At 72.8% G+C, this 57,671-nt stretch carries 47 protein-coding genes, 1 pseudogene and 1 riboswitch (1 of these 49 running past the window's edge); of the genes and pseudogenes, 15 read left to right on the top strand and 33 right to left on the bottom strand.

The window, feature by feature from the left end:
- Positions 1 to 326, top strand: partial view of a DUF998 domain-containing protein gene (locus tag VFA06_RS24775; RefSeq protein ID WP_324843120.1) — the 3' end only. The gene continues 412 nt to the left of window position 1, outside the view; the window shows 326 of its 738 coding nt (coding positions 413-738); its start codon lies off the left edge, out of view; its stop codon occupies positions 324 to 326.
- Between the two features lie 105 nt (positions 327 to 431).
- On the opposite strand, the gene VFA06_RS24770 is transcribed toward VFA06_RS24775, so the two are convergent.
- Positions 432 to 2,672: an ATP-dependent RecD-like DNA helicase gene (locus tag VFA06_RS24770; protein ID WP_324843119.1), complete on the bottom strand. Its 2,241-nt coding sequence runs from the start codon at positions 2,670 to 2,672 to the stop codon at positions 432 to 434.
- 183 nt (positions 2,673 to 2,855) lie between these two features.
- Here VFA06_RS24770 and VFA06_RS24765 point away from each other — a divergent pair, with 183 nt between their 5' ends.
- Positions 2,856 to 3,428: a hypothetical protein gene (locus tag VFA06_RS24765; RefSeq protein ID WP_324843118.1), complete on the top strand. Its 573-nt coding sequence runs from the start codon at positions 2,856 to 2,858 to the stop codon at positions 3,426 to 3,428.
- A 130-nt stretch (positions 3,429 to 3,558) separates the two neighbouring features.
- Complete coding sequence (locus VFA06_RS24760) at positions 3,559 to 5,007, top strand: sigma-70 family RNA polymerase sigma factor (protein WP_324843117.1); 1,449 nt, start codon at positions 3,559 to 3,561, stop codon at positions 5,005 to 5,007.
- A gap of 15 nt (positions 5,008 to 5,022) precedes the next feature.
- Here the strand turns inward: VFA06_RS24760 and VFA06_RS24755 are convergent, their stop codons facing one another.
- A complete protein-coding gene (locus VFA06_RS24755; protein WP_324843116.1) occupies positions 5,023 to 5,682 on the bottom strand; it encodes a VOC family protein in 660 nt (219 codons plus the stop codon).
- A gap of 149 nt (positions 5,683 to 5,831) precedes the next feature.
- Between VFA06_RS24755 and VFA06_RS24750 the strand changes: the two genes are divergently transcribed.
- The 4 genes from VFA06_RS24750 (at position 5,832) to VFA06_RS24735 (ending at position 9,894) form a co-directional block, all read left to right on the top strand.
- Positions 5,832 to 6,833: a TIGR03557 family F420-dependent LLM class oxidoreductase gene (locus tag VFA06_RS24750; RefSeq protein WP_324843115.1), complete on the top strand. Its 1,002-nt coding sequence runs from the start codon at positions 5,832 to 5,834 to the stop codon at positions 6,831 to 6,833.
- 221 nt (positions 6,834 to 7,054) lie between these two features.
- Positions 7,055 to 7,636 (top strand): chaplin, encoded by a 582-nt coding sequence (locus VFA06_RS24745; protein ID WP_324843114.1) that lies wholly within the window; start codon positions 7,055 to 7,057, stop codon positions 7,634 to 7,636.
- A gap of 573 nt (positions 7,637 to 8,209) precedes the next feature.
- Positions 8,210 to 8,689 carry a hypothetical protein gene (locus VFA06_RS24740; protein ID WP_324843113.1) on the top strand — a complete coding sequence of 160 codons (480 nt, stop codon included), beginning with the start codon at positions 8,210 to 8,212 and terminating at the stop codon, positions 8,687 to 8,689.
- Positions 8,690 to 8,868: 179 nt separating this feature from the next.
- Positions 8,869 to 9,894 carry a LacI family DNA-binding transcriptional regulator gene (locus VFA06_RS24735; RefSeq protein ID WP_324843112.1) on the top strand — a complete coding sequence of 342 codons (1,026 nt, stop codon included), beginning with the start codon at positions 8,869 to 8,871 and terminating at the stop codon, positions 9,892 to 9,894.
- 36 nt (positions 9,895 to 9,930) lie between these two features.
- Here VFA06_RS24735 and VFA06_RS24730 read toward each other — a convergent pair whose 3' ends face one another.
- From VFA06_RS24730 to VFA06_RS24700, 7 genes and pseudogenes are all read right to left on the bottom strand, one after another.
- A complete protein-coding gene (locus VFA06_RS24730; RefSeq protein ID WP_324843111.1) occupies positions 9,931 to 10,440 on the bottom strand; it encodes a PH domain-containing protein in 510 nt (169 codons plus the stop codon).
- A gap of 65 nt (positions 10,441 to 10,505) precedes the next feature.
- Positions 10,506 to 11,348 carry an ATP phosphoribosyltransferase gene (gene hisG / locus VFA06_RS24725; RefSeq protein WP_324843110.1) on the bottom strand — a complete coding sequence of 281 codons (843 nt, stop codon included), beginning with the start codon at positions 11,346 to 11,348 and terminating at the stop codon, positions 10,506 to 10,508.
- Between the two features lie 94 nt (positions 11,349 to 11,442).
- On the bottom strand, positions 11,443 to 11,712 hold the full coding sequence (locus VFA06_RS24720; RefSeq protein ID WP_324843109.1) for a phosphoribosyl-ATP diphosphatase: 270 nt from the start codon (positions 11,710 to 11,712) through the stop codon (positions 11,443 to 11,445).
- On the bottom strand, positions 11,709 to 12,203 hold the full coding sequence (ribH, locus tag VFA06_RS24715) for a 6,7-dimethyl-8-ribityllumazine synthase (RefSeq protein ID WP_324843108.1): 495 nt from the start codon (positions 12,201 to 12,203) through the stop codon (positions 11,709 to 11,711). The genes VFA06_RS24720 and ribH overlap by 4 nt, the downstream gene beginning before the upstream one ends.
- A gap of 75 nt (positions 12,204 to 12,278) precedes the next feature.
- Positions 12,279 to 12,902 (bottom strand): annotated as a pseudogene (ribB, locus tag VFA06_RS24710) (3,4-dihydroxy-2-butanone-4-phosphate synthase); the annotation flags it as partial.
- Positions 12,899 to 13,672, bottom strand: coding sequence for a nicotinamide mononucleotide transporter family protein (locus VFA06_RS24705; protein WP_324843106.1), 774 nt, complete (start codon positions 13,670 to 13,672; stop codon positions 12,899 to 12,901). The pseudogene ribB and the gene VFA06_RS24705, both read right to left, overlap by 4 nt.
- Positions 13,669 to 14,388 (bottom strand): riboflavin synthase, encoded by a 720-nt coding sequence (locus tag VFA06_RS24700; protein ID WP_324843105.1) that lies wholly within the window; start codon positions 14,386 to 14,388, stop codon positions 13,669 to 13,671. The genes VFA06_RS24705 and VFA06_RS24700 overlap by 4 nt, the downstream gene beginning before the upstream one ends.
- Before the next feature lie 188 nt (positions 14,389 to 14,576).
- Positions 14,577 to 14,733, bottom strand: a riboswitch (FMN riboswitch).
- Positions 14,734 to 14,944: 211 nt separating this feature from the next.
- On the opposite strand from VFA06_RS24700, the gene VFA06_RS24695 reads away from it, so the two are divergent.
- Complete coding sequence (locus tag VFA06_RS24695) at positions 14,945 to 16,036, top strand: acyltransferase (RefSeq protein WP_324843104.1); 1,092 nt, start codon at positions 14,945 to 14,947, stop codon at positions 16,034 to 16,036.
- Here the strand turns inward: VFA06_RS24695 and VFA06_RS24690 are convergent.
- The 3 genes from VFA06_RS24690 to VFA06_RS24680 form a co-directional block, all read right to left on the bottom strand.
- Entirely contained in the window at positions 16,033 to 16,731 is a 699-nt protein-coding gene (locus VFA06_RS24690; protein WP_324843103.1) for a hypothetical protein, read from the bottom strand. The two genes, VFA06_RS24695 and VFA06_RS24690, sit on opposite strands and share 4 nt — an antisense overlap.
- 136 nt (positions 16,732 to 16,867) lie before the next feature.
- On the bottom strand, positions 16,868 to 17,482 hold the full coding sequence (locus tag VFA06_RS24685) for a hypothetical protein (RefSeq protein ID WP_324843102.1): 615 nt from the start codon (positions 17,480 to 17,482) through the stop codon (positions 16,868 to 16,870).
- Positions 17,483 to 17,609: 127 nt separating this feature from the next.
- Positions 17,610 to 20,195 (bottom strand): DEAD/DEAH box helicase, encoded by a 2,586-nt coding sequence (locus tag VFA06_RS24680; protein ID WP_349260345.1) that lies wholly within the window; start codon positions 20,193 to 20,195, stop codon positions 17,610 to 17,612.
- A gap of 149 nt (positions 20,196 to 20,344) precedes the next feature.
- Between VFA06_RS24680 and VFA06_RS24675 the strand changes: the two genes are divergently transcribed.
- From VFA06_RS24675 to VFA06_RS24665, 3 genes are all read left to right on the top strand, one after another.
- Positions 20,345 to 21,478 carry a hypothetical protein gene (locus VFA06_RS24675; RefSeq protein WP_324843100.1) on the top strand — a complete coding sequence of 378 codons (1,134 nt, stop codon included), beginning with the start codon at positions 20,345 to 20,347 and terminating at the stop codon, positions 21,476 to 21,478.
- Between the two features lie 228 nt (positions 21,479 to 21,706).
- Positions 21,707 to 23,020 (top strand): MurT ligase domain-containing protein, encoded by a 1,314-nt coding sequence (locus VFA06_RS24670; protein ID WP_324843099.1) that lies wholly within the window; start codon positions 21,707 to 21,709, stop codon positions 23,018 to 23,020.
- A gap of 2 nt (positions 23,021 to 23,022) precedes the next feature.
- Entirely contained in the window at positions 23,023 to 23,760 is a 738-nt protein-coding gene (locus VFA06_RS24665) for a glutamine amidotransferase (RefSeq protein ID WP_324843098.1), read from the top strand.
- Positions 23,761 to 23,776: 16 nt separating this feature from the next.
- On the opposite strand, the gene VFA06_RS24660 is transcribed toward VFA06_RS24665, so the two are convergent.
- From VFA06_RS24660 to cobN, 16 genes are all read right to left on the bottom strand, one after another.
- Positions 23,777 to 24,607, bottom strand: a complete 831-nt coding sequence (locus VFA06_RS24660; protein ID WP_349260344.1) for an RNA methyltransferase — start codon at positions 24,605 to 24,607, stop codon at positions 23,777 to 23,779.
- An 11-nt stretch (positions 24,608 to 24,618) separates the two neighbouring features.
- Positions 24,619 to 25,881 carry a uroporphyrinogen-III C-methyltransferase gene (gene cobA / locus VFA06_RS24655; protein WP_324843096.1) on the bottom strand — a complete coding sequence of 421 codons (1,263 nt, stop codon included), beginning with the start codon at positions 25,879 to 25,881 and terminating at the stop codon, positions 24,619 to 24,621.
- Positions 25,878 to 30,359 carry a nicotinate-nucleotide--dimethylbenzimidazole phosphoribosyltransferase gene (gene cobT, locus VFA06_RS24650; RefSeq protein WP_324843095.1) on the bottom strand — a complete coding sequence of 1,494 codons (4,482 nt, stop codon included), beginning with the start codon at positions 30,357 to 30,359 and terminating at the stop codon, positions 25,878 to 25,880. The genes cobA and cobT overlap by 4 nt, the downstream gene beginning before the upstream one ends.
- A gap of 319 nt (positions 30,360 to 30,678) precedes the next feature.
- Positions 30,679 to 31,995, bottom strand: coding sequence for a precorrin-6y C5,15-methyltransferase (decarboxylating) subunit CbiE (cbiE, locus tag VFA06_RS24645; protein WP_324843094.1), 1,317 nt, complete (start codon positions 31,993 to 31,995; stop codon positions 30,679 to 30,681).
- A gap of 10 nt (positions 31,996 to 32,005) precedes the next feature.
- Entirely contained in the window at positions 32,006 to 33,052 is a 1,047-nt protein-coding gene (locus VFA06_RS24640; RefSeq protein ID WP_324843093.1) for a sirohydrochlorin chelatase, read from the bottom strand.
- Positions 33,049 to 33,690 carry a precorrin-8X methylmutase gene (locus VFA06_RS24635; protein ID WP_324843092.1) on the bottom strand — a complete coding sequence of 214 codons (642 nt, stop codon included), beginning with the start codon at positions 33,688 to 33,690 and terminating at the stop codon, positions 33,049 to 33,051. The genes VFA06_RS24640 and VFA06_RS24635 overlap by 4 nt, the downstream gene beginning before the upstream one ends.
- The gene (locus VFA06_RS26000; RefSeq protein ID WP_349260343.1) at positions 33,687 to 33,917 is read right to left on the bottom strand and encodes an indolepyruvate ferredoxin oxidoreductase subunit alpha; all 231 of its coding nucleotides are present in this window, start codon (positions 33,915 to 33,917) and stop codon (positions 33,687 to 33,689) included. Before VFA06_RS26000 ends, VFA06_RS24635 begins: the two co-directional genes overlap by 4 nt.
- Positions 33,917 to 35,635 (bottom strand): precorrin-3B C(17)-methyltransferase, encoded by a 1,719-nt coding sequence (gene cobJ, locus VFA06_RS24630; RefSeq protein ID WP_324843091.1) that lies wholly within the window; start codon positions 35,633 to 35,635, stop codon positions 33,917 to 33,919. The genes VFA06_RS26000 and cobJ overlap by 1 nt, the downstream gene beginning before the upstream one ends.
- A complete protein-coding gene (gene cbiE, locus VFA06_RS24625) occupies positions 35,632 to 37,047 on the bottom strand; it encodes a precorrin-6y C5,15-methyltransferase (decarboxylating) subunit CbiE (RefSeq protein WP_324843090.1) in 1,416 nt (471 codons plus the stop codon). The genes cobJ and cbiE (VFA06_RS24625) overlap by 4 nt, the downstream gene beginning before the upstream one ends.
- Positions 37,044 to 38,279: a cobalt-precorrin-5B (C(1))-methyltransferase gene (locus VFA06_RS24620; RefSeq protein ID WP_349260342.1), complete on the bottom strand. Its 1,236-nt coding sequence runs from the start codon at positions 38,277 to 38,279 to the stop codon at positions 37,044 to 37,046. Before VFA06_RS24620 ends, cbiE (VFA06_RS24625) begins: the two co-directional genes overlap by 4 nt.
- A gap of 45 nt (positions 38,280 to 38,324) precedes the next feature.
- A complete protein-coding gene (cobM, locus tag VFA06_RS24615) occupies positions 38,325 to 39,227 on the bottom strand; it encodes a precorrin-4 C(11)-methyltransferase (RefSeq protein WP_349260341.1) in 903 nt (300 codons plus the stop codon).
- Between the two features lie 2 nt (positions 39,228 to 39,229).
- Positions 39,230 to 39,982 (bottom strand): precorrin-2 C(20)-methyltransferase, encoded by a 753-nt coding sequence (gene cobI, locus VFA06_RS24610; protein ID WP_349260340.1) that lies wholly within the window; start codon positions 39,980 to 39,982, stop codon positions 39,230 to 39,232.
- 74 nt (positions 39,983 to 40,056) lie between these two features.
- Positions 40,057 to 41,451, bottom strand: coding sequence for a cobyrinate a,c-diamide synthase (locus tag VFA06_RS24605; RefSeq protein WP_349260337.1), 1,395 nt, complete (start codon positions 41,449 to 41,451; stop codon positions 40,057 to 40,059).
- Positions 41,445 to 42,065, bottom strand: a complete 621-nt coding sequence (gene cobO / locus VFA06_RS24600) for a cob(I)yrinic acid a,c-diamide adenosyltransferase (RefSeq protein WP_324843085.1) — start codon at positions 42,063 to 42,065, stop codon at positions 41,445 to 41,447. Before cobO ends, VFA06_RS24605 begins: the two co-directional genes overlap by 7 nt.
- Positions 42,066 to 42,068: 3 nt before the next feature.
- Complete coding sequence (locus tag VFA06_RS24595) at positions 42,069 to 44,318, bottom strand: VWA domain-containing protein (protein ID WP_349260339.1); 2,250 nt, start codon at positions 44,316 to 44,318, stop codon at positions 42,069 to 42,071.
- 386 nt (positions 44,319 to 44,704) lie between these two features.
- Positions 44,705 to 48,619, bottom strand: a complete 3,915-nt coding sequence (gene cobN / locus VFA06_RS24590) for a cobaltochelatase subunit CobN (RefSeq protein WP_324843083.1) — start codon at positions 48,617 to 48,619, stop codon at positions 44,705 to 44,707.
- A 251-nt stretch (positions 48,620 to 48,870) separates the two neighbouring features.
- Here cobN and VFA06_RS24585 point away from each other — a divergent pair, with 251 nt between their 5' ends.
- Together VFA06_RS24585 and VFA06_RS24580 are read left to right on the top strand one after the other, a co-directional pair.
- Positions 48,871 to 49,635: a class I SAM-dependent methyltransferase gene (locus VFA06_RS24585; RefSeq protein WP_324843082.1), complete on the top strand. Its 765-nt coding sequence runs from the start codon at positions 48,871 to 48,873 to the stop codon at positions 49,633 to 49,635.
- 113 nt (positions 49,636 to 49,748) lie between these two features.
- A complete protein-coding gene (locus VFA06_RS24580) occupies positions 49,749 to 50,222 on the top strand; it encodes a carboxymuconolactone decarboxylase family protein (protein ID WP_324843081.1) in 474 nt (157 codons plus the stop codon).
- An 85-nt stretch (positions 50,223 to 50,307) separates the two neighbouring features.
- Here VFA06_RS24580 and VFA06_RS24575 read toward each other — a convergent pair whose 3' ends face one another.
- The 4 genes from VFA06_RS24575 to VFA06_RS24560 all read right to left on the bottom strand — a co-directional run bounded on the left by VFA06_RS24575 (position 50,308) and on the right by VFA06_RS24560 (position 53,902).
- The gene (locus VFA06_RS24575) at positions 50,308 to 51,093 is read right to left on the bottom strand and encodes a sulfite exporter TauE/SafE family protein (protein WP_324843080.1); all 786 of its coding nucleotides are present in this window, start codon (positions 51,091 to 51,093) and stop codon (positions 50,308 to 50,310) included.
- Between the two features lie 117 nt (positions 51,094 to 51,210).
- The gene (locus VFA06_RS24570; protein ID WP_324843079.1) at positions 51,211 to 52,314 is read right to left on the bottom strand and encodes an SPFH domain-containing protein; all 1,104 of its coding nucleotides are present in this window, start codon (positions 52,312 to 52,314) and stop codon (positions 51,211 to 51,213) included.
- A gap of 245 nt (positions 52,315 to 52,559) precedes the next feature.
- Positions 52,560 to 52,976 carry an NfeD family protein gene (locus VFA06_RS24565; protein WP_324843077.1) on the bottom strand — a complete coding sequence of 139 codons (417 nt, stop codon included), beginning with the start codon at positions 52,974 to 52,976 and terminating at the stop codon, positions 52,560 to 52,562.
- Positions 52,977 to 53,119: 143 nt separating this feature from the next.
- Positions 53,120 to 53,902: an ABC transporter ATP-binding protein gene (locus VFA06_RS24560; RefSeq protein ID WP_324843076.1), complete on the bottom strand. Its 783-nt coding sequence runs from the start codon at positions 53,900 to 53,902 to the stop codon at positions 53,120 to 53,122.
- A 47-nt stretch (positions 53,903 to 53,949) separates the two neighbouring features.
- Between VFA06_RS24560 and serB the strand changes: the two genes are divergently transcribed.
- Positions 53,950 to 55,233 (top strand): phosphoserine phosphatase SerB, encoded by a 1,284-nt coding sequence (gene serB / locus VFA06_RS24555; RefSeq protein WP_324843075.1) that lies wholly within the window; start codon positions 53,950 to 53,952, stop codon positions 55,231 to 55,233.
- Between the two features lie 27 nt (positions 55,234 to 55,260).
- On the opposite strand, the gene VFA06_RS24550 is transcribed toward serB, so the two are convergent.
- Positions 55,261 to 56,457, bottom strand: a complete 1,197-nt coding sequence (locus VFA06_RS24550) for a hypothetical protein (protein ID WP_324843074.1) — start codon at positions 56,455 to 56,457, stop codon at positions 55,261 to 55,263.
- 301 nt (positions 56,458 to 56,758) lie between these two features.
- Between VFA06_RS24550 and VFA06_RS24545 the strand changes: the two genes are divergently transcribed.
- Positions 56,759 to 57,640, top strand: a complete 882-nt coding sequence (locus tag VFA06_RS24545) for a phosphotransferase (protein ID WP_324843073.1) — start codon at positions 56,759 to 56,761, stop codon at positions 57,638 to 57,640.
- Positions 57,641 to 57,671: the final 31 nt, after the last annotated feature.

Below are 57,671 nucleotides of genomic sequence, written 5' to 3'. Positions count from 1 at the left end.
ACCCGGACAACGGTTTCCCCGCCGGCGCGCCGACCGGGACCGCGACGACGATGAGCTGGCACAGCGCCCTGCACATGGTCAGCGGCACGGTGTCGTTCGCCGCGATCATCGCCGCCTGCTTCGTGCTCGGCCGCCACTTCGGACGCGCCGGGGACCGGGCCCGCGCCCGGGTCTCCCGTATCGCCGCCGTGGTGTTCATCCTGGGCGACGGCTGGGCGATGACCGGCGGCGCCTGGGGTTCGCTGACCCTCGCGGTCGGGGCCCTGACCGGCATGCTCTGGGTCTCGCTCAGCGCGTACCACCTGCGCGGCCGCAGCGGCGGCTGACCGTCGGGCGCGCATTGGCGGCGTCGCGGCCCGCACCGGGGAAACGGGTGCGGGCCGCGACGCGTCCGGGGGTCGACCCGGTCGCGGCCGACGGATGCGGCCGGGTTAGTCGAGGTCTACGTCGGCCAGGCCGCTCTCGCCCTGCGCGGAGCCGTCGAGCTGGGCCGCGAGGGCGTGGGCGAGCAGCGTGTTGCGGGTGGGGCCGGGGGTTTCCAGGGCCTGGCGCAGGGCGCGCGGCTGCCCGACCAGGACCACGGTGCTGCGGGCGCGGGTGACCAGGGTGTAGAGCAGGGAGCGGGTCAGCAGCAGCGGGGCGTCGAGGGTGATCGGGGCCACGACGTGCGGGAACTCGCTGCCCTGGGCCTTGTGCACGGAGACCGCGTACGCGTGGATCAGGTCGTCGAGCTCGGTGAAGTCGTAGGCGACCTGCTCGCCGTCGTCGGTGAGCACCTCCAGGGCGCTGTCCTTCAGGTCGAGGTTGACCACGGTGCCCAGGGTGCCGTTGTAGATCCCGGCCTCGCCTTTGGCGTAGTCGTTGCGGGCGGCCATGACCCGGTCGCCGACCCGGAAGACGCGGGAGCCGGACCAGAACTCCGGCTCGTTCTCCTGCCGGGGGTTGAGCCGCTCCTGCATGAGGCGGCCCAGTTCCACGGTGCCTGCGGCCCCGCGGCGGGTGGGGCAGAGCACCTGCACGTCGGCGGGGTCGGCGCCGAGCTTGGCCGGCAGCCGGCTGGTGGCGATCTGCACGACCGTGCGGGCGATCTCCTTGGGGTCGTCCAGCTCGGCGAACCAGAAGTCGGCGCGGCGCAGTTCCGGCAGCTGCCCGGCTCGGATGCGGTGGGCGTTGGCGGTGATGGTGGAGTCGCGGGCCTGGCGGAAGACGTGGGTCAGCTCGGTGCGCGGGATGCCGGGCACGCGCAGCACGTCGGCGAGCACCGCGCCGGGGCCGACAGAGGGCAGCTGGTCGGTGTCGCCGACCAGCAGCAGATGGGTGCCGGGCGGGATCTGGGCGGCCAGGCGCGCGGCCAGGTGCACGTCCAGCATGGAGGCCTCGTCGATGACGATGAGGTGGACCATGGTGGTGCGCGGCCCGAACAGGGCGCCGCTCTCGCCCTCCTCGTCGGTGGCGGCGGGGTCGGCGGCCAGGCGGTGCACGGTCAGGGCGCGCGCGCCGGTCAGCTCCGCGAGGCGGCGCGCGGCTTTGCCGGTGGGCGCGGCGAGGGTGACGCTGCCGCCGCCGGCGCGCACGAGCTCGACTATCTCGCGCACGGTGTGGGACTTCCCGCAGCCGGGCCCGCCGGTGAGCACCGAGACCGGATGCGTAAGGGCCATCCGCACGGCTTCGCGCTGGCCGGGGTGCAGGTCTTCGCCGAACTGCCCTGCCGCGACGCGGCGGCGCACCGGTTCGGGCAGGTCGGATTCCGCGGTGGCCAGGGCCGCGAGGGCGCGGGCGAGTTTGTTCTCGGCGCGGCGCAGGGCGCGCGGGGCCAGCAGGGGCGCTCCGGTGACCGGGTGCTCTTCGGCGGCCAGCGGTGCGCCGCGGCCGACGGTCAGGCGCGCGGCGGCTTCGCGCAGCAGCGCGGGGTCCTGCTCGACCAGCGCGGAGGCTTCTTTGACGGCTTCTTCGGCGGGCAGGTGGCAGTGCCCGGCGCGGCGGGCGCGCACGGAGCACACCTCCCAGACGGCCGCTTCCAGGCGGGCGGGGCTGTCGAGCGCGCCCCCGGAGTGCAGCGCGATGCGGTCGGCGGCGGGGAAGCCGATGCCGTCCACCTCGCCGACCATCCGGTACGGGTCCTCGGCGACGGTTTTGAGGCTGTCCTCGCCGAAGGCGCGGTGGATGGGTTCGGCCAGCAGCGGGGAGACCCCGTGCCCGCGCAGCACCTGCATCAGTTCTTTGATGGTCTTCTGGGCCTGCCAGGACTCGGTGATGCGGCGGGTGCGCCGCTCGCCGATGCCGTAGACCTCCGCGAGGCGGCCGGGGTCGCGGTCGATCACGGCGAGGGTGTCCTCGCCGAAGCGGTCGGTGATGGCCTGGGCGAGCAGCGGGCCGACGCCGCGTACCAGGCCGGAGCCGAGGTAGCGGCGGATCGCGGGCACGCCGGCCGGTGGGTGTCGTTCGCATTCCTCGACGGTGAACTGCTCGCCGTGGCGGCGGTGCTGGGTCCAGCGGCCGGTCAGGCGCAGGCCCTCGCCGGGGCGGGCGCCGGCCAGTTCCGGGCCGACGGCGGTGAGCGCGGCGCCGTCGGCGGTGGTGGTGGCGCGCAGGGCGGTGAAGCCGTCGTCGCGCACGAACAGCACGAACTCGACGACGGCGTCGAGCGTGGTCAGCGGTGTGCGCGCGGTCATAAAGGCACGGTATCGCGGGCTTCTGACAATCGGCGCGCCGTGATCCACCGGGCGGATGCCGCACCTGGGCGGTGACGGCGCGGCCGCGGTGCGAACCCGTGCGGGGAAAGATATCTGAAACGGCGTCATGGATCGGGGCGCGGGGGCTCCCTGCTGGTGAGGACCCTCGTGAAGGAGACGCGTATGTCCCACCCCCACCCCCACACCCCGTCCCGCTCTCTCGACCCCGCCGCTGACACCGGCCGTTCCGCCTGGGTTCCGCTGGCGCCGACGGCCAGCCCGGCTGCGGCGCTGCGTGCCGGGTACCCGGATCCGGCGCGGGTCGCCGCGGTGCCGGCCGGGCCGCTGTTCGACGCCGTGAGCGTCGGGATGGATCTGGGCCTCGAAGCGCTGGACCTGCTGCTGCGCACGGGCGCGCCGATCGGTCCGGTGGCGGCGGACGGGCGGGCGCAGGTGCGGCGGGTCGGTTTCCTGCTGGCTCCGGGCACGCTGGCGCGGCTGCGCGGATTCTCCTGGTGGTGCCGGACGCATGGGCTGCGCACCGCCTCGCACGGGGACGTGGTGGCGTTGCCGCCCCTGATCGGGGACGGACTGGCGCGGCTGCTGTGGCTGGTGCCGCCGCCGGAGGGCGGGTCGGGCCCGGTGACCGACCCGGCGCTGCTGCTGGGTGCATTGCGCCGGGCGCTGTGCCGCGCCAGCGGTGGCGGCGCCGGCGGCCTGTCAAGTGTCAGTGCCCTTAAGTACACGTTCGGGTGACCTTTGGTCACGGACCGCTTCCTGCGGGAATCCCGGGCGTAGAACGGGCGGGGCTCGCCGGCCGGCCGGGCCCCGCGGAGGGGTGCGCGCCGCCCGGGTGCGCCAGGGGACGGAATGAGGGTTTTGCGGCATGCAGCGGCAGCACGGTGCTCGCGACGACGGACGGGAGGAAGGGCGGGCGCAGCATCAGCAGCAGCGAGCGCAGCAGCCGGAGCCGCAGGTAGCGGCCGGGCCGCCGGATCGCGAGCTGATCGACCGGGTGCGCGCCGGGGATCTGGCGGCCTACGACCCGCTTTATCAGCGGCACGCCCGCTCGGCGCTGCTGCACGCCCGGCACTGGGCGCGCAGCGAGGCCGCGGCCGAGGACCTGCGGGCCGAGGCGTTCACGCGGGTGCTGCACGCAATCCGCAACGGCAACGGCCCGACCGAGGCGTTCCGCCCGTATCTGCTGACCACGATGCGGCACGTGGCCCGGGACTGGGCGGCCGGCGAGCGGCGGCTGCTGCTGGTGGCGGACCTGGTGGACCTCGAGGAGCCGGAGCCGCAGGAGGATCCGGTGCTCGCGGCGCTGGAGCGGTCGCTGGCTGGTCAGGCGTTCATGGCGTTGCCGGAGCGCTGGCAGACGGTGCTGTGGCATACCGAGGTCGAGGGCGAAGGGCCGGCGCAGCTCGCGCCGCTGCTGGGGCTCGAGCCGGCGGCCGTGGCGGCGCTGGCGTATCGGGCGCGCGAGGGCCTTAAGCAGGCGTACCTGCAGGCGCACGTGCGCGAAGTCAGCTCGGAGTCCTGCCGCCCGTACGCGCAGCGGCTGGGTGCGGCGGTGCGCGGGAAGCTGGGGCGGCGCGAGCAGGGCAAGGTCGAGGAGCACGTGCGGCACTGCGTGGAGTGCGCAGGGCTGCTGGCGATGCTCAAGTACGTCAACGCCCACCTCGGCGCGGTGGTGGCGCCCGCGGTGCTGGGCACGGCGGTCGCGGCCAAGACCGTTCTGGCGATCGCGGCCGGAGCCGGGGCCGCTGCGGGAACCGTGAGCCTTGCTTCAGGCGGATCCGGTACGTCGGCCGCGCACGCCGGGATCGTGGGCCGCGGTCTGTCCAAGGTGCGGCACGCCTCGCCGCGCCAGCAAGCGGTGGCTTTGGGCACGGCCGCGGCCGTCGCCGCCGCGGCTCTCGCGTTCGCGTTGACAGGGAGTCACCCGACGCCGCCGCCCAAGCCGGCGGCCAGTCAAAGCGCCATGGCGGCGCCCGCTCCGTCGAGTCCGCCGCCGATGCCGACGCCGAGCGCGAGTCCCAGCACCAGCCCGTCCACTCCCCCGCCGCCCCCGCCTTCACCGAGCCCGGCGCGGCCGTCGCCGGTCGCGAGTCACAGCCCGAGCCCGCGGCCCAGCCCGCCCCCGCCGAGTCCCACGCCCTCGCCGAGTTCGCCGTCGCCTTCGCCGTCCCCGGCGGAGGTGATGTGCCCGGGAATCTCACTGGACATACTGGGCATCGAGCTGCGGCTGGCCGTGCAGCTGCGCATCAGCCTCGGCCAGACCGAGCTGCTGGTGGACACCGGGTGCCGGGGCGGCCCGCCGACCCCGTTCTGACGGTGTGCCAGCCGGTTAATCGATACGCACCGGTCCGTGGGCGGTGCGGAAGTCGACCGCCAGCAAACCGGCTTCGTCCCAGGCGTTGGCGACGTCGCCGGGCTCGAGCCAGTTGACGTGCACGTGCGGCAGCGGGTCGACCTCGGGGGTGCCGAGCCAGGCGAGGATCTCTTCGCGCTGGCCGGCGATCTCCAGCCGCTCGATGCCCACCGAGCCGTCGGCTCCGGCCGAGGGGTGCTCCTGCTCGGGGCAGCTCCACTGGATCAGATAAGGGATCTGCGGGTCTTCGAGGAGTTCGAGCAGGCCGATCTGCCGCCATTCCAGCAGCACCCCGTCGGGGCGGCGGCGGTGGCCTTCCGCGCTCGGGCGCCCGAGCCGCTTCTCGAACGGGGCCAGGTCCTCGACACAGACCACCCAGCCGAGCCAGCCGCCGCCGAGTTGCGCGCGGCGGCGTACCGCCTGGCCGAAGGGCATGGTGTCGGTGGCCGGGTGTTCCAGCGGCGCGACGACCTCGACGTAGCAGTCGCCGTCCAGGGGCAGTACCGCATTGCGGGTGCCGTAGCGCGGGTGCACCCCGCCGTCGGTGAACGGGGCGCCGAGCAGCGCGCCGAGCCGGGAGACGGTGGAGGCGAACGCGTCGGCTTCGCACGCGTACGAGACATGGTCCAGTCGCACGGGGGTGCTCCTACCCGGGTTCGGCGGTGGTCATGACTGCGCGCCCTCGTTCGGCGCAGCCGGAGGGCGGCGGCATACAGTGATCGAAACACACGGCGTTTTTGACGAGGCGTCGGGCAGGGCGCCCGATGCCCGATTGGAGGAGCGCGATGAGCGCACCGCACATCGGCTACGCGGCGATGCTGGAGCAGTTCGGTCCGCTCGAGGTGACCGAGTACAGCGCGCAGGCCGAGGCGGCCGGGTTCACCGGGGTGATGGCGGCGGATCACTTCCAGCCGTGGGTGCCGCAGCAGGGCAGCGCGCCGTTCGTGTGGAACGTGCTGACCGCGATCGGGGCGCGCACCGAGGGCGACCTGGGGCCGGGGGTGACCTGCCCGTCGTTCAAGATGCACCCGGCGATCGTGGCGCAGGCCTCGGCGACCCTCGCGGCGATGTACCCGGGCCGGCATTGGCTGGGCCTGGGCGCCGGTGAGGCGCTCAACGAGCACGTCGTGGGCGGGTACTGGCCGGAGGCGGCCGAACGCAGCGCCCGGATGTGGGAGGCGCTGGAGGTCATCAAGAAGCTGTTCGCCAGCGGCCTGGAGCAGCGCGACGTGAAGCACTCCGGCAAGTACTTCACGCTGGAGTCCGCGCGGCTGTGGACGATGCCCGAGCAGGCCCCGGAGATCTACATCGCCACCGCCGGGCCGCTCAACGCCAAGCGCACCGGCAAGCTCGCCGACGGGATCATCACCCCGGGCGCCGCGCCGGCGAAGATCGAGACGGTGCTCGGCAAGTTCGCCGAGGGCGCGCGGGAGGCGGGCAAGGACCCTGAGGCGATGCCGAAGATCCTGCAGCTGCACCTGTCCTGGGCGCAGAGCGACGAGCAGGCGATGGCCAACGCGATGAGCGAGTGGCCCAACGGCGGGATGAAGTTCGACAAGGGCGACATCCGCTCCCCGTTCCACTTCGAGCAGATGGCCAAGCTGGTGCGGCCGGAGGACTTCGAGGGCCGGATGGTGATCTCCGCGGACCCGGATGTGCACCGCGCCGAGGTGCAGCGCTACCTGGATCTCGGGTTCGACCGGATCTACCTGCACAACGTCGGGCGCAACCAGGCCGAGTGGATCGAGGTGTTCGGCCGGGACGTGCTGCCCAAGCTGCACCGCTGACCGCGCGCGCCCGAACCGCCGTTCGCCGGATCGGCACGATCTTCGCCAGATCAGTTTGTCGCATTGGCGCGTAATGGGCCGTCAGGGCGAATCGGGGTGTTCGCCCTGATATTCGGCGTAACCGGCTGGTGTGGTCCTCGTTGCCCCATCGCGAAGGGGAGCTGATGCGGTGCCGTCGGGCAGTGCGCTCCCGTCCCGTCTAGAGCAACAGAGGTCTACAGATGCATGGGTTTGCCAAGCGGGGGCTGGCTCTCGCCGCCGCCACGTCCGGCCTGGTCCTGGGGACGGCGGGCATCGCCGCTGCTGACGCCACCGCGACCGGCGAGTCGTCGCACTCGGGCGGCGCGATCTCCGGCAACGTCGTCAACGCCCCGGTGGCCGTTCCGGTCAACTTCTGCGGGAACCAGGCTCTGGTCATCGCGCTGAAGAACGTGGACGAGGGCTCGATGTGCACCATCGGCTCGGGCGAGGGCGCGCTGGCGCAGGGCAGCTCCGAGCACTCGGGCGGCGCGGGCTCGGGCAACGTGGTCGACGCCGCGGTCGCGGTGCCGGTGAACGCATGCGGCAACGAGGTCGGCGTGATCGCGGCCAAGGACAAGGTCAAGCCGCAGACCTGCAGCATCGGCACCAACGGCGACGCGCCCGGCGCGCTGGCGACCGGCGCCTCCGAGCACTCCGGCGGCCTGCTGTCCGGCAACGTCGCCAACGCGGCGGTCTCGGTGCCGGTGAACCTGTGCGGCAACCAGGCCGACGTCATCGGGTTCCGCAACACCCTCGACAGCCAGACCTGCACCATCGGCTGAACACCCGCCCCGATCGGGCCCGGGTTGAGGCGCAGCGGGCCTCCGGCTCGCGCAGCACGGACGAACGCGCCGGCACTCGGCGCGCGACCGGGTCCCGGCGCCGCGGCGGTGTGCGCGCGCCGGGACGGGACACACACGCGGTTCGCGCCGCGCGGCTGTACTGGGGGCCGCACGGCGTAAGGGCACTATCAGGCCCCGCATCCCCCTTTTACGTATCCGGGGATGCGGGGCCTGATTACGTCCCGGCTCGGTCTGCCCGGTCTGCGGGAGCTGGCATACGTGCGCGTAGACGCGGGTCAGGGCCCGGATGGTCAGCGGCGAGCGTGGTCACGACCGTGCTGGCAGGCGGCGCGCGGGGAGCGCGGGTCCGGTGCGTGTCCGCCTCAAGTCCTCCGGTTCGCTCCCACGGCGCGGCATCCATGGGCGACGATGGAAGCCTGCCGTGGTATCACTCGATCGGGTGAGCGACGTGGTCGGCGGGTGACGAAGGGCGGGACGTTGGAAGGGGCGCGCGGCCCGCGAGGCCGGATATCCGCAGCAGGCGCCAAGTCGCACCGCCGGCAGGCCGGCCCGGTGCGCAAGACCGTCGAGGTGCTGCTGTCCGGTGCGGTGGGCATGGCGCTGGTCGGCATCCTGCTCGCGCTGCTGCACGTCAGCTCGGCCCCGCCGGCGTCCGCGGATCAGAGCCCGAGCCCGGGTTCACGCCCCACCGCGACGGTCCCCGCGGCGCTGCCCGGCCCGGCTTCGGGCCAGGGTTCGGGGATCGGCGGCGGTATCGGCGGGGCCGGTGCGCCCGGCAGCGGCACGCAGGCCGGTTCGGGCGCGGCGGCAGCGGCACACGAGAGCACCGCGCCCGCGGCGCAGTCCTCCTCCCCGGCCGGCGCTTCGGCGTCGGCGGGCGGATCGCGCGGCGCGAGCCCTTCGGCGGCCCAGGGTTCCTCCTCCCCCGCGCCCGGTCTGGTCGGCGGGGTGGTAGGCGGTGTCGTGGGTGGCGTAGCGGGGCTGGTGGGACAGTTGGTGGGTGGCCTTTCCGGCGGCGGCAGCGGCCGCTGACCCAGGGCCGCTAATCCAGGGCCGCGGGAGCCGAGCCGCCCTGCACCCGGCGGGACGCGCGGTATGGCAGCGGTCGAAGGATCTACGGGAAGGTCGCCTGCTGGTACCGTGACCTGGGCGCCCACGGTGCGGCGCAGTGCCCCGGCGGCAGCGGGGCGGCGAGGGCAGGACGGGAGCTGATGGTCTCGACAACGGGCGGCGGTGGCGCGCCGACGCTGGAGACGGTGGCGGCGTACGCCGGGGTGTCGCGGGCGACGGTCTCCCGCGTGATCAACAATTCCCCGAAGGTGTCCCCGGAGGTGCGCGAGGCGGTCGAGGCCGCGATCGACGAGCTCGGATACGTGCCGAACCGGGCCGCGCGCACGCTGGTGACCCGGCGCACCGACTCGCTGGCGATGATCATTCCGGAGCCGGACGCGTTCTTCTTCGCCGACCCGTACCTGACCACCATGGTCACCGAGGTCAACCGGGTGCTGGACGCCACCGAGCTGCAGCTGGTGCTGGTCATGCAGGGCCAGAGCGGCGCGATGCCGGCGCGCGGGCGCATGGAACGGTACGTGACCTCGGGGCACGTGGACGGGGTGATCCTGGTCTCCGTGCACGAGGCGAACCCGCTGCCGGGCATCCTGGTAGGCGCCGGGGTCCCTGTGGTGCACGGCGGGCGCCCGACCGCGGCGCACTCCTCGGTGCCCTATGTGGACGTCGACAACGTGTACGGCGCGCGACAGGCCACCGAACACCTGCTCTCGCTCGGGCGCCGGCGGATCGCGACGATCGCCGGACCGCAGGACATGACGGCGGGTCAGGACCGGCTGGCCGGGTACCGGCAGGCCCTGGCCGAGGCCGGGTTCGCGACCCGCGCGGCGCACGGGGACTTCACCGAGCGCTCCGGGTTCGAGGCGGCCTGCGCGCTGCTGGAGGCGGAGCCGAAGCTGGACGCGATCTTCGGGGCCTCGGACCTGATGGCGCGCGGCGCGTTGCGGGCGCTGCGGGAGGCCGGGCGGCGGGTGCCCGAGGACGTGGCGGTGGTCGGGTTCGACGATCTGGGCGTGGCTCAGGCCACCGATCCGCCGCTCAGCTCGGTGCGCCAGCCGATCGAGCAGGTGGCGCGGGACCTGGTGCGGCTGCTGCTGGCGCGGGTGGACGGCGCGGCGGTGCAGTCGCTGACCCTGCCGACCACGCTCACGCTGCGCGCCTCCGCCTGAGCGGCGACACATCACGCGCGGTCACCTGACGCGCGGTCAGTCGCCGCGTCCGGTGTAGGAATAAAGCTCGACGAGGGAACGCAGGTCGGCTACCGCCTGGCGGGCCGCGCCGGGTCCGTTGGACGGCTGGATGCCCATCGCGGCGAGCGTGTCGCCCGAGTCCAGGTCCAGCAGCACCCAGGGGTCGCCGGGACGCAGGTTTACCCGCACGATCTGCGGCCATTCCAACCGGTGGGTGCGCAGCATGTTGACGATCGTGACGCCGCTGCGGTCCGCGATGACCTTCGGGCGCGCCAGGATGCACAGCACGGCGGCGCCGGCGAATCCGATCGCGCCGAACGCGATGCGGTCGGCCAGCGGCCAGGGCGCGCCGCCGTCGCTGGGCAGCAGCGCCGCCACCAGGCTCATGGAGGCGGCCATGAGCACCGCGACGGCGAAGACGATCGCGCGGGTGCGCGAGGGGCGCCAGGTGATCGGCAGGACGGGCAGTCCGTCCTCGCCGGAAGAGCCGACCGCGCTGCCGCTGCGCTCGCTGTTGGGTGCCATCGGTCCCGTCTCGTCGCGGCGTCTGATCAAAACTGGGTCGGGCGCCTGAGCTGCACAGGACGCGGCTACAGGCGGCAGGCCCGGATGTCGGTCACGAGAATAGCGCGCGCACCCAGTCCCCAGAGGTCGTCCATGATGCGTTGTGCGTCGTCGCGCAGCACCATCGAGCGCACGGCGACCCAGCCCTCGGTGTGCAGCGGGGAGATCGTCGGGGATTCCAGGCCGGGCGTGACGGCCACGGCCTCCTTGAGGCGCTCGGCGCGGATGTCATAGTCCATCAGCACGTAGCGGCGGGCGACCAGCACGCCCTGCATGCGGCGCACGAACTGGTCGACGGCGGGGTCGGGTTCGGCTCCGGTGCGGCGCACGAGCACGGCCTCGGACTGCAGGATGGGCGCGCCGATCAGCTCGAGACCCATCTGCCGCAGCGTGGTGCCGGTCTCCACGACATCCGCGATCACGTCGGCGACGCCGAGTTCGATGGCGATCTCCACGGCGCCGTCGAGCTTGACGACCTCGGCCTTGACTCCGGCGGCGGCGAGGTGGGCCTGCACGACTCCGGTGTAGGAGCTGGCGATGCGCATCCCGGCCAGGTCCTCGACGGTGGAGCCGGTGCCGGGGCGGCCGGCGAAGCGGAAGGTGGAGCGGGCGAAGCCGAGCTGCATGATCTCCTCGGCCGCGGCCCCGGAGTCCAGCAGCAGGTCGCGGCCGGTGATGCCGATGTCGAGGCGGCCGGAGCCGACGTAGGTGGCGATGTCGCGGGGCCGCAGGAAGAACAGCTCGGCGCCGGAGGCCGGGTCGGCGACGAGCAGCTCGCGGTCCTTGCGCTGCCGGTAGCCGGCCTCATGCAGCATGGCGCAGGCCGCCTCGGACAACGATCCCTTGTTGGGCACGGCGATGCGCAGCATGGGCGGCGGCCTTTCGTCGCTTGAGCAGTCTCGGAGCTGGGATGTACGGAGTCGTCGGTGGGGTGTCCGGCGCGGATTCGCGCGCCGAGACGGCTTACAGGTGGGCGTAGACCTCGTCGAGGGCGATGCCGCGGGCGAGCATGAGCACCTGGAGGTGGTAGAGCAGCTGGCTGATCTCCTCGGCGGTGCGGTCGGCGCCCTCGTGTTCGGCGGCCATCCACACCTCGGCGGCCTCTTCGACGATCTTCTTGCCGATGGCGTGGACGCCGGCCTGCACGAGTTCGACCGTACGGGACCCGGGGGCGGCCGCGGCGACCTTCTCGGTCAGCTCGGCGTGCAGCTGCTCGAAGCTCTTTCCGCTCACTGTTCGCCCAGCCCCTTGAGCGTGAGCGCGGTGGCCACGGCGCTGAGCGCCGCTTCGCGGCCCTTGTCCTCTGCTGAGCCGGGAAGCCCGGCGCGGTCGAGCGCCTGCTGGTCGGTGTCGCAGGTCAGCACGCCGAATCCGATCGGGATGCCGGATTCGACGGCGACCTTGGTCAGGCCGTCGGTGGCGGCGCGGCAGACGTAGTCGAAGTGCGGGGTGCCGCCGCGCACCACCACGCCGAGCGCGACGATCGCGTCGTAGCGGCGCCTGGCCAACGCGTAGGCCGCTACGGGCAGTTCGAAGCAGCCGGGTACCCGCACCACGCGCGGCTCGTCGATGCCGATCTCGGCGAGCGCTTTGCGCGCGTTGTCCAGCAGCGCGTCCATGACCTCGGTATGCCACTGGGCGGCGATGATGCCGACGCGCAGCTGCGCGCACTTTTTCAGGTCCGCGGGATTCACGGCCAGTTCGGGTGCTCCGGTGCCGGACACGCGCTCTCCAGGTTCAGGGTCTCGGGCGTTGCTGCGTTGACGTTATCGCAGCGAAGGTCAGCTCAGGCGCGCCGTCCGATAGGCGATCAGGTCGGCGATGGAGATGATCGCCAGCCCGTGGCGGGCGGCGAACGCGAGCAGGTCCGGCAGCCGGGCCATGGTGCCGTCGTCGTTGACGACTTCGACGAGCACGCCGATGGGCGGCAGCCCGGCCAGGCGGGCGAGGTCCACGGCGGCCTCGGTGTGCCCGGGGCGTTCGAGCACGCCGCCGGGGCGGGCGCGCAGCGGGAAGACGTGCCCGGGGCGGGTCAGGTCCCCGGCGGTGGTGGCCGGGTCGGCCAGCAGCCGGATGGTGTGGGCGCGGTCGGCGGCCGAGATCCCGGTGCTCACGCCGTGGCGGGCGTCGACGGAGACGGTGAACGCGGTGCCCTTGCGGTCCTCGTTGACGGCGGTCATCGGCGGCAGGTCGAGCAGGTCCGCGCGGGCGTCCTGCATGGGCGCGCAGATCACGCCGCTGGAGTAGCGCACGGTGAACGCGAGCAGCTCGGGAGTGGCGTGCACGGCGGCGAAGATGATGTCGCCTTCGTTCTCGCGGTCCTCGTCGTCGACGACGATCACGGGGCGCCCTGCGGCAATCTGCGCGATCGCGGCGTCGATCGTGTCGAGCAGGGCGGTGCGTTCCAGCGTTTCGGCGCTCATGCGGGTACCCCTTCGGCGGTGGTGGTGTCAGCCGGGTCGGTGGTCGGTGCGACTGCGGTACGGGGCTTGCGGGCCAGCCGGATCCACTGGCGCAGGCCGGCGAGGACCAGCGCGAAGTAGACGACGTAGGTGAAGCCGGAGACCGGCAGGCCGCTGTTGAAGGCCAGTGGGACGCCCACGACGTCGACGGCGATCCAGACGAGCCAGAATTCGACCCAGCCGCGGCCTTGGGCGAGGGTGGCGGCGAGGGTGCCGATGAAGATGTAGGCGTCGGGCAGCGGGTTCCAGGAGCTGTGGGTGGCCGAGAGCAGCCAGGAGAACGCTGCGGTTCCGACTGCGATCGCCGCGGCCAGCACGGCGCGCTCGCGCCAGGTGGCCCACCGCACCTGAACGCCACCGGCGGCCGGGCCCGCAGCGGGCGAGTCCCCGGAGGCCGCCTCGTTTCCCATCCTGTCGCCAGCACCGGCGCCGGTCGCGGTGTCCGCCGCGGCGCCGCCCTCGCGGGCGCGCTGCCAGCGGGCCCAGCCGTAGCCGGCCAGGGCGATGACGGCCAGCTGCCGGGCGGCGGTGCCGCCGAGGTGCACGGCCATGTCGGCGCCGAACAGCAGGATCGCCCCGGTGATCTGTACCGGCCAGGTCCACAGGCTGCGGCGCAGCGCGAGGGCGACTGTGGCCAGGCCGAGCAGATTGCCCAGCAGGTCGGACCAGCGCACGGTCTCGCCGCCGAGCCGGAAGGCGACCAGGTCGGCCCAGCCGAACAGGTGGTTCATCGCACGGCCCCCGCCGGCGCGGCTATCGCGGGGGCAGGCGCGTCCGTGGCGGCGCCTTCGGGGTCCGCGGGAGCGCCGCTGATCTGGGCGGGGCGGGCCAGCAGCCGCTCGGTGTATTTGGCGATGACGTCGACTTCGAGGTTGACGCGCGCGCCGGGTTGCTTGATGCCGAGGGTGGTCTGGGCGAGGGTGGCCGGGATCAGGGAGACGGCGAACTCGCTCTCACCGGCGCCGTCGGGCGCGTCCTTGACGTCGGTGACGGTCAGGCTGATGCCGTCGACCGTGATCGAGCCCTTCTCCACGACGTAGCGCGCCAGGTGCGCCGGCAGCGCGATGCGCACCAGTTCCCAGTGCTCGCTGGGGATGCGCTCGAGCACGGTGCCGGTGCCGTCGACGTGGCCTTGCACGATGTGTCCGCCGAAGCGGCCGGCCGCGCTCATGGGGCGCTCGAGGTTGACCCGGTCGCCGGGGGCCAGGTCGCCGAGGCTGGAGCGGCGCAGGGACTCGGCCATGACGTCGGCGGTGAACCGGCCGGCGGCCAGGGTGTCGGCGCCGGTCTCGTCGACGACGGTCAGGCACACGCCGTTGACCGCGATGGAGGCGCCGTGGGTGGCGTCGGAGGTGACCACGGGCCCGCGCACGGTGAATCGGGCGGCGTCGGGCAGGGTCTCGATGGCGAGGATCTCGCCGAGTTCTTCGATGATTCCGGTGAACATCGTGTGCCTTGTCTCCCTCTCGCCGTCGGACCGCTCGCTGGCGGGCGCCGGGGCGCGAATGAGGGAGGCGGCAAGGAGGCGTGCGGCCGGGCGGCAGGCGCGGTACCGGACCCGCGGGTGCTGCTCCGGCCGGTGGAACCGGCCGGGAGCGGGCGGGCAGGCGTGCGCGCGTGCACGAGCCGACGCTCCCGCGTGCTGCCTCCCATCCGGACTTTCACCGTCGGTTCCGGAATTTCACCGGATCCACCGTCCAGGAGCGCTCGACCTGTTGGCCGGGTGCGCTGCCCTCGCGGGTCGCGGACTATCACCGCCGGTTCGGAATTACACCGACCCCGGAGCACGCTGTTGCTGTCTAATCCAAGAGTGTGCCACGCCGGGGTATTCCCGATCACCCCTCGTCCGTTCGGTGAGATGTGTGAAGTGCCGCACACTGCCTGGTCCTACCTCGCTGGCGCTGGTCTGACCTGCGCTTTCGCAGGCGGCCTGCGGCGCACCCCGGGCGCGCTTTCCGTGGCCCGCTTCAGCCGCGCTCTGGCGGTGGTCGTATCGTGCACGGGTGGCGAGTAGCGATCCGGTCGACGGGGTGCGGCGGCTGGGCCGACGTCCCGTGCTCGACGGGTTTCGCGGCCTGGCGGTGCTGCTGGTGATCGCGGATCACGCGCACCTGCCGTTGCGGGCGGCGTGGATCGGGGTGGACCTGTTCTTCGTGCTCTCCGGGTTCCTGATCACCTCGCTGCTGCTGGAGGAATGCGCGCGCACAGGCGGAATCAGCCTGCGTGGTTTCTACGCGCGCCGGGCCCGCCGGATCCTGCCCGCCCTCGCGTTGCTGACGATCGCGGTCGCGGCGGTGTCGCTGACGGCGCATCAGTTGCAGGACCGCTGGCCGCTGTGGGCGCAGGTCGCCGCGACGTGGACGTTCGCGGCGAACGCGGTGGTGTGGCTGGGGGGCGCGCCGCTGGGAGCATTCACCGCGACCTGGTCGCTGGCCTGCGAGGAGCAGTTCTACCTGCTGTGGCCGCTCGCGCTGCGCGCGGCGTTGCGCCGTGGCCTGAGTCCGCGGCGGCTGCTGGCCGCCGTGCTCGCTGCCGCGGTCGTGCTCGCCACGGCCGGGTGGGCCGTGGGGGCGAGCGGCTTGGCGCCGTCCGCCGACGCCTTCTTCAATCCGCTCGAACGCGGCGCGGAACTGCTGCTCGGCTGCGCGCTCGCGGTCGCCTGGCGCCACCGGCTGCTGCCGCGCGCCCTCGAACGCGTGCCGGGTGCGGTCGCTGTGGTGGCGCTGGTCGGTCTCGGCGTCCTGGCGTGGCGAGCGCCGCTAGGGACGCAGGGCACGTACCTAGCGGCGGCGGTTTGCTCGGCACTGGTCTTGCACGGCCTGCTGCGTGAAGGCCCCCGGGCGCTCGGCGCGGTATTCAATCTCAGACCGCTGCGGTACACCGGCACGGTCAGCTACGGGCTGTACCTGTACAACGACGCGATTTCCCGGCTGCTGCACCACAATCTGCCCGGACGCGGCTGGCCGGTGATCGCCCCGCTGCTGCTCGCGGGTTCGTTCGCGTGCGCGGCCGTGTCGTATCGGTACGTCGAGGCCCGGTTCCTGCGCCGCGGCACGCAGCAGACCGCGCGCCAGAAAGCCCTCGTCCCCGCCTAACTCGAGGCGGGGGACTGTGTCTGTGCCGCCGAGGCCGGCGCTGGCGCTGGCGCGGCGGCGCGCACGCTGAGCCGCGAGCCCGCGATCGCCGCCGCGACCTCGGTGATACGCGCCAGCCGCATGACCTCGAATCGGTGGAACGCGGGGTCGCCGATCCGGCACGCGACGACGAGCACCCCGGTTTCGCCGACCGGTGCGCAGGCGTAGCGTGCCGGGCCGACGGAGACGGTGGCGGCGCGGCGCGGCAGTTCGGGCAGGACCGGCTCTCGCGGGGCGTCCCAGCTGCGGGCGAGCACCGCGGATTCGGGCAGCGGCCCGGCGGTTCCGGCGTGCACGGCGATGGCCCAATCCGCGGCCAGGATCCGCGGCATCGCGTCGGCCAGGATGTTGAGCGCGGCGCGCGGGTCGGCGGCGACGCGGCCGAGCAGGTCGAGGTCGGGGAACGCGCCGGGTACCTCGCCGGAGGGCCGAATGCCCTCGACGGCCACGGAGCCGAGCGCGCGCAGGGAGCGTTCGAGCCGGCCCTGCTGCTCGGGTTCGGGCAGGAACAGCGTGATCTCGTCCAGCGCCCGGCCGCGTTCCCGGCTCAGGACACTGACTTGCACGATGTCGGCGCCGCAGGCGCCCAGCTCCCGGGTGACCTGCCCGAGCGCCCCGGGCCTGTCGGCCACCCAGATCCGCAGCCGCAACAGCACGCCGTCCTCCTCATCTCTCGTTGCCGCCCACGCCGGGCGGCCCGGCGGGCGGAAGTGGATGTCGCGGAAGAAGCCGTCGCCGTCGACCGGCCCTGCCAGTCTCGCTACGCCGCGTTTCCGGACCGTTACCTGCGTATCACAGGCGCTGGCGAAGCGGGGCGAGCAGACTTGCGGCCTCCTTGGCCCGCGCGCCGAGCCCGGCGCGAACCCGGGCGCCGGTTCGGCCGCTGATTTCAGGAGGAACATCGGTTTCAGCTGATGCACCTTCGCCTGCGCCCGCGTCCGCGTCCGCCGCCCGCTTTCGGGCCCTGAGCCGGGCCGCGGCGGTCAGCGCCGCGAAACCGCCCGCGAACAACGCGCCGGCGACCAACTCGTGACTGTAGAACCTGCCGGGCGCCTCGTCCTGGATGCGGGAGTGGAATTCGTCGACGCGGCGCGGGAACGGGGAGAACCCGAAGAAGATCCGGGTGGGCTTGTCCAGGTCCGGGACCGCCGCGCCGACCATGCCCGCGATCACCGCCGCCCGCCGCGCGGGGGGCGTGACGGCCGCGGCCGCACCCATGACGGCGAGCCCGGTCAGCCCGTCGGCGACCGCGACGCGCAGGAAGTGGGACCTGCTGAGCCACGTGCCCCAGTGCGGCAGCGCGTCGAGCGCGAAGTGCGAGGCGGCGCCGAGCGGCAGCGCCGCGGCCGGATTCTCGGCGGCCGCGCCGATCAGCGCTCCGGACAGCACGTGGTTGGTGATCAGCATGGACGAGCCTCCGTGTCTCGGGAACGGCGCCTTCTCTACCCACCACAAGATCACACATAGGTGTGATCACGCTGAGAATCCGGGAAAACCCGTGCGAACGGCGGCGACTGCCTGCCCGCCCACGGGCCTAGCCGAGGCGGGCGAAGTCCAGCACGCGCAACACCGCGCGGCCGGCGGCGTCGCTGGCCGGCAGGTCCACCTCGGCGCGCAGCATCCAGTCGCGGTCGCCTTCCGGGTCGTCGATCACCTGCCGGACCTTCCACACCCGGTCCTGGTTGCTGTTGAGCTCGTCCTCCTGCACGAACAGCAGCTTCGGGCCGCGCGCGTCGGGTCCGGTGAGGATCTCGTCGTGCTGGTCGTAGTACTCCCCCAGCGCCTCGTCCCAGTCGTCCGCGCTCCAGGCCCCGTCCCACTCGTCGGTCGGCGGCAGGCCGAGCTCCTGGAGCACCAGCGCGTCCTCCGCGTCGAGTTCGGCGAGGCCGTCCACGTCGTCCTTCGCCGCGAGTTCCACCCTGCGGAACAGGGCGTTGCGCACCAGGACGCGGAACGCGCGCGGGTTGGCGGTCACCGGCGGCGGGGTGTCGTCGGCGGTGGCTTCGAGTTCCGCGGCGGCGTCGGGGTTGGTCAGCGCCTCCCACTCGTCGACGAGGCTGGAGTCGACCTGCCGCACGATCTCGCCGAGCCATTCGATCAGGTCGTGCAGGTCTTCGCTCTTGGTGCTCTCCGGGACGGTGTGACGCAGCGTCTTGTACGCGTCGGCGAGGTACCGCAGCACGATACCTTCGGCGCGGGCGAGCTGGTACGCGGATACGTAGTCGGAGAACGTCATCGCCTGCTCGTACATCTCGCGCACCACGGATTTGGGGCTGACCGGGTGGTCGCCGATCCACGGGTGCGCGCGCCGGTACAGGTCGTAGGCGTGCGCGAGCAGCTCCGCGAGGGGCTTGGGATAGGAGATCTCGGCCAGGCGCTCGATGCGTTCCTCGTACTCGACGCCGGCGGCCTTCATCTCGGCGACGGCTTCGCTCTTGGCCTTGTTCTCCTGCGCGGCCAGGATCTGGCGCGGGTCGTCGAGCGTTGATTCGACGACGGAGAGCACGTCGAGCGCGTAGCTCGGGGAGAGCGGGTCGAGCAGGTCGAAGGCCGCGAGCGCGAACGTGGACAGCGCCTGGTTGAGCGCGAAGTCCTGCTGCAGGTCGACGGTCAGGCGCAGGGTGCGCCCGGTCTCGTCCGGCTCGTCGAGCTTCTCCACGACGCCCGCGTCGAGCAGGGAGCGGAAGATCGCGATGGCGCGGTGGATGTGCTTGCGCTGGGCGGCGCGCGGCTCGTGGTTGTCGGTCAGCAGCTTGCGCATCGCGTCGAAGGCGTTGCCCGGCCGCGCGATGACCGCCAGCAGCATCGCGTGGGTGACTTGGAAGCGGGAGACCAGCGGCTCGGGTTCGGCCTCGATGAGCTTCTGGAAGGTCTGCTCGCTCCAGGCGACGAAGCCCTCCGGGGCCTTCTTGCGGGTGTAGCCGCGCCGCCGTTTCGGGTCGTCGCCGATCTTCGCCAGGGCGCGCTCGTTCTCGATGACGTGGTCGGGGGCCTGCGCGGCGACGTACCCGATGGTGTCGAACCCGGCGCGCCCGGCCCGGCCGGCGATCTGGTGGAACTCGCGGGCACGCAGCATCCGCACCCGGCGCCCGTCGTACTTGGACAGGGCGGTGAACAGCACGGTGCGGATCGGGACGTTGACCCCGACGCCGAGGGTGTCGGTGCCGCAGATGACTTTCAGCAGCCCGGCCTGCGCGAGGCGTTCGACCAGGCGCCGGTATTTCGGCAGCATCCCGGCGTGGTGCACCCCGATGCCGTGGCGCACGAACCGGGAGAGGGTCTTGCCGAACTTGGTGGTGAACCGGAAGCCGCCGATCAGCGCGGCGATCGCTTCCTTCTCGGCGCGGGTGCACACGTTCACGCTCATCAGCGACTGGGCGCGTTCGATCGCGGCGGCCTGGGTGAAATGCACGATGTACACCGGGGCCTGTCCGCCTTCGAGCAGTTCCTCGACGGTCTCGTGCAGCGGGGTCATCCGGTAGGAGTAGGACAGCGGCACGGGGCGCTCGGCGCTGCGCACGGTGACGGTCTGGCGGCCGGTGCGGCGGGTCAGATCGCCCTCGAACCGGGTGACGTCGCCGAGGGTGGCGGACATCAGCAGGAACTGGGACTGCGGAAGTTCCAGCAGCGGCACCTGCCACGCCCAGCCGCGGTCGGGGTCGGCGTAGAAGTGGAACTCGTCCATCACCACGAGCCCGGCGTCGGCCTCGCGCCCGTCGCGCAGCGCGATGCTGGCCAGCACCTCGGCGGTGCAGCAGATGATCGGGGCGGTCGGGTTGACCGAGGCGTCGCCGGTGAGCATGCCGACATTGGCGGATCCGTACGCCGCGCACAGGTCGAAGAACTTCTCCGAGACCAGGGCCTTGATGGGCGCGGTGTAGTAGGAGCGCTGCCCGCGCGCGTAGGCGGCGAAGTGCCCGCCCGCGGCGACGAGGGACTTCCCGGAGCCCGTGGGGGTGGCCAGGATGACGTTGCCGCCGGTGAACAGCTCGATGAGGGCCTCCTCCTGCGCGGGGTAGAGGCTCAGACCGCGCGCGTCGGTCCACCCGGTGAACGCCTCGTACAGCGCGTCGGGGTCAGTCGTGTCGGGCAGCCGGTCGAAGAGGTCCACGCCCGGTATTCTCGCAGCGCCGGCGGCGGGTTTTCGCCGCGGCGCGGGCGGGGCCCGGGCGGTGGGCGGCGCACACGGGCGCGGGCGCGGCACGCCCGGGGTTCAGATGGTGGTGTCGGCTACCGGGAGCTGGGCCTGGACCGCTAGGCTGCGGGGCCATGATGGCGTCGATACGGCTGTTCGGGCGGGGTAAGAGCGCGGCGGGCGCGGGCAGCGGCACGGCGGTCAGCGCCGAGCAGATCGCGCAGCTGCTGGCGGGTCTCGAGACCGCGTCGATGTCGACCACGTGGCGCTGCCGCCACGGCTCGGGCACCGCGATCGGCGAGGGCGCGGTGGACTTCGAGACGCGCCGCTCGCGCGCGACGGTGATCCGCGGCAAGTACGCGTTCGAATACGTACGCGTCGGCTCCAGCGTGTACCGCGCGCCGATCCTCGACGACGAAGTGCAGGCGCAACTTGGTGGCGGCAAGACCGCCACGGCCGCGAAGGCGGGCAGTGCGGCGCCGGTCGTCTCCGCCGTCGACGATGAGGTCGAAGACGAGGAAGACGAGGGCTTCGAGGAAGACGCCGAGCTCGAGGAAGACACAGAGCTCGAGGCCGGAGCGCAACTCGACGACGAGGACGAGCTGGACGACGACGCGGAGCTGGAGGCCGAGGCGGACGAGGCCGATCTGCTCGGCGAGGCCGAGGGCGACCTCGACGGCGTCGACGATCCGGACGCGGCGGCCGAGGACGACGAGTCCCTGGATGCGCAGGACGAGAAGGACGAGGACGGGCCGCAGCGCGACTGGCAGACCTTCAGCGAGAACGACGCGTGCGGCGTGCACGCCTACGCGGAGCCCGCGGTGCTGGCGGCCGGGGTGCGCGCGGCGGGCGCGGTGACTGCCGCGGGACGCCAGGAGTTCGACGGGAAGGTGCTGACCGGGTACACGGTCACGCTCAAGCCGAAGCCCGCGGACCCGGACCGGCTGCTGGCCCGCCTGGCCCGGCAGCTGCGCGACCACGGCGCGAACACGCTGGTGCTCACCGCGTTCGTGGACGAGTCAGAAAGAGTGAGCGAGGCCGTCCCGGACTTCTCCGGCACCGCGGGCGAGGAGGCGGCCGAGGGCGGGCCGCAGATCCTGCGGCTGCGCCTGGAGCTGCCGCACTGGACCCCGGCGGACGACCCGACGGCGGATCACGCGGTGACCGTGGACCTGTTCGAGTTCGGCGACCCGGTGGAGGTCCAGGCGCCCAGCGGCGGCACGACGCGGCGCACCATGCGCTCGTGCGCGGACCTGGCGCTGTTCTGACCCGGCGTCAGGTCCCGCCGGTCAGTCTTCAGGATCCCGGTGCTGGCGAGCAGCGAGCAGCGAGCACCGAGCGACGGCAGCGCCCGAGATGCCCGGTGGTGGCCAGCGGTGGCCGGTGGTAACACGGCGGATCATGGCGGGCGGTAGCATGTGCGCCGCGGCGCGCTTCAACAACGCGGTCCGGCCGGTTCGGCGTGGCGCGGCGGCGGTGGAACGGAAGGGCACCGGGTGACGACGACGGTGGCGAGCGGGCACGACCACGACGCGGCAGGCGAGGCGGGCGCACCGCTGCCGCCGCGGGCGAAGGTCGCGGTGGCGGCGAGCAAGGTGACCGGCGCGGTCTCGCGCGCCGCCGGGCGCGGCTCAGGCGCGGTGATCGGCGGCCGGGTCGCGCTGCGCCTCGACCCGCAACTGCTGGCGCGGCTGACCGCGGGACGCGACTGCGTACTGGTGTCCGCGACCAACGGCAAGACCACCACCACCCGCCTGATCGCCGAGGCGCTGCGGGCGCTGGGACCGGTGGTGTCCAACGCGCTGGGCGCGAACATGCCCGCCGGAATCACCGCCGCGATGGCCTCCGACCGCGACGCGCGGCACGCCGTGATCGAGGTCGACGAGAAGTACCTGCCCACGGTGGCCGCGCAGACCAAGCCGCGGGCGATCGCGCTGCTGAACCTCTCGCGCGACCAGCTCGACCGCGCCGCCGAAACCCGGATGCTCGCCCAGCGCTGGCGCGACGGGCTGGCCGGCACCGCGGCCACCGTGGTGGCCAACTGCGACGATCCGCTGGTGGTGTGGGCCGCGGGCGAGGTCGCGAACGTGGTGTGGGTCGCGGCCGGACAGGCGTGGCAGGAGGACGCCTGGTCCTGCCCGCGCTGCGGCGGCGTGCTGCAGCGCCCGAGCGCCGACTGGCACTGCGCGAAGTGCGACTTCCGCCGTCCGGCGCCCGTGTGGAGCCTGGACGGCGACGCGCTGCGCGACCCGCTCGGCGTGCGCGTGGAGCTTGGCGGGCTGCGGCTGCCGGGCCGCGCGAACCGCGCGAACGCGACCACTGCCGCGGCAGTTGCCTCCCTGTTCGGCGTGGACCCGCAGCGCGCGGTCTCCCGCATGGAGCAGGTCACCGCGGTCGCCGGCCGCTACGACACGGTCACCTACCGGGGACGGCGGCTGCGCCTGCTGCTGGCGAAGAACCCCGCGGGCTGGCTGGAGACCTTCGACCTGGTCGCGGCCGAGGCGGACGCGGGCGGCACCGACGGCGGCGGCGCCGGGCATCCGGTGCTGCTGTCTGTCAACGCCCTGTCCGCGGACGGCACGGACACCTCCTGGCTGTGGGACGTGGACTACACGCGCCTGGCCGGCCGGCCGGTGCTGGTGATCGGGCAGCGGCGCCTGGATCTGGCGGTGCGCCTGCAGGTCGCCGGGGTCGAGTTCACCGTGTACGACGATGTGGACGCCGCCGTCGACGCGGCGCCCGAGGGGCTGATCGACGTGATCGCGAACTACACGGCGTTCCAGCAGTTGCGCGCGAGGGTGGGTGCCTGATCATGACCGGTGACAGTGCACTGCGGATCGTGTGGATCTATCCGGATCTGCTGTCCACCTACGGGGATCAGGGCAATGCGCTGATCCTCGCGTACCGGGCGGAGGCGCGCGGGCACGCGGTGGAGCGGGTGGACGTGCGCAGCGACCAGCCGATCCCGCAGCAGGGCGACATCTACCTGATCGGCGGCGGGGAGGACCGTCCGCAGCGGCTGGCGGCCGAGCGGTTGCGCAAGGACCCGGGCCTCACGCGGGCGACGGAGCGTGGCGCGGCGGTGCTCGCGGTGTGCGCGGGTTTCCAGCTGATGGGCCATACCTTCTACGACGAGCAGGAGGGCGTGCTGCCGGCGCTGGGTTTGATCGACGTGACCTCGCACCGCGGCAGCGTGCGCTGCGTCGGCGAGGTGGTCGCGGACGCCGACCCGCAGCTGATCGTCGGCGGCGTGGGCTTGGGCGCGCTGACCGGATTCGAGAACCACATGGGCACCACGCACCTGGGTGAGGGCGTGCGGCCGCTGGGCACGGTGCGGGTCGGCAACGGAAACGGCGCCGGGGCCGGCACGGACGGCGCGCACACGGGGAAGATCGCGGGCACCTACCTGCATGGCCCGGTGCTCGCCCGCAACCCGGCGCTCGCGGACCTGGTCCTGTCCTGGGCCGACGGCAATCCGGCCGCGTCCCCGGTGGATGACAACTGGCACCTGCGGCTGCGCAAGGAACGCCTCGCGGCCGTCGGCGCGTAACCCGGGTGACGCCCTGTCAGCCAGTCAGGGCATAGCACGCGACCGCGGCCGCCGCGGCGACGTTCAGCGAGTCGACTCCGGGCGCCATCGGGATGCGCACTCTCAGGTCACAGGCCGCAAGGGCGCGCGGCGAGAGTCCCTCGCCCTCGGAGCCGAGCAGCAGCGCTACCTTCTCCTGCGGCCCGAGGCGCAGCTCACGCAGGTCGATCGCGTCCGGCGCGGGGGTCAGCGCCAAACACCGGTACCCGTGCGCGGCCAGCAGGTCCAGGGCGCGCGGCCACGGCGGCCCGTCGGGGTCCGCGCCCAGACGCGCGTACGGGACCGCGAACACGGTGCCCATCGAGACGCGGACCGCGCGCCGGTAGAGCGGGTCGGCGCAGTCCGGCGCGAGCAGCACCGCGTCCATGCCGAGCGCGGCGGCGCTGCGGAAGATCGCGCCGATGTTGGTGTGGTTGTTGACCTTCTCCAGCACCACCACGCGCTGCGAGCGCTCCAAGAGTGCGGCGGGGTCGGGCAGCGGCAGCCGGCTCATGGCAGCCAGGGCGCCGCGGTGCACATGGAATCCGGTGACTTGTTCCAGCAGGTCGTTCGCGCCGACGTACACCGGCGCGCTGGTGCGCTCGAGCACCGGGCCCATGACGGGCAGCCATTTGTCGGACAGCAGCATCGAGCGCATCGGGTATCCGGCGTCGACGGCGCGCGCGATGACTTTCTCGCCCTCGGCGATGAACAGGCCCGCTTCCGGCTCGGTACGGGTGCGCAGTTGCATGTCGGTCAGGCCCACGTAGTCGTGCAGCCGCGGGTCGTCGGCCCGCTCGAGGCGCACCAGCCGCTCGGTCAGGTCCAGCGGCACCTCGGTCAGGACCCCGCCGTGCGCGCCGTGTCGCGGGCCAGGGCGACGACCGGGCCGAGCACGACGATCGCCGGCGGGCGCACGCCTGCGGCCGCGAGGTCCGCCGCGGCGTTCCCGAGGGTGGTGTGCACGGCGCGCTGACCGGGCAGCGCGCCGTCCTGGATCGCGGCCAGCGGCGTCGCGGGGTCTTTACCGTGACCGATCAGGGTCTGTGCGATCGCGCCGATACGCTCGACGGCCATCAGCAGCACCAGCGTGCCGCGCGCCTGCGCGAGCGCGGCCCAGTCGACCAGCGAGTCGGGGTGGTCCGGGGCGACGTGCCCGGAGACGACGGTGAACTCGTGCGCCACCCCGCGGTGCGTGACCGGGATGCCCGCCAGCGCCGGCACGGCGACCGAGCTGGTGATCCCGGGCACGACGGTGACCGCGATGCCGGCCTCGGTGCAGGCGATCAGCTCCTCGTAGCCGCGGCCGAACACGTACGGGTCGCCGCCCTTGAGCCGGACCACGAACTTCCCGGCCTTCGCGCGCTCGATCAGGATCCGGTTGATCTCCTGCTGCGCCATCGCCCGCCCGTACGGGATCTTCGCGGCGTCGACCAGTTCGACGTCGGGGGCGAGCTGGTCGAGCAGCGCCTGGGGGGCGAGCCGGTCGGCGACCACGACGTCGGCTTCGGCCAGCAGCCGCCGCCCGCGCACGGTGATCAGGTCCGGGTCGCCGGGTCCGCCGCCGACCAGCGCGACGCCGGCGGGGCGTTCGCGGAAGCGTGGGGCGTTGAGGGTGCCTTCGCGCAGGCCCTCGACGACGGCGTCGCGCACCCGCTGGGAGCGGCGCGGGTCCCCGCCGTGCATCACCCCGGGGCTGAGGACCGCGACCTGCACTCCGGCGTGTTGTCCGACCGCGGGGGTCCATGCGGTGGAGGAGGCGGCGTCATCGGCGCGGGAGCAGAAGACGCGGGCGGCTTCGGCTTCGGCGGCGACCGCGGCGTTGACCGCCTGGTCGTTGGTCGCGGCCACGGCGTACCACGCGTCGGCCAGGTCGCCGGTCTGGTAGGGGCGTTCGCGCCAGGTCACGCGGCCCGCCGCGGCCAGGGCGTCGAGCGCCGGGGTGGCGTGCGGCGCGATCAGCTCGACGTGTGCGCCGGCGTCGAGCAGCCCGGCGACTCGGCGTGCGGCGACCGGTCCGCCGCCGACCACGACGACGCGCCGCCCGAAGAGCCGCAATCCGGCGAGGTACGGGTCGGGCGTCGCGGGCGGGGTGACGGTCACGTGCGTTCCCGTTCGGTGGGCGGTAGCACGCTCGCCTCGCTGGCGTCGGCGACACCGGCGTCGTCGAACGTCGCCACCTCGCGCAACGCGCGTACCGCGGCGCCGACCAGCGGTAGCGCCAGCGCCGCGCCGGAGCCTTCGCCGAGCCGCAGTTCCAGGTCGATCAGCGGCGTGATGCCGAGGGCTTCGAGGGCGAGGGCGTGCCCGGGTTCCGCGGAGCGGTGTCCCGCGACGCACGCCACCGTCACCTCGGGGCTCAGCGCCTGCGCGACGAGCGCGGCGGCGCCGGCGATCACGCCGTCGAGCACGACCGGGATGCGCAGCGCCGCGGCCCCGAGGATGAATCCGGCCAGCGCCGCGTGTTCCAGACCGCCGAATGCCGCCAGCACGCCGACCGGGTCCTGCGGGTCCGGCCGGTGCAGCGCCAGGGCGGCGCGCACGACCTCGACCTTGTGGGCGTAGGTCTGCTCGTCGATCCCGGTGCCGTAGCCGGTCACCTGCGCCGGGGACGCCCCGGTGAAGGCGGCGATGAGCGCGGCCGAGGCGGTGGTGTTGGCGATGCCCATGTCCCCGGTCAGTAGGCAGCGGTTGCCCGCCGCGACCAGGTCGCGGGCGGTCTCGATCCCGGCTTCGAGGGCCGCGACGACCTCTTCGCGGGTGAGCGCGGGGCCTTGGGTCATGTCCGCGGTCCCGTAACGCACCTTGCGCGGGATCAGGCCGGTCTGCGGGGTCAGTTCCGCGTTCACTCCGACGTCCACGACGCACACCTCGGCGCCGACCTGCTTGGCGAACGCGTTGACCACCGCGCCGCCGGCCAGGAAGTTCGCGACCATCTGCGCGGTGACCTCCTGCGGCCAGGGGGTCACGCCCTGGGCGTGCACGCCGTGGTCCGCGGCGAACACCGCGAGAGCCGCGGGCTCGGGCAGCGGCGGCGGGCAGGCTCCGGCGAGCCCGGCCAGCTGCTCGGAAACCGCCTCCAGGACGCCGAGCGACCCGGGCGGCTTGGTCATCCGCGACTGGCGGTCCCGCGCGGCGGCCAGGGCCTCGGGGTCCAGGCCGCGGATCGCGTCGACGGTCTCGTTGAGCAGCGAGATCGGCTGCGCGCCGGGCAGCGCGCGGCGCCCGAAGCGCTCCTCGTGCACGGCCCACGCCAACGGGCGGCGTTTGGCCCATCCGGCTCCGGCCAGTTCCGGCTCCTGGGGGAAGGACTTGACATATCCGACGCAAAGATACGCCACGACCTGCAGGTGATCGGGCAGGTCCAGGACCGCGGCGAGTTCCCGCTCGTCGAAGAAGGACACCCAGCCGACGCCCAGTCCTTCGGCGCGGGCGGCCAGCCACAGGTTCTCCACCGCCAGGCAGGAGGAGAACGGGGCCATCATCGGCTGGGAGTAGCGGCCGAGGGTGTGCCGGCCGCCACGGGTCGGGTCGCAGGTGACCACGATGTTGACCGGGGTGTCGAGGATCGCCTCGATCTTGAGCGCGGCGAACGCGCGGGCACGGGCCTTGGGCAGGGACTGGGCGTAGGAGCGGCGCTGGCGCACGGCCAGGTCGTGCACGCGCCGGCGCATCGCCTCGTCGCGGATGACCAGGAAGTCCCAGGGCTGGGAGAACCCGACGGAGGGGGCGGTGTGCGCGGCTTCCAGGATGCGGGTGAGGGTCTCGGTGGGCACCTCGTCGGGCAGGAAGTCGTTGCGAACGTCGCGGCGCTCGTGGATGACCCGGTAGACGGCGGCGAGCGCGTCGTCTTCGTAGGCCGGCGCGCGGTTCGGTTCTTGGCCGGGCTGCTGCTGCGCGGCAGCAGCCTGCGGCTGGGGTTGCTGCTGCGAGACAGCAGCCTGCGGCTGGGGTTGCTGCCGCGCGGCGGCTGGGGCGGGGGCGGCGGACACGGCTTGCTGCTGCACCGAAGGCGCGGCCTGGGCGCTTGCCGGAGCGGGGGCAGCGGCGGCGGGCGTGGTCGTCGCTGCGGTGCGGCTGGCGACTGATTGCTGTGCGACGGCAGGATTCTGCGCCGGGGCGCTAGCCGGGGCGGCGACCTTCTCCTCGGGTGAGGGCTCTGCGACGCGGCGGCGGGTTCCGCGCGGCGCGGGCATGCTCGCTGCGGCGTTTTGTGCGGCGGCAGCAATGGAGGCCGGCGCCTGAGCGCTCTGCGTTGCTGGGGTGGCCGCGGCTGGTGCTTGCGCGGGCTGCTGAGGTGCCGCTGCACGAGCTGTGGCGGCCGGTACTGAGGTGGGCTGCGCGGACTGCTGCGGCGCCGTAGTGGCGGCGGCGGGCATCTGGACCTGGCCGGGCTGCGCGGCAGGCGCCTGCACCTGGTTCGGGCCTTGTGCCGCAGGGCCCTGAGCCTGGGCGGTGGCGGCGGGTGCGGGGGGTGCCGGCGTCTGCGCCGCTGTGGCCTGCGGCTGCGCTTGAACCTGCGGCTGCGCCTGGGCCGGAACCTGCGCCTGCTGCTGATCAGCCGCTTGATGGCGGGCATGCGCGGCGGCGGCTTCGGCTCGGCTGGGCGCCGCGCTGTGTACGGCCTGCGACGGCGCGCCAGTCGGCGCCTGCGCTGCCGTCTGCTGCTGTACCTGCTGCGCCGTGTTCGGGCCCTGCGGGTGCGGTTGCACGGACGGCGGGACCTGCCCGAACCCCGGGGGAACGGGCTGTGTGGCCTCGATGTCAACAGCCTCGGCAGCCGGAGCGGCCTGCCACGGCACGACCATCTCCTCGCCGCTTTCGCCCTTGGGCGATGGGCTCTCCTCGGCGACGGCGTCGAAGGAACCTGACGATCCTGGCCGGGTCGCCGTCGCGGCCGCGCCCTCGCCCGCGGCAGCCCGCGGCTGCGGCACCGGAGCGACGGACCGCAGGCGCTCGCTGCTCAGGTCGTCGGCTGCGCGTTCCGGTCCGGGGCGACCGGCTTGACCGGCCTGCTCGGCGATCTGGCCGGGCCGCGCGGCCTCGGCTGGCGCGGGCTGCGCGGCGGCAGACGCGGGCGGGCTCGGCTGCTGCTGTAGGGGCTGTTGCATTCCAGGGGCCTGTGCTTGTGTCTGCGGCTGCTGCACTCCAGGTGCCTGCGGCTGCGGTTGTTGTGCGGCGGCGACGGGGCGGCGCGGCGGAGTAAGAGTCTCGCGTGCGGCCGCTGCCTGCGGCACGGTGCCCTGCATCCGGCCCTGGGCCTGGGCCTGTGCTTGCGCGGCCTGCTGTGCTTGGCGTTCGGCGCGCGGCGGACGGGTCGGCAACGGCGGCGGGCCGGGCAACGGCTCGTCCGGCACCGGCGGCCTGGCACCCGCGGCGGTCGGTGACGGCACCCGCGGGATACCCGACACCGACGGCGACTGCCCGATCGGAACCTGCCCGCTGCCACCGGCTGACGTCGGCTGTGGGCCATCCTGCGCAGGCTGCTGCTGGCCTTGTTGCGGTAGCTGCGGTTGCTGTCCCTGCTGGGCTTGCTGCCCTTGTTGCGCTGCCGCCGCAGCTGGCTCCCGGCCTTGCGCCCCGGGTGCAGAACCCTGCTGCGCCGGAGGAGGCGCCGCCGTCCACGTCCCCGGTCCGCTCATCGACGGGCGCTGCGTCGTGCCCGACGCGCCCGGAGCACCCGAACCCGCCGCCTGCGGCGCCGAACCGTTCACCGGGGCCTGACGCGAGGAGAACACCGAGCCGCGGCCGTTCAGTCCGCTCGGCGCCGCCCCCGCGCCTGGCTGCTGCGGACCGCCCGCCACCGGAGCCGGAGCGCCTGGGCGCACCGTCGGCTCGTCGAACATCGGGCCCGGGCGAAACTCCGTGGTCGGCGCGTCGAATCCCGGCGGCGGCGCTGCCTGCTCGTACGCGCCGGACTCGAAACCCGGACGCTCGAACCCCGCGCTCGACGCCGCCGGGTCGTACCCGCCGCGTTCGAACCCTGACTGCCCCGGCTGCACACCGCCCGCCGCCGGGTCATATCCGCCCGGGCGCGACTGATCACGCACCTCGAAGCGCCGGCCCTGCTGCGTGAAACCCGAATCGAACGGCGAGGCGTCGAACCGCTGCTGCGGGACCTGCGGCATCCCGCCCGCACGCGACCCGTACCCGTTGACGTACCCCTCGCCGTACACCTCACCGCCGTACCCGGCGTCCCCCTGACCCTGCGTCTGCTGCGCCCGTGGCGGCGGAACCTGCGCACCTACCGCCCCGGCCCCCGGCCGCTGCTGTGCGTCCGGGACACCACGCCGGCCCGCTCCCGCCGCGCGCTGGCCCGTGCCGTCGGGCTGCCCCGCCCCGCCGAACACCGCCTCCGCATAGGGAACGCTCCCAGCCGCCAGCCACGGCGCGCCCGCCACCGCACCGCCGGGCGCGTCGCCACCTGCCGCAGGACCCTGATGCGGCACGCCCGCCGCCGGTACCCGCGGACCCGTCGGAGGCGCGGTGCGCGCGGCCGCTCCGGGCCCGGCCTCGGCCCCGGCACGGTCGAACTCACCCGTGCCGTAGCCGCCGTTCCCGAACTCGTCGGTGCCGCTCATCACGCCTCCTCGATCCCAGTGGCCCACGCCGCCCGGCGCCCCGCGCACACCACGCGCGAAACCGGCCCGGCTGTAGGCGCGAACTGCCCGCCCCCGCCGCCGGCGAGGCGATCACGTACCCTATCGGGATTCACCGACGGCCGGGAAAGCCCGTCGGCCGCGCGCAGCGTCCGCGAGCCAGTATTGGCCACCGCCCGCCACCCTCGGAACCAGTACGCGGTCCGAGTGAGTGACGCCTTCCACTCGGAAGACTGACGCACCCGCGCCCACGACCCGTTGCACCGGTAAGGACCCCCGCCGGCCTGCGCACCCGCGTCGCTCACGGCCGTTCGCCCCACAGCACGAACACCGGGTTGACCGCCGCGAAGCGGTGCGCGTCGCCCGGCATCGGCGCCAGCCGCGAGGACTGCAGCAGCACCCCGTCGACCTTGCGGCCTGACACCTTCAGGGCCTGCTTCGCTTCGGCCACCCGGTCGATGGCCGACAGCGTGACCACCACGATCCGCGGGTCGCGGTTCATCGCCGCGCGGATGATCTCCACTCCGCCGCCGCCGACCATCACCGCGTCCGGCTGGGGCAGGTCCAGCAGCGCCGCCGGGGCCTGTCCGCGCACCACGCGCACCTCGACGCCGTGCATCGTCGCGTTCAGGTCGATCCGTTCACACGAGTCCGCGTCCCGCTCCACCGCGATGACCGCCGCGCCCAGCCGCGCGCACTCGATGCCGACCGAACCCGAGCCCGCGCCCACGTCCCACACCAGCGTGCCCGGACGCGGCGCCAGCCGGGCCAGCACCAGCGCCCGCGCCTCGGAGGTGGTGATCCGGGCGGTGCGGTGCACGAACGCGTTCTCCGGCAGCGCCCAGCCGCCGGGCGGCCCGCCCCACCCGGCCAGCAGCGGCGGACGCGGCGGCGCGGTGCGGTCCTCGTCGATGCACAGCACGATGCTCGGCTCGCCCCAGTGGTGCCGGCCCGCCGCCTCCTCCAGGCTCAGCCACTCCACCGACTCCTCCGGCTCCCCGAGCCGCTGCGCCACGATCAGCGTGCGCTCCAGCGGGTGCTTGTCCGGGCCCAGCAGCTCCGCCGCCAGCTCCCGCGGGCCCGCGCCGGGGCCGGTCAGCACCGCCACCTTCGGATGCGCCCGGCACAGATTCGCCGCCGTACGCAGCGTCGAGACCGGACGCCCGGCCGCCGGGTCGAACACCGAGCGGCCCGCCGTGGCCCGCTCCGTCGGATCCACCCCGTCCGAGGCCGCGTCGACCGCGACCACCAGGGCGTCCTCCCAGGCCATCCCGATCCGCCCGAACGCGGCCGCCACCGAGGAGATCGCCGGGAGTGTACGAACCCTGATGTCCTGGTCCCGCAGCGCCCGCACCACCCCGAAGAACCCGGGATCGCCCGACGCGACCACCACCGCCGGCCCGTCGTGCAGCGCCAGGTGCGTCAGCGCGGAACCCAGGCCGCCCATGTAGATGCGCCGCGCCGTCTCCGGGATCGGCAGCGCGTCCAAATGCCTGATGTTCCCGACGACAAGCGTCGCCTCCGCCAGCGCCCGGCGCGCCTGAGGGGAAGGGGGAGACCCGTCGAACCCGAGGACGGTCACCCGCGCGCTGCGCCCGCTCAACTTCTGCGATCCCATGGCCGTCCGATCATCGCACGGATGCCGGGCCCGTGTGACTAACTACCGGCGAGTGCGAGTCCTGAGTTCCCTGCGCGGAGTGCTCCTTTTCGTGCAGCTGTTCGCCAGGATGCTGGTGTGCATGGATGTGCATGTGTCCGCTGCTGTGATCGTGCCCGTGACCATGGTGATGGTGGCCGGCCGGATCGTCCGGGTGATCGTGCGGGCGCTGCGCCGCGCCGACCCGGTCCTCGAATCCCGGCATCGCGATCCGGTAGATGCACGCGTCACAGTTGACCGCCACGGGACCGGCCAGTGCCTCGGCGTAGCGGTCCAAGACCAGGTCGGTCAGCACGTCGCCGTCCCCGAGTCCGGTGTCTCCCAGCAGGCGTCCGACGGTGACATCAAGCCCTAGCGTCTCCGCGGCGCGCGCGCTGTGCTCCACGATCCGGTCCGGCAACACGCCCGCGAACAGGAAATACGGCAGCACCGTCACCCGCCGCGCACCCAGCCGCGCCAACCGCTCCAACCCCTCGCCGACTGACGGACGCGCCAGCGAGACGAACGCCGGTTCGACGAACTCCACACCTGAATCCCGGGTCGTCTCCCATAGCAACCGGGCCGCCCGGTGCAAATCAGCGTTCGCATCCGGGTCGGTCGTCCCGCGCCCCACCAGCAGCACCGCGTCCGGCTTCGGCTGCGCACTGGCCGCCAGCCTCGCACGCAGCAGACCGATGATCTCCGGATGCACGCCCAGCGGGCGCGCGTACCGAGTCCGCAGCCCCGGGTGCCGGCCGCGCTCCCGCGCCAACGCCGCCGGAATATCGCCCTTCGCATGTCCCGCGGCCAGCAGGATCAGCGGCACCGCGACCAGGTCACGACGCCCCTGCGAGACGAGCTGTGCGACAGCGTCCCGCAGCGGCGGCGGCGACAGTTCGATGAAGCCGCCGGCCACCGACTCGACCGGCACGTCCTCCCGTCCCCGCGCGCGTTCACCGACGCGCTCCACGAACGCCCGGAACTGGCCCGCGCCCTCGTCGTGCCGAGTGCCGTGCCCGACGATCAGCAATGAGGTCACGCTCGGCTCCACTCGGATTCGCTGCCCGACTCGAAGTACAACAGGGCATTGACAGCGGCGGCGGCCACCGCCGAACCGCCCTTGCCGCTGCGATTCGACACCGCCCGCACCGACAACCCTTCGTGCGCGCGCAGCGCGGCTTTCGACTCGCTCGCGCCCACGAACCCCACCGGCAATCCGATCACCAGCAGCGGCCGGTACTCGTCGCAGTGCTCGATCAACTCGAACAACGCCGTCGGCGCGCACCCGACGACGTACACGGCCCCCGGCCCGGCCTCGCGGGCGGCGAGTCGCATCGCCGCGGCCGAGCGCGTAACCCCCTCCGCCGCCGCCAACTGCGCCGCGCGAGGGTCCGTGATGCGACACAGTGCCTCGCGGCGTGTGATCCCGGCCGCGACCATCGCCACGTCCGCGACGATCGGCGCCCCGGATCGCAGCGCGGCTACGGCCTCGGCCAGCACCGGCTCGCGCGGCAGCACCAGATCCTCGGCATAGTCGAGATCCGCGCTGGCGTGCACGACCCGTTCCAGCACGGCTCGCGCCAGCGGCGGCTGTGCGGCCGCGCCCGGGAACCGGTCCGCCAGCTGCGCCCGCAAGATCGCGTACGACTCCTGCTCGATCGCGTGCACGCTCCTCACCGGCCACTCCCCCTCTCGACCAGCTCGATTGCGTCCACCGGACACACCTCGACACACTCCCCGCACCCGGAACACCGCTGCGCCACCACCAGCAACCGCCCGCCGCGCGGCCGAAACGCGTGCTCCGGGCAGGTCAGCAGGCAGGCACCGCAACCCTGACAAGCCCCGACCTCAGCGACCAGGCCGCCAGAAACAGCCCCCAGCGAGGCCACCCGGCGATCATGCATCAGCGCGCCCACGTGTACCCCCGCGGCGTGACAAACCGGCCCCCGACGATCCGCGACTGCGAACACCCGACCGTCACGACCGTGTACATGTCGACCACCGCCGGATCGAACAGCTCCAGCGTCGTCAGGCCGTGGCTCTCATCCGGCCGCGAAGCGTTGCGCACCCACCCGACCGGCGTCGAACCCGGCCGGTGCTCGGCCAAGATCCCCAGCGCCTTGGTCAACTGCCAATCGCGCTGCCGGGAACGCGGATTGTAGAAGGAGACCACGAAGTCACCCTCCGCGGCCGCGCGCACCCGACGCTCGATCGCCTCCCACGGCGTATGCAGATCAGAGAGCGAAATCGAGCAGTGATCATGCCCGAGAGCCGCACCGAGCACATTCGACGCCGCGGTCGCGGCGGTGATCCCCGGGACACAGACCACATCGACGTCATCGGCGTCCGCGTGATCCAGCGCGGGCGAGGCCATCGCGTACACGCCCGCGTCGCCCGAACCGATCAGCGCGACAGCCAGGCCGGTCCGCGCCAACTCCACCGCGCTGCGCGCCCGCTCCTCCTCCGCGCCGAGACCGCTGGCGCTAATCCGCGTCCCCGGCCGCAGCAGATCCCTGATCTGCTCGACGTATTGATCCAGCCCGACCACGACACTCGCCCGCCGCAACTCCTCCACCGCACGCGGCGCCAGCAGATCACGCGCACCCGGACCGAGGCCGACCACCGCAAGCCGACCACGCGGCCGCACCCGCGCTACCGCGGCCGTCGCCCTCGGCGACTTGACCTTCTCGACGACCAGATCGGCCAGCGGCCGCGTCGGCCCCGCGTAGCGAGCTGCGGCCTCAGCCACCGACGCTGTCCCCACCTCCGCGGCGACGACCTGCGAAGGGTTCGGCACCTCGACCGCCGCGAGTTCAGCCGCCGCGTGGAACACGATCGGCCAGCCGCGCGTGCGGGCAGCCTCGACCAGCCCCGCCTCGTCAGCCTTCACATCGACCGAGGCGAGCCGAACGACCGACCGCGCTGCCAGGCCGCCCGCGGCGAGGGCGGCATCGATCGTGTCCAGCACCTCTTGCTCGCCGACGCCCCGCGACGCCCCGACGCCGACGACCAGCGATGCCGGTCGGTAGACAAGCGCGCCCTCACGCACGTCGACGCTCTCATCGCAGATCACGATGTCGGCGTCGGCAGCGTCCTGAGTCGGCGTCACGTTCGGCGGCAACGCGGGCAGCGGCCAACGCTCCGCCCCGAACACCGTCACCGGCTCCCCCGACAGGACGCGGGCACCGACCGAAGCCAGCCTCTCCGGGTTCTCGACCACGAACCCGAGATCCGCGCCGAACGAATCCAGCGGCGTCACGCCAGAGACATCGGAAGCGGTCGTGATCACCGGCGTGCAACCAAGGACCTCAGCCACCCGCCGCGCCAGCTCGTTCGCGCCGTGGTGCCCGCCGAGCACGGCGACCGCGAACAGGCGCGACTCATCCACGCACACGACCGCCGCGTCCTGAGACTTGTGCTGCAGCAGCGGAGCCAGCACGCGAACCGTCGCGCCCACCGCGAGGAAGGACACGACCGCGTCGCATTCCGCGAAAGCGGCCCGCAACGCGTCGCCGGCGGAGCGGTCATCTTCACCATAGACGCGTGCGTCCCCGCCCCACACCGCAGCCAACGCAACCGAAGCGGCGCGCCCCGCAGCCGTGGCAGCCACCAAACCGATCACGCGGCACTCCCCCACACGATGTAGACAGGATTGAGAGCGGCGAAGCGGTGCGTCCCATCCGGCAACGGCACCATCCGCGCGGACTGGCTCAGCACTCCGCCGACCACGCGGCCGTCCGCCTCCAGCGACCGAACCACCTCGCCCACCCGCTCCACGCTCGCCAACGCGACCACGATCCGGGCAGGCCCACGCTCCAACGCGGCACGCACGACGTCGACCCCTCCGCCGCCCACGAACACTGCATCCGGACGCGGCAGGCCGCTCAGCACGCCAGGGGCGCGTCCGTGAATCACCGTCACCTCCACCGCGTGCGCCAAGGCGTTCGCCGCGATGCGTTCGCACGAAGCCGCGTCTTGTTCGACGGCGACGACTGCCGCGCCGAACCGTGCGCATTCGACGCCGACAGAGCCGGAGCCCGCGCCGAGATCCCACACCAGATCACCGACACGCGGGGCAAGCCGAGCCAGCACCAGCGCGCGCACCTCGGCCTTGGTGATCTGGCCGTCACGATGCTCGAAAGCCGATTCGCCCATCGCCCATTCGTCAGCCGGCCCGGTCCACCCGGCCAGCCACCGCTTCGTACTCGATCGCGGCCGCGGATCCAGGCACAGCACCACGTTCGGCTCCGCGAAGTCATCACGCTCCGCTGCCTGAGCAAGCGTCAGACGCTCGACGCGCTCAACCCGCTCGACGCGCTCAACCCGCTCGACCCGCTCGGCCTGCTCGCCGCGCTCGCCCTGCTCAATCTGCTCCGCAGCTCTGACTTCTCTGGCCTTTCCGACCTCAATATCAGATTCGGTGGGCCTGTTAATAATCGCCGGTGTATGGGTCAACCGCTGGGCGACGACGAAAACGCGCTCGCCGGCAAGCCCGCCGTCCAGCAGCTCACGCGCCAGCTCGCGCGGCCCGGCGCCCGGTCCGGTCAACACGGCGACCTTTGCGTGCGCGCGACACACGTTCGCCGCTCGCCGCAGTTCGCGGCCGTCCCCCGCGCCATGCGCGCTGACCACGAGCGCGTCGTCCCAGGTGATCCCGGCCCTCGCGAAAGCCGTCGCGATCGATGAGACCGCCGGGTACACCCCGGCCGGTTCGAGCCCTGCGTCCGCCAGCGCTCGCAGCACGCCGAAGAACCCGGGGTCACCGGAAGCGAGCACGGCGGCCGGTCCGTCGTGTTCGGCAAGGGCGCGAAGCGCCGGTGTCAGCGGGCCGAGCGTGATCGTCGCTCGACCGTCCCTGCCCGCATCCCCCGGCTCGGCGTGCAGCCCGAGCGCTTCGAGGTGCCGCGCCCCGCCGACGACGAGCGTGGCCTCGTCGAGTGCTTCTCGCGCAGCACCGGACAGGGGCGCGCCGTCCCAGCCGATGACCGCTATACGCGCTGCGGCCTTGGCCGAATCGGCCTGGGGGGCGGTCATGCGGCGACCCAGTTCGAGCTGGCCGCCACGAGCGTCTTGCCGGTGAAGTCGACGAGGGCCGCGCGCGCCGCGACGCGCCCTTCAGCGAACCGCTCCAGCACACCGGCGACCTGATCGCAGAGCACTCGGCCGCATGAGTCGAGCACACCGGCGTCCTGCCAGACCTCGTACGCGTGGCGCGCGGTGTTCGCCGCGCTCACCCGCTGCGCCACCGCCTCATCGCCGGTAGCCCGCCGCGTGATGTCCGCGAGGACGTCCGTGTCGACCGCCGAACGCGTGTAATGCGTCATCAGAATGCCTGCGGCGAGCTTCGTGAGCTTGCCGATCATGCCGACGAAGACAACCTCCGGTACCGCATGCTCGACGGCCTTGCGCAGCGCCGCGCCGGTGAAGTCGCCGACCTCGACGAAGCAGACCTCGGGCAGACCCGGCAGCAGCGCCATCGCTCCCTTCTCGGTGCGACCGCCGGTGCACAGGACGAGAGGCGGCAGCGGCTCCTTCGTGCTGTCCGCCTGCGCGGCGAGAACCGCGACGGCTTGCTCGACTGACGCGCGCCACGACGCGGTAGAGAACGGTCGCACGATGCCGGTCGTGCCGAGAATCGAGATGCCGCCGAGGATGCCGAGCCGCCGGTTCGTCGTCTTGCGGGCCATGACCTCCCCGCCGGGCACCGAGATCACCACGCGCAGCACGCGTCCGTCGGCTGTCGCTTGCGCGCCCTGGCCCTGGCCGTGTCCCTGCCGAACCGCCCCCGCCTCGAGCGCTTCGCTGACGGCCCGTTCGATCATCGCACGGGGCACCGGGTTGATCGCCGGAGCGCCGATCTCCAAGCCGAGCCCCGGCTTTGTCACGACGCCGACGCCCTCGCCGCCTTCGAGCTCGATCCCCCCGCCCGCAAGGCTGATCGCACCCTGCGCCGCACCCGACCCGGCACCCGGCGTTTCCCGCCACGACACGGTCGCGGTCAGGTGGGCGCCGTGCGTGACGTCAGGGTCGTCGCCGGCGTCCTTGACCACGACGGCCTGCCAGGTGCCGGGCCTGAGCTCTGCGCAACGCTCGACCGGGAACGTCACGCGCTGCGCCCATTGGCCGTCCTTGCCGGGCAGCGCCACCTCGACTCGCTCGGTGGGCTTGCCCGAGAGCAGCGCGAACGTCGCCGCCTTTGCCGCCGCCGCCGAGCAGGTGCCGGTGGTCCAGCCGCTGCGCAACGCCTTGCCGCCGCGCGCCTTCATGGTGCGCGGCAGGTCGGGCTCGCGAAGTTCGCTCACGTCGGGACCCTACTTCGGGTCCGGCAGCGCGGCCTGCTGAGCCTCGCCGGGGGTTGCCGTCGTGCCGCTGCTCGTCGCACCGCTCGCCGTGCCGCCCGCACGCAGTCGGACGCGGGCGGCCGGGTCGGCGCGGCGGTGACCGTGGAAGTGTCCCGGGTGGTAGAGGTGCGAGCGGGTGCCGTGCGCGGCCAGGGCCGGGCCGACCAGGAACAGCGTGTGCTTCCAGAGCTTGCGGGCCTTGACCGTCTCCTCCAGCGTGGCCACGGTGCAGTGCGCCAGCTCCTCATCCGGCCAGGTGGCGCGGGAGGCGACGATGACCGGCGTTTCCGGGGCGTATCCCCCCGCCAGCAGCTCGGCGGCGAGCTGACCGGAGCGGGCGGCGGAAAGAAAGACGGCCATCGTGGTGCCGTGCGCGGCGAACGCGCGGATCGACTCGCCCGACGGCATCGGGGTCTTGCCGCCTTCCAGCCTGGTGAGGATCACCGACTGGGCGACCTGCGGGATCGTCAGTTCGCGCTGGGCGAGCGCGGCGACCGCGGAGAAGGCCGAGACGCCGGGCACGATTTCCACGTCGAGACCGAGCTCGCGCGCGCGGTCGAGCTGCTCCTGGACGGCTCCCCAGAGCGCGGGATCGCCGGAGTGCACCCGCGCCACCCGCAGTCCCTCCGCGGCGGCCTTCTCGTAGTAAGGCAGTACGCCCTCGATCGGGAGCGCGGCCGAGTCGACTATCTCGGCGCCCGGCTTCGCGTGCTGCAGGATCTCCTCCTGCACAAGGCTGGAGGCCCAGATCACGATGTCCGCCTCGCCGATCGCGCGCGCCCCGCGCAGGGTGATCAGGTCGGCCGCGCCGGGACCGGCGCCGATGAACGTCACCTTGCCGTGCCCTGCCGCCGTCTCGGTCGCGGCTTCGATCGTCACAGTGCACCTCCGCGTTGCCCGCGCGCAGGCGGTGCGATCAGGGTCGTGAAGTAGGGCGCCCGAGCGGGCGACGTCTCGGCCGCCGCGACGCGGTCGGCGAGCCGCGAGATCGTCTCGCCGGGCAGGCCGAGGTCGGTGCCGAGCACGGCCTGCTCGGTTCGACCAGCGCGTTCGACTGCGGAGACGAGGGCGTCCAGGTGGCGGCCACCCTTGTAGATCACGACGGTGCCTGTTCCGGCGAGCGCGGCTTCCATCGCGTCGAGCGCGCGGTCCACCTCGGCCCCGGCGACCGGGACGAGTGTGAGCGGTTCGCGGCCCTCAGCCAGCGGAACGCCGGCGCGGGCGGCCAGGTCTTGCATGGCGGTGATTCCGGGAACCGTTCGGATCCTGATCCCGGGCTCGGCCGCCGCGACCGTGTGCCCGAGGTAGGTGAAGGTCGAGTAGAGGTTGGGGTCGCCGAGGGTCGCGAACGCGACGCGGCGCGCCCCGCCGTGAAACGCGTCCACGACAGCGCGTCCGGCCTCGTCCCAGGCAGCAGTGCGCGCCTCGGTCAGCCCACCGGTGTCGTCGAGGGCGAAGACGAGCGGTTTCGCCTCGATGCCGAGGGCCTCGTGCACGATCTGCGCGGCCCGCGAGGGCTTGTCCAGTGCGGTGGTCGGCGCGAATACGAGGTCTGCCTCACGCAGCTCGCGCGCGGCCTTCAGCGTGAGCAGTTCGGGGTCGCCGGGGCCGACGCCGACTCCGACCAGCTCCCAGTGCGGCTCCGGTGCCGCTGCCTGGGACGTTGTCCGGTGCGCCGCAGCTTCGGCGAGCGCGGAAGCGATCAGCGGGTCCACGCAGCGGCCCCCTGCACGATCCGCGAGGCGATCGACGGCGTACCGGCCCAATGCAGGTGCAGGTAGGACGCGTGCACCCGGGAGAGTGCGTAGCCTTCCGAGACGCTGCCGCCCGGCGCATGATCCGCTGCCCACAGCCAGGCCGGCGAGCTCGCCGCGCCCGGGACGAGCTTGGTGCGGTGAAATTCGTGCCCTGCTACGCGCGTGCCCGCATCGCAGAGTGCGTTTTCGGTCGGCGCGACCGCTTCGCGATAGCCGAGGGTCAGCTGCTTGGTCATCTCGGCTGATGCGGGCAGCACGCCGCACATGGGTTCGCCGTCGAGCGATGCGGCGAGATACAGCAGTCCCGCGCACTCGGCCGCGATGACGCCGCCGTCCTCGGCCAGGTTCCGGACCGCCTCGCGCAGCGGCGCGTTCGCGGCGAGTTCGGGTGCGTAGACCTCCGGGAATCCGCCGCCGATCACCAGCGCGCGGGTCCCGTCGGGCAGCTTCTCGTCGTGCAGCGGATCGAAGGGGGCGACCTGCGCCCCAGCTGCCGCGAGCAGCTCAGCGTGTTCGGCGTACGAGAACGTGAATGCGGCTCCCGATGCGATCGCCACGACCGGTGCCGGACCCTGTGCGCACGTCGCCGGATCGGCGTCCAATTCGGCAATCGCGCGCTGCGGGCTCCACTCCCGCTCGGGCAGCGCGGCCGCGTCGCGCGCGATCCGCTCCACGGCAGCCAGATCGATCGACCCCTTCACCAGCTCGGCCAGCGCGTCCACGGCCGCGACCGACTCGGGCGCGCGCTCGGCGACTGGCACCAGCCCGAGGTGGCGGGAGGGTGCGGCGACGGCGTCGCTGCGGTGGAGGCTGCCGAGGACCGGAACGCCGATCTCGTCGAGCGCTTCGGTGAGGATCGCGCGGTGCCGCTCCGAACCCACGCGATTGAGGATCACGCCGGAAATGCGCAGCGCCGAATCGAACGAGCGGAAACCATGCACGAGCGCCGCGACAGACCGCCCCTGCGCCGTCGCGTCGACCACGAGGATCACCGGGGCGTCGATCAGGTGCGCCACATGAGCGGTTGACGCGAACTCACCGCGCCCCACGGCACCGTCGTACAGGCCCATGACGCCCTCGACCACGGCGAGGTCCGCCCCGTAGGAGCCGTGTGCGAACAGGTCGCGGACTCGGTCCTCCCCGACCAGGAAGGGATCGAGGTTGCGGCCGGGCTTTCCCGCCGCCAGCGCGTGATAGCCGGGGTCGATGTAGTCCGGACCGACCTTGAACGGCGCGACGCTCAGCCCGGCGCGCGCGAAAGCCGCGATCAGGCCGGTGGCGACGGTGGTCTTTCCGTGGCCGGAGGCTGGAGCGGCGATGACGAGGCGCGGGATCACCACTCGATCCCCCGCTGCCCCTTCTGGCCCGCGTCCATGGGATGCTTGACCTTGGTCATCTCGGTGACCAGGTCGGCGGCGTCGAGCAGCTCGGGGGCGGCACCGCGGCCGGTGATGATGACGTGCTGGGTCCCGGGCCGGTCGTGCAAGACCTCGACGACCTCCGTGACATCGACCCAGCCCCACTTCATCGGATAGGTGAACTCGTCGAGCAGGTAAAGCCGGTAGGTCTCGGCGGCCAGGTCCTGCTTGATCCGCTCCCAGCCTGCGCGCGCGTTCTCCGCCTGCATCTCCGGATCCGAGTGCAAATCACGTTGGATCCAGGACCAGCCCTCGCCCATCTTGTGCCAGGCGACCGGCGCGCCCTGGCCGGTCTGCTCGTGCAGCGCGCCGAGGGTCTTGAACACCGGTTCCTCGCCGATCTTCCACTTGGCGGACTTGACGAACTGGAAGACCCCGATCGGCCAGCCCGCATTCCAGGCGCGCAGGGCCAGGCCGAAGGCCGCGGTGGTTTTGCCCTTGCCGTGGCCGGTGTGCACGATCAGCAGCGGGCGGTTGCGGCGCTGACGCGTGGTCAGGCCGTCATCGGGCACGTATAGCGGCTGTCCTTGGGGCATGGGTCAGGCCGCCTTTCGCTCGACGTCGCGGGAGGTCATCGGTAGCGCGAGGTGCTGTTTCAGCGGGTCGAGGCTCGCCCGCACGGTCGCGGCGAGCGCGTCCGGCTGCCCGGCGGCGAGGTCGGCCATCGGGACGTGCTCTCCGCCGAGTTGCGCCGCCAGCCGCGCGGCGAGGCCGAGCCGGATCGGCCCGGCTTCGCAGTCGACGACGATCGACGCGATACCGGACGCGGCCAGGTGCGAGGCGATCCGCCGAACCTCGGCCTGCGCTCCGCGCGAATCACTGCGGCTGCTCGATCCCGGCACGGTGCCCGTGCCTGGACTCGTCGCTCGTCCGTCTGTGACCACAACGAGCAGCGGTCGACGACGCGCATCACGCAGCCGCTCGCGGCGGACGACCTCGGCGGCGGCGAGCAACCCGGCGGCCAGCGGCGTGCGGCCACCGGTCGGCAACGCGCGCAGCCGCGCGGCCGCGGCCTCGACGGACGTGGTCGGCGGCAGCGCGACTTCGGCGCCGCTGCCGCGGAAGGTGACCATGCCGACCTTGTCGCGGCGCTGGTACGCGTCGAGCAGGAGGGAGAGCACGGCGCCCTTCACGGCGGCCATGCGGGCCCGAGCGGCCATGGAGCCGGACGCGTCAACGATGAAAAGCACGAGGTTGCCCTCGCGGTCGCGCCTGATCGGCGTGCGCAGATCCTCGCCGCGCAGCAGCAGCGGACCGGAGGCTCGGCCGCGCTCAGCCTGGTGCGCGGCGGCGGCGCGGACGGTGGCGGGCAAGTGAAGCGAGGAGACGAGACGGCGCGGAGGCTCGGCTCCGACGGTGCGGCCTCGTCCCGTCGAGCGGCCCGCTGACCGGCGCCCCGGCACACCCTCACCTACGCCGGGGACCGCGTACAGCTTCGTGCGGTAGGGATCGGCCGGCGCGACTGCCGCCTGCTCAAGCGCGGGGCGGAGTGCGGAAGCCGCAGCTGACCGATCGCCAGTCGCCGTTTCCGCTGACGACTCCCCGCTCTGCTCGCGCTGGCTCGAGTGGTCCTCGTCGCCGTTGCCGCTGGCGTCCTTGCCGCTGTCGCTCTGGCTGCCGTCGCTCTCGCGACCGCCCTCCCTCCGATCCTCCGCCTCGGTCCCGTCCCGCTCCGCGTCCCGATTCGCCTCCCGATCCGCGTCCCCATTTCCGGTGGGCCTGTTAATTTTGTCCAGTTCACCGGGACGGTCCTCGCCGCCCGGCCCGTCAGGGCCAGCGTCCGGCGGCGGCTCGTCGCCATCCGTGTCCCGCAGCGCTTCGTCGAGCTTGTCCTCGTCCAGGCCCGGCGCGTCGAACGGGTTGCGCCGGCGCCGGTGCGGCAACGCGAGGCGCGCCGCGTCGCGCACCTCCGCCGCAGTCACCTCCGGCAGGCCGCGCCAGGCCGCGAGCGCCACAGCCGCGCGCGCCGTCACCAAGTCGGCGCGCATTCCGTCCACCTCGAACGCGGCACAGACCCGCGCGATGCGCTCCAATTCCGCGTCCGGCAGCACGACCGAGCCAAGCACCTCGCGCGCCGCAGCGATCCGCTCGCCGACCTCCTGGTCCGCCGCGGCCCACGCGTCCGCGAATCCGGCCGGATCGGCCTCGTACGCCAGCCTGCGGCGCACCACCTCGGCGCGTTGCTTGGGCTCCCGGCTCGCGGCGACCTCGACGGTGAGGCCGAACCGGTCGAGCAGCTGCGGCCGCAGCTCGCCTTCCTCAGGATTCATCGTGCCGACCAGGATGAACCGGGCCGCGTGCCGCACCGACACCCCGTCACGCTCGACGTGCGCGACGCCCATCGCGGCCGCGTCCAGCAGCACGTCCACGAGGTGGTCCGGCAGCAGGTTGACCTCGTCGACGTAGAGCATCCCGCGGTGCGCGGCGGCGAGCAGTCCGGGCTGGAACGCGGCGACGCCCTGGCCGAGCGCGCGTTCGAGGTCGAGTGAGCCCGTCAGCCGGTCCTCCGACGCGCCGACCGGCAGTTCGACCAGGCGGGCCCGTCGCGACTCAGCCGGCGAAGGCGCGTCAGCTGGATGCGGACCGTCGGGGCAGCCGGGATCGGGCGCGGCCGGATCGCAGGCGAAGCGGCAGCCCGGGACGACGGACACCGACGGAAGCACGGCGGCCAGCGCGCGCACGAGCGTGGATTTCGCGGTGCCCTTCTCCCCGCGCGCCAGGACGCCGCCGACGCCCGGGTGGATCGCGTTGAGGATCAGCGCGAGCCGCAGGTCGTCCTGGCCGAGCACGGCCGAGAACGGGAAGTGCGGATCGGCCGCTTTCGCGGATGCGGACTGCCCGGCGCTCGCGGACGCGGTATGCGCAGCGTCCGCCGCGGCCTGCGCGGCAACGGCCACAGAAGTGCCTTCCTTCTCTCGGGAGCCCACGCCCGATCGAGCAGAAATAATCAGCGGACGGCTGGGAGTTCCTGACTCACGCGGCACGCCCGGCGGCTGACCGGGTGACGCTGCGCTCACAGTGGCGGGACCGCTCCGGACTGGACCCACCGCGAGCAGGCAGGAGCCCGCTCGGGTGGATCGGCACCGGATTCCTCCGTGACCGTCGCCTAGAGCATAGCCGGACGATGAGCGGCCGTTGTCGCGGCCACGCCCGGCGCGGGAAGGGCCGCGGCCGGCTACTCGCCCTCGAGGTCGCCTTCCAGGTCGAGATAGACCTCGCGGAGGCGGTCGAGCGTGTCCGGATCGGGCGTCGACCACAGCTTCCGGTCGGCCGCCTCCAGCAGACGCTCGGCGACGCCGCGCAGCGCCCAGGGGTTCGAGCGGCGCATGAAGTCGGCGTTGGTCTCGTCGAAGACGTAGGCGGCGGCGAGCTTCTCGTACATCCAGTCGTCGACGACGCCAGCGGTCGCGTCGTAGCCGAACAGGTAGTCCACGGTCGCCGCAAGCTCGAAGGCCCCCTTGTAGCCGTGGCGCTGCATCGCGGCGATCCACTTGGGGTTGACCACGCGCGAGCGGAAGACGCGGTGGGTCTCCTCGGCGAGGGTGCGCGTCTTCACGGTGTCGGGAACGGCCGAGTCGCCGACGTACGCCGCCGGGGAGGAGCCGGTCAGCGCGCGGACGTAGGCGACCATGCCGCCGTGGTACTGGAAGTAGTCGTCGGAGTCGACGATGTCGTGTTCGCGGGTGTCCTGGTTCTTCGCGGCGGCCTCGATGCGGCGGAACGCGGCGTCCATGTCGGCGCGGGCCTCGCGGCCGTCGAGGCCGCGGCCGTAGGCGTAGCCGCCCCAGACCGCGAAAACCTCGGCCAGGTCGGCGTCGCTGCTCCAGTTGCGGGCGTCGATGAGCGGGAGCAGGCCCGCGCCGTACGCGCCCGGCTTTGAGCCGAAGATGCGCGTCGTCGCGCGCCGCCGGTCACCGTGTGCGGCCTGGTCCGCGTCGGCGTGCGCTTTGACGTAGTTGACCTCGGCCGGTTCGTCGAGCTGCGCGACGGCCTGGATCGCGTCGTCCACGAGGGCGACCACGTGCGGGAACGCGTCGCGGAAGAACCCTGAGATGCGGACGGTCACGTCGATGCGCGGCCGGCCGAGCCGCTCGGCGGGAACGACCTCGAACCCGGTGACCCGGCGGGAGGCGTCGTCCCAGACCGGCTCGACGCCGAGCAGCGCGAGGATTTCCGCGATGTCGTCGCCCTGCGTCCGCATCGCGCTGGTGCCCCAGACCGTGATGCCGACCGAGCGGGGGTAGGCGCCGGTGTCGGCGAGGTGGCGCGCGAGCAGGGACTCGGCGAGGGCGCGGCCGACGTCGTGGGCGTTGCGCGACGGGATCGCCTTCGGGTCCACGGAGTAGAAGTTGCGGCCGGTCGGCAGCACGCTGACCAGGCCGCGGGTCGGCGAGCCCGAGGGCCCGGCCGGGATGTAGCGGCCGTCGAGCGCGCGCAGGACGTTGCCGATCTCGTCGGTGGTGCGGCGCAGCCGCGGGACGACTTCGCGGGCGGCGAAACGCAGCACCGCGGCGACGTCCGGCGTGATGGAGGCGGCAATGTCCGCCCAGGGGCCGTCGCCCTCAGGCTCGCCGCCATCATGCCCGGTGCCGTCATGCGCACCGCGTTCGCGCCCAACGCCGTCATGGCCAGTGCCGCCACGCTCGCCGTGCTCGGGCTCGTTTTCTTCGCGCCCGCCGCTTCGGTGCCCATCGCGCTCTTGCCCACCGCGTTCGCGCTGACCGTGCTCGGGCCCACTTCCTGCAGGCCTGTTAATAGTGGCGAGCAGCGCGTCGACGTCCCATTCCGCCGCCGCCAACGCCTCGATCAGCGCCCTGGCCTCACCCTCCAGCTGGTCCACGTGCGCCGGGTCGGTCTCAGCGTCCTGCGGCAGGCCGCGCGCCTCGGCGAGGGCGCGCCGCAGTCCGGGCAGCGCTCCCCCACGGCCCTCGAACCCCGCCGCGCCGCCGAAGATCTGGCGGGCGCGGACGATCGCGAGCACGTCGTTGACCAGCTCCTCGCCCTCCGGGGCGCGGCCGAGGATGTGCAGGCCGTCGCGGATCTGCACGTCCTTGATCTCGCACAGGTAGCCGTCGATGTGCAGTACGAAGTCGTCGAAGTCGTCCTCGCCCGGCATCGAGTCCTGATGCAGGTCGTGGTGCAGCTGCGCCGCCGTGACCAGTTCCCAGATCTGCGCGCGCACGACCGGAGCCTTTGCCGGGTCGAGGGCCTGGACCGTGGCGTACTCGTCGAGGAGCTGTTCGAGCCGCGCGAGGTCGCCGTACGCGTCGGCGCGGGCCATCGGCGGGATCAGATGGTCCACGACGGTGGCGTGCGCTCGCCGCTTGGCCTGCGTGCCCTCCCCGGGGTCGTTCACGATGAACGGGTACACCAGCGGCAGGTCGCCAAGCACGGCGTCGGGGGCGCAGGACTCTGACAAGCCGAGGCCCTTGCCGGGCAGCCATTCCAGCGTGCCGTGCTTGCCCAGGTGCACGAGCGCGTCGGCGCCGAATCCGCCCTCTGATACGGGCGCGGCGAGCCAGCGGTAGGCGGCCAGATAGTGGTGGCTGGGCGGCAGGTCCGGGTCATGGTAGATCGCGATCGGGTTCTCGCCGAAGCCGCGCGGCGGCTGGATCAGCAGGACGAGGTTGTCGAACGTGAGGCTGGCGAGCACGATCTGCGGCGCGTCCGGATCGGAGTCGTCGACGTACAGCGAACCGGGCGGCTCGCCCCAGTGCTCGCGGATCGCCTCGCGCAGGTCGGTGGGCAGGCCGGTGAACCAGCGTTCGTAGTCAGCCAGCGGCACGCGCGCGGTCGCGGCGGCCAGCTGCTCGGCTGTGAGCCATTCCACATCGTGCCCGCCGGCGGCGATCAGCGAGTGGATGAGGGTGTCGCCGTCCTCGGGGAAGTCCCCGACCGCGTATCCGGCCTCGCGCATGGCCGCGAACAGGCGCACGGCGGACGCCGGAGTGTCCAGGCCCACAGCGTTGCCGATGCGCGCGTGCTTGGTCGGATAGGAGGAAAGCAGAACGCCGATTCGCTTCTCGCTGTTGGCTTTGCGTGACAGCGCGGCGTGCCGGGCGGCGATGCCGGCGACGCGGGCAGCACGCTCAGGGTCCGCGACGTAGACCGCGATGCCGTCCGCGTCGCCCCCCTCCTTCAGCACGGTCTTGAACGAGAACGGGACGGTGATCAGGCGGCCGTCGAACTCGGGGATGGCGACCTGCATGGCGGCGTCCATCGGCGAGAGCGCGGCGTTCGAGTCCTGCCATGCCTCACGGGTCGAGGTAAGGCAGAGTCCTTGGATGACCGGCACGTCGAGCCGCGCGAGGGCGCCGACGTCCCACGCGTCCTCGTCACCGCCCGCCGAGGCGTCGGCCGCGACCGCGCCACCGGCCGCGAGCACCGTCACGATGAGCGCGTCGCAGCCGCGCAGCAGATCGGTCAGGCCCGTGTCGTCCTGGTCGCCGAGCGAGCGAAGCGACGCGCAGAAGACGGGGCGCGCGTTGGCGCCCGCGGCCTCGAGGGCGTCGCAGAGCGTGTCGACGAACCCGGTGTTGCCGGACAGTTCGTGCGCGCGGTAGTAGATCACGCCGACGGTCGGCCGATCGGGATCCACGGCGCGTGGGCGGTCGCCGGCGTCGGTGTGAATGCCGAAAAGCGGCGTCGGCTGCGGGGGCTCGAATTCGCCGCCCGGCTCGTCGCGCAGGACTGCGGCGTCAAGGTATTCCGAAAGCCGGGCCAGGTTTTCCGGTCCTCCGGCCAGGAGGTATCCCGACGCCGCAGTCGCCACCGAAAGCGGCACCGAGGAGAGCGCCATGAGGTCGGCGTCGGGGGTGGCTTCGCCGCCGAGCGCGATGGCCGGGATGCCCGCCCGCGCGAGAGCGGCGAGCCCGTCCTCCCAGACGCGGGCTCCGCCGAGCAGCCGCACGATCGCGATGCGCACCCCGTCGAGCAGGGCCGGAAGTTCGGCCGTGGCGACTCGCGCCGGGTTGGCCACGCGGTAATCGGCACGGGGCTGCGCGGCTGGCTGCGCCGCGCTCGCGGCGCGGGCGGCGAGCAGATCGGTGTCGGCGGTGGAGACCAGCAGGATCGTCGGGGGGCGTTCCACGGACACTGTGCGGGCGCTGCCTTTCGCGTCGATGCGTCGAGTGCCGCTCGGATCAGGGGCCTGATGCGCTCGGCGATGGACCCCGGGCCGTCGCGGCGCCGATCCGGTGCCGTGGACCGGGTCACCGGGCCGCCGCGCGGCGGAGCGCCAGCCTATCGCCCCGGTGTCGTTATCCGATCGTCACCTTTCGGTCGCCACCTGGTCACCAGCCAATACGGTCAAAGCATGATCGTTGGTGTTAGGTTCGCACTGTGGCTATCCACCACGCCGCAGAACTCGGCTATCAGCGCGCCGCCGCGGACTATGAGCGCGTCCGCCCTTCGTATCCGACGCGGTCCCTGGCCGTGCTCGCCGACGCTCTCGACCTGCGCGCCGGCCGGTGCGTCGCCGAGGTGGGCGCGGGCACCGGGAAGTTCACCCGGCTGCTGGCGCTGACCGGGGCGCGGGTGGTCGCGCTGGAGCCGGTGGCGGCGATGCGGGACCGGTTGGCCGAGCTGCTGCCCCAGGTCGAGGTGGTGGACGGGCTGGCTGAGGCGACCGGCCTTCCGGACGGCTCGATGGACGCCGTGGTGGCGGCGCAGGCCTGGCACTGGTTCGATCCGAAGGCGGCGCTGGCCGAGGTGGAGCGGATCACGCACCGGCACGGGCGGCTCGGGCTGGTGTGGAACACGCTGGACGAGACAGTGCCGTGGGTGGCCGAGTACTCGAAGATCTACCGGCAGTGGCGCACCGAGGCGGTTCCGGGACACCGGGACGGCCGGTGGCGCCGGTTCTTCGACGACCTGCCGGGCTGGTCGCCGCTGGCCGCGCAGCATGTGCCGAATCCCTATGTGACGGACCGTGAGGGCGTGCTCGGGCAGGCGCTCACCTCCAGCGTCATCAGCACCCTGGACGCACACAGCCGCGCGCAGGTGCGCCACGAGCTGGAGGCGGTGCTCGACCGGCACGAGGAAAGCCGCGGCGACCGGATCGAGATCCCGTACGTGACGGACGTGTACTGGACCGCGCGGATCTAGGTCGCCGACGGGTCTGCGCGCTGCGAGACCTACGTCACATTTCTCGCTGTCACGTTCCGCCGAGTCGTTCCGTCAAGGGTGTGTAACCAACGGGAACGGCTAAGGAGCTCCTCATGGAAGCCCGTCTGAACACCCAGAACAACCCGCTGCTCGGCAAGGTCATCAAGTACCTGAACTCGGTCGGGAAGGTGCTCTCGGACTCGTCGCTGCCGATGGCCACGCAGGAACTGGTGAAGCTGCGGGCCAGCCAGATCAACGGCTGCGGGTTCTGCACCGACATGCACTACAAGGACGCGATCGCGGCCGGCGAGGACCCGCTGCGGCTGAACATGGTGGCGGCCTGGCGCGAGGCGAAGGTCTTCACCGAGGCCGAGCGGGCCGCGCTGGAGCTGGCCGAGCAGGGCACCCGCATCGCGGACGCGGCCGGCGGCGTGCCGGACGAGGTGTGGGCGAACGCGGCCAAGCACTACGACGAGGAGCAGCTCTCGGCTCTGGTCGCGGTGATCGCCCTGATCAACACCTACAACCGGATGAACGTCATCGTTCAGCAGCCGGCCGGCGACTACCAGCCCGGGATGTTCGGCTAAGTCGCACGGCTCGAGCCGCAGGGCCCGGCTCGATCCCGGCTGCGGGGCTGTCGGCGTGCGAGGGCGCCGGCAGCCCCGCGCCGCGTCAGGCGAGCAGCTTGACGAGCGCGACGATCCCGACGCAGACGATCACGACGCGCAGCGCCGTCGGCGGGAGCTTGCGGCCGATGCGCGCGCCGAGCTGCCCGCCGAGGATGGAGCCCGCGGCGATCAGCCCTGCGGCGCCCCAGGCGATGTGCGTGGAGGCGATGAAGATGACCGCCGCGACCCCGTTGACCAGCGCGGCCAGCACGTTTTTCGCGGCGTTGAGGCGCTGGAGGGTGTCGGTGAACGCGATGCCGAGCAGGCCGATGAGGATCACGCCCTGCGCCGCGCCGAAGTAGCCGCCGTAGACGCCGGTGCCGAAGACCAGTGTCCAGAGCACCGGGCCGCCGGCGGCGTTCGCGCGCCCGGCCTCGCCCCGACCGCCTCGGGCGGCCTGGCGGCGGGCGACCCACCCGGCGAGCGCCGGCTGCGCGATCACGAGCGCGAGCGCGATCAGAATCAGCGCGGGGACGATCGCTTTGAAGGCCCCGGCCGGCAGGGTGAGCAGCAGGATCGCGCCCGTGACGCCGCCGAGCAGGGAGGCGCTGCCGAGCAGCAGCAGCCTGGCGCGCTGCCCTCGCAGTTCCCTGCGATAGCCGTGCACTCCGCTGATCACGCCGGGCACCAGGCCCACGGTGTTGGTGACGTTGGCCAGCACCGGCGAGTAGCCGAACGCGAGCAGGGTCGGGAAGGTGATCAGCGTGCCGGAGCCGACGACGGTGTTGATCGTCCCGGCCGCCAGCCCGGCGCCGAGCAGCGCGGCCGCCTCGCCAATCCCATGCGTCACGCGATCAGCGTACCGGGGTGCGTCTAGCGGTCGGCCGAGACGTGCCCCTTACCGCGTGTGTCCCTAGACACACGTCCCGGCTTACCGCGTCGTACGAAGTCGGTGGACGCTCGTCGCCTATTCGTCCTCGGCGCCGTAAAGCACGTCGGCCGGTGACAGACGGCGGGGCCGTGGCGTGTGCGCCGGACGGTCGGACGGCTCGCGGGCCGGGCCGCCGCTGCCTGCCGCTTGCGCCGCCGGAGCGGCCGAGGGGCGCGGACCGGTCGGGCGGGCCGGGTCGCCGCCCTCTCCCCCGCTGCCCCCGGCGTTGCCGGAGCCGGGGCCGGGTTCGCCGTTGGCCGGCATCTGGATCTTGCTGAACGCGCCGCCGATGCCCTCGACCGCCTTGCCCAGCTCGCTCGGCACGATCCAGACCTTGTTCGCCTCGCCCTCGGCGAGCTTCGGCAGCATCTGCAGGTACTGGTAGCTGAGCAGCTTGGAGTCGGCGTCGCCCTCGTGGATGGCCTCGAAGACCTTCTTGATCGCCTGGGCCTCGCCGCCGGCGCGCAGTTCCGCGGCCTTGGCCTCGCCCTCGGCCTTGAGGATCATCGACTGCCGGTCGCCCTCGGCGCGCAGGATCTCGGCCTGCTTGACACCCTCGGCCTGCAGCACGGTCGCGCGCCGTTCGCGTTCGGCGCGCACCTGCTTCTCCATGGCCTCGGTGATGTCGCGGTTGGGCTGGATGGTGCGCAGCTCGACGCGGTTGACCCGGATGCCCCAGGGCCCGGTGGCCTGGTCCAAGGCGTCGCGCAGCTCGGTGTTGACCTCGTCGCGGCTGGTGAGGGTGCGCTCCAGGTCCATGCCGCCGACGATGTTGCGCAGCGTCGTGGAGACCAGGTACTCGATGGCCTGCACGTAGTTCTGGATCTCGTAGGTGGCCCGGCGTGGGTCGGTGACCTGGTAGTAGACCACCCAGTCGATGTAGACCAGCAGGTTGTCCTCGGTGATGACCTCCTGCGGCGGGAAGGGCACGACCTGCTCGCGCATGTCCACGGTGGCCCGGATGGTGTCCGCCACCGGGACCAGGAAGCGCAGCCCGGGCTCCAGGGTCCGCCGGTAGCGGCCGAAGCGCTCGACGACCTGGGCGCTGGCCTGCGGGACGATCTGCACGGACCGGTAGAGGAAGTAGGTGACGGACAGCACCACGATCAGCACCACGAGAATCGCGGTGACCACGCTCATCCCTGCCTCCCCTGGATTTGGCGACGGCCCTCAGTCGTTTCGACCCCACTGCCGTGCCGCGATATGACGATGCGGTGAGCTGCAAAAGTTAAAGTACTGACGAGCCCACACGATACTGCGATTATGCCCAAAGTTTCAGCCCGTCAGCCCTAACGCGCCGGGCCGAAAAGATGACCGCTTGGGGCGCGGGCGTCGGCTGCGTCGCGCGCTGGGGGTACGGTGCGCCCCGGCAAGCCTGGATGAGTTCATATGACCAGCGCGGTCGCACCGTCGATCTCCAGGACGTGCACGACGGCTCCGGGCTCGAAGACGGCCTCGGGATCGTAGGCGCGGGCGGTCCAGATCTGGCCGCTGAGCCTGATCCGGCCGGCGTGCGCGTCGACGCGGCTGGTGACCAGGGCGTCGCTGCCGACCAGCGCGGCCACTCCGGTGCGCAGTCCCGGACGCGACTGATGGCGCATCACGGCCGGGCGCAAAAAGACGATGAGGCCGACGCTGACGCCCATGAAAACCGGGATCTGCCCGGCCAGCGGCAGGCCCAGCGCCGCCAGCACGGCGGCCACCGCAGCGGCCGCGGCCGCCATGACACAGGCGAGGGTCGCTGTCGCACTCTCGGCCAACAGCAGTAAGACGGCTGTGACCATCCACCACACCCAGCCCATGCCGACCATGGTACTGACGGCGATCGACTTTGCGCAGTCCGTAGCTGGTTTTTCAGCGCTTGCAGCGCCCTGAGACGGCCGCTTAGCTCAGTCTGCTGATTCGGCGGGCCGGGCCAAGCCGCTGCCCACGGCGCGGGCGGCGGTCACAGCCCGCGCGCGTAGTACCTGCCCCCGCTGCTCTCCACGGCCAGCGGGATGTTGAAGCAGGCGGAAAGGTTCTCGGCGGTGAGGGTCAGCGGCACCGGGCCGGCCGCCACGACGCCGCCCTGCCGCAGCATCAGCACGTGCGTGAAGCCGGGCGGGATCTCCTCGACGTGGTGGGTGACCAGGATCGTCACCGGGGAGTTCGGGTCGGCGGCGTGGTTGGCCAGGCGGCGCACCAGGTCCTCGCGGCCGGCCAGGTCGAGCCCGGCGGCCGGCTCGTCGAGCAGCAGCAGCTCGGGGTCGGTCATCAGGGCCCTGGCGATCAGGACCCGCTTGCGCTCGCCGGAGGACAGCGTGCCGTAGGTGCGGTCGGCGAAGCCCTCCATGCCCCACCACGCCAGCAGGTCGTCGGCGCGGCTGGTGTCGACCTCGTCGTATTTCTCGCGCCACCGGCCCAGCTGCCCGTAGCTTGCGGTCAGCACGGTGTCGCGGACCTTGGCGGTGCGCCCGAGGCGCTGGTCGACGGCGGCGGAGGTCAGGCCGATGCGGGGGCGCAGCTCGAAGACGTCGACTTTGCCGAGGGTGTCGCCGAGGATGGTGGCGGTGCCGCTGCTCGGGTGCAGGTTCCCGGCGGCGATCTGCAGCAGGGTGGTCTTGCCGGCCCCGTTCGGCCCGACCACTACCCAGCGTTCGCCCTCGGCGACCCGCCAGGTGATCCCGCTCAGCAGCTTCTTCCCGTCCCGCACCAGGGAGACGTCGACCAGGTCGAGCACGTCCGTCATGTGGCCAAACCTATAGGGTGCGGATGACGGGCCGGTAGCGTGGGGCCATGCAATCGGAGATCGTCGGGGCGCCGGACGGGCGCCCTCTGGGCCTCTCGGACGACGCGCCGACGCTGCTGGTCACGGTGTTCGGGGCGGACCGGCCCGGGGTGACCGCCGCGCTGTTCGAACAGATCACCGAGTTCGAGGCGCGCACCGGGTACGCCGCGCAGGTCGCGGACGTCGAGCAGATAGTGCTGCGCGGTCGGCTGGTCCTCGGTGTGCTGGTGACGGCCCCGCGGGACCAGACCGAGTTCCGGATCATGCTGCACCGGTGGGCGGCGGCGTGGAAGCTCGACGTGGAGATCACCGAGGGGCGCGGCGACAACCGCAGGCGCCGGGCCGGGCGCAGCCGGGTGACCGTGCTCGGGTCGCCGCTGACCGCCGGGGCGATGGGGATGGTGGCCGGGCGGATCGCCGAGGCGCAGGGCAACATCGACCGGATCGTGCGCCTGGCGAAGTACCCGGTCACCGCGATCGAGCTGGACGTGTCGGGCGTGGATCCGGCGCAGCTGCGCGGCGTTTTGACGACGGCTGCCGCCGGGGCCGGGGTGGACATCGCGGTGCAGCGCTCGGGGCTGGCGCGGCGGGCCAAGCACCTGGTGGTGATGGACGTCGACTCGACGCTGATCCAGGACGAGGTGATCGAGCTGCTGGCCCGGCACGCGGGCTGCCTGGAGCAGGTCGAGCGGGTGACCGCGGCCGCGATGCGCGGCGAGCTGGACTTCACCGCGTCCCTGCGCGCTCGGGTGGCGCTGCTGGAAGGCCTGCCCGAGACAGTGTTCGATAAGGTGCGCGCGGAGGTGCGCTACACGCCGGGCGCTAAGACATTGGTGCGTACGCTCAAGCGGCTCGGTTACCAGGTCGGGATTGTCTCCGGTGGCTTCACTCAGATCACCGACACGCTTGTCGGCCAGCTCGGGCTGGACTTCGCGGCGGCCAACACGCTGGAAGTCGCGGAGGGCCGGCTGACCGGCCGCGTGGTGGGTGACGTAGTCGACCGGCCGGGTAAGGCGGCGGCGCTGCGCCGGTTCGCCGCGACGGCCGGGGTGCCGCTGTCGGAGACCGTGGCGATCGGCGACGGGGCGAACGATCTGGACATGCTGGCGGCGGCCGGTCTCGGTGTCGCGTTCAATGCCAAACCGTTGGTGCGTGAGGCGGCAGACACGGCCGTGAACGTCCCCTTCCTCGACACGATCCTTTTCCTGCTGGGGATTCCGCGAGAGGAAGTCGAGGAGGCGGACGAGGCGTCAGGCGTCGCGGAGACCATGGGGGCCGAACCGGACGCCTGACGCGCGGTGCGCGTGCGTGCCGCTGCGCTACTGAGCGGTCGCTGGCGTCGTCGCGGGCTTCGGACGCAGGACTGAGGCGAGGCCCAGCGTGGCGAGCAGGCCGATGACGCAGTATGCGCCGAGGATGAACAGTGGTTCGGCGGTGTTCGCGCCGCCGAAGTAGGCGACCGAGCGGGTGGCGTCGGTGCCCGCTCCCGGCGGGAAGAACGCGCCGATCGCGCGCCAGAACGGCGGGATGAGCGCGCGGGCGTAGGCCCCGCCGGCCGACGGGTTGCCGAGGATCACGAACAGCAGCACGGCGACGCCGATGCCGAGTACGCCGAGGGCGACCTGCAAGGCCATGGTGACCGCGCCCGCGCCGAATACGACGAGCGCCCCGACGACGGCCAGGTGCCAGAAGCTGCCGGGCAGCGCGCCGAGTTCGTGCTGCACGAGCCAGGCGCCGACGCCGCCGGCCACGCAGGCGCTCAGGGCGAGGGCGATGAGGCGCACGACGGCCCGAGTGGGCGTCGCGGGGCGTGTTCCGGCGCTGACACCGAGGATCGAGGCGATCAGATAGCCGGTGACGGTCCAGCCGACGGCCATATAGAAGGAGGAAAGGCCGCCGTTGTCCGCGGCCGCCACTGGCACAACGTCGCGGACGGTGACGGTGCGCTGCTGTTGTGCTTCGGCGCTCTGGATGATCCTGGTCACCGCGTTGGAGATGGATGGGCTCGCGGCGGAGGCGACGTAGAGGGTGTCGGTGTTGCTGGTCGGGTCGATGATCAGCGCGCCGGTGCTGGTGCGGTCGGCGACGCGCGAGCGGGCGGTCTGCTCGTCGGCGATCAGTCGCGGGGTGAGCGGCTTGCCGGGCAGGCTGGCAATGCCGGCGACGGCTTGGCCCTGAACCGTGGCCGGCGCGACGACGTCGAACGGCAGGTTCTTGGCTGTCGGGTGATGCAGGGCACCGACATAGGAAAGGATGAAGCCGACGCCGAGGCACAGGGTCGCGATGACGAGGATGGCGGAACGCGGCCTGACGGCGTCTTTGATCTCGTACCAGACGCCGGCGGGACGTTGCGGGTCGGTGTTCGCTACAACAGTGTTCGCTGCAACAGTGTCCGCCGCGACCGCGGGGATCACGTCGGTGTCGGGTTCGGGGGCGGGTGTGGTGGCAGCGTGTGGAGCGCCGTCGGCTGCGGTACGGGCCTCGGTGGCGTTTTCGAGCTCGTCGCGTTCCGTCATGCTGCCATTGTGGGTGCGCCACGGCGCTATCGCTCGCCGGAGCCGACCCGAGCGGCGGCGGCGCTAGCCCGCGGTTTTCTGCGCACGCCCGGGTAATGCCTTCGACGGCGCGGTCGTGAGCTGCGAGGATGACGCCGTGTCAGCGCGTGCCGAAACCCCTTCCCCGGTCATGGATATGGTCGATCTCACGCCGGTCGAGCCGGGTGCGGGAGTGCCGCCGTGGCGTGATCCGCAGTGGCTGGCCGAGGCGGTGGCGTGGATCGACGCGCGGCTGGCGGCTGCGGGACTGCGGCGCTCCAGCGTGCCGGCGCTGCGGGGACGCATGTGGTCGGTGGTGGCCCGGGTGCCGGTCGGCGCGCAGGGAACCGTGTGGTTCAAGGCCAATCCGCCGGGCTCGGCCTTCGAGCCGGGACTCATCGCCGCGCTCGGGCAGTGGGCGCCGGGGATGGTGCCGCCGGTGCTCGCGGTCGATACCGAGCGTGCGTGGATGCTGGCCTTCGATGCCGGATCGCGCCTGCACGAGCTGCTCGATCGCGACCCGGATCCGGCGCATCTGATCCCGGTGCTCCAGCGGTACGCGCGCCTTCAACGGGACCTTTCGGCGCGTACCGACGAACTGCTCGCGCTCTGCGTGCCGGATCTGCGGCCGACGACGCTGCCCGGGCGGCTGGAGACGCTGCTTGCGGGCGAAGCGCTGCGGGCGGCGGTCGGCGAGGGCCGATTCGAGGCGTTGCGCGGCTTTCTGCCCGAGCTGCGCGAGCGTTGCGCGCAGCTTGAGGCGTTCGGCATCGCGGCTTCGCTCGACCACAACGACCTGCATCCGAACAATGTGTTCGGGTCCGGCGACAGGGGGCTGTTGTTCGATTGGGGCGATGCGTCGGTCGGCCATCCCTTCAGCACCCTGCTGGTGGTCTTGCGCGCGGCGAGGGCGCATTTCGGCGCGGCCGATCTCGGCCGCCTGCGGGCCGCCTACCTCGAGCCGTGGCTTGGGGACGGGTACCGCCTGGCCGAACTGGAGCGCGCGGCCGACCTTGCGATGCGGATCGCGCCGATCTCGCGGGCGACGACCTGGCGGCGGGTCTTCCCGTGCTTCGCCGGTGTCGGGGAGTCGAACGCCAGCGTGGCGCGCTGGCTCGTGCACCTGCTCGCGTCGGACCCGCTCGGCGACTTCGAGCTGGCCTGACCGGCGGCCGCTGACCGGCGACGCTGACCGG

This window comes from Actinocrinis sp. (assembly GCF_035653575.1).
Classification (GTDB): domain Bacteria; phylum Actinomycetota; class Actinomycetes; order Streptomycetales; family Catenulisporaceae; genus Actinocrinis.
Note: the sequence above shows the minus strand (reverse complement) of the source record. Positions and strands in the feature narration are given on the sequence as shown.

Excerpts from the sequence above, each read along its gene's own strand:
- VFA06_RS24770 (WP_324843119.1), bottom strand. The coding sequence starts at position 2,672 with ATGACCGCGCGCACACCGCTGACCACGCTCGACGCCGTCGTCGAGTTC.
- VFA06_RS24565 (WP_324843077.1), bottom strand. The coding sequence starts at position 52,976 with ATGGGCTGGGTGTGGTGGATGGTCACAGCCGTCTTACTGCTGTTGGCC.
- VFA06_RS24700 (WP_324843105.1), bottom strand. The coding sequence starts at position 14,388 with ATGTTCACCGGAATCATCGAAGAACTCGGCGAGATCCTCGCCATCGAG.
- VFA06_RS24560 (WP_324843076.1), bottom strand. The coding sequence starts at position 53,902 with ATGACGGACGTGCTCGACCTGGTCGACGTCTCCCTGGTGCGGGACGGG.
- VFA06_RS24760 (WP_324843117.1), top strand. The coding sequence starts at position 3,559 with ATGCAGCGGCAGCACGGTGCTCGCGACGACGGACGGGAGGAAGGGCGG.
- serB (WP_324843075.1), top strand. The coding sequence starts at position 53,950 with ATGCAATCGGAGATCGTCGGGGCGCCGGACGGGCGCCCTCTGGGCCTC.
- VFA06_RS24750 (WP_324843115.1), top strand. The coding sequence starts at position 5,832 with ATGAGCGCACCGCACATCGGCTACGCGGCGATGCTGGAGCAGTTCGGT.
- cobO (WP_324843085.1), bottom strand. The coding sequence starts at position 42,065 with ATGCCCCAAGGACAGCCGCTATACGTGCCCGATGACGGCCTGACCACG.
- VFA06_RS24580 (WP_324843081.1), top strand. The coding sequence starts at position 49,749 with ATGGAAGCCCGTCTGAACACCCAGAACAACCCGCTGCTCGGCAAGGTC.
- cobT (WP_324843095.1), bottom strand. The coding sequence starts at position 30,359 with ATGAGCGGCACCGACGAGTTCGGGAACGGCGGCTACGGCACGGGTGAG.
- VFA06_RS24705 (WP_324843106.1), bottom strand. The coding sequence starts at position 13,672 with ATGAACCACCTGTTCGGCTGGGCCGACCTGGTCGCCTTCCGGCTCGGC.
- VFA06_RS24745 (WP_324843114.1), top strand. The coding sequence starts at position 7,055 with ATGCATGGGTTTGCCAAGCGGGGGCTGGCTCTCGCCGCCGCCACGTCC.
- VFA06_RS24730 (WP_324843111.1), bottom strand. The coding sequence starts at position 10,440 with ATGGCACCCAACAGCGAGCGCAGCGGCAGCGCGGTCGGCTCTTCCGGC.
- VFA06_RS24735 (WP_324843112.1), top strand. The coding sequence starts at position 8,869 with ATGGTCTCGACAACGGGCGGCGGTGGCGCGCCGACGCTGGAGACGGTG.
- VFA06_RS24620 (WP_349260342.1), bottom strand. The coding sequence starts at position 38,279 with ATGAAGGCGCGCGGCGGCAAGGCGTTGCGCAGCGGCTGGACCACCGGC.
- VFA06_RS24570 (WP_324843079.1), bottom strand. The coding sequence starts at position 52,314 with ATGAGCGTGGTCACCGCGATTCTCGTGGTGCTGATCGTGGTGCTGTCC.
- VFA06_RS24765 (WP_324843118.1), top strand. The coding sequence starts at position 2,856 with ATGTCCCACCCCCACCCCCACACCCCGTCCCGCTCTCTCGACCCCGCC.
- VFA06_RS24675 (WP_324843100.1), top strand. The coding sequence starts at position 20,345 with ATGATGGCGTCGATACGGCTGTTCGGGCGGGGTAAGAGCGCGGCGGGC.
- hisG (WP_324843110.1), bottom strand. The coding sequence starts at position 11,348 with ATGCTGCGCATCGCCGTGCCCAACAAGGGATCGTTGTCCGAGGCGGCC.
- cbiE (WP_324843090.1), bottom strand. The coding sequence starts at position 37,047 with ATGACCGCCCCCCAGGCCGATTCGGCCAAGGCCGCAGCGCGTATAGCG.
- VFA06_RS24685 (WP_324843102.1), bottom strand. The coding sequence starts at position 17,482 with ATGCTGATCACCAACCACGTGCTGTCCGGAGCGCTGATCGGCGCGGCC.
- cbiE (WP_324843094.1), bottom strand. The coding sequence starts at position 31,995 with ATGGGATCGCAGAAGTTGAGCGGGCGCAGCGCGCGGGTGACCGTCCTC.
- VFA06_RS24665 (WP_324843098.1), top strand. The coding sequence starts at position 23,023 with ATGACCGGTGACAGTGCACTGCGGATCGTGTGGATCTATCCGGATCTG.
- VFA06_RS26000 (WP_349260343.1), bottom strand. The coding sequence starts at position 33,917 with ATGCATGATCGCCGGGTGGCCTCGCTGGGGGCTGTTTCTGGCGGCCTG.
- VFA06_RS24550 (WP_324843074.1), bottom strand. The coding sequence starts at position 56,457 with ATGACGGAACGCGACGAGCTCGAAAACGCCACCGAGGCCCGTACCGCA.